We start from the raw sequence: 49,079 nt of genomic DNA, 5'->3' as shown, positions 1-49,079 counted from the left end.
TGCGGGACGCTGGGCCGGTCGAGCAGGCCGGTCTCGCCATGGCGCCGGTAGCGGTTGACCCATTTGCTGGCGCATTGGCGGGAGATGCCCATCTCCGCGGCGACGTGGGCGATCGGGCGGGTCTGGCAACGCGCAACCAGCCGGCGGCGGCCTTCGAGTGACAGTGGGGCATTACGGTGGTGCATGGACGGGTCTTTCTGCTTGGCGGACGAGTGGGTCGCACTTCTCATCCTGCCGCCGAAAGACCCGTCCCCATCTTCAGGCCCCACCAGCCGACACCAACGTCACGACCCGCAACAGCTAGGTGACATTGCGCGCACGATGTGGCCCCGGGTGTCGGTAATGTTCTTGATCTTTTCCAGCCGACGTCGGTCGTGGTAGGCGGTGCAGTCGTCGCGGCTGCCCGGTGGCGGATGGCCGGTGGCGATCACCGATCTGGTCTCGGCGTCGATGGCGAGCTGCACGGTGGTGGGGTAGCGGTAGTTCTTCGACGGGGGTGATCAGCCGGTGATCGCGGGTCGGGGACAAAGTGCCGTCGACGATCGCGACCGCATCGATCCGGCGATTGCGGGACCGGGCCAGCGCCAGCAGGGGTCGATCGTGTCACTTACCCCGGTGCGCGGCGGAGTGCGACGCCCCGAACAGCGGGCCGATCTGGCGCATGGACAGGTTCGTCCGCCAATAGGTCGTGACCAGCAGAACCCGGTCTGCCAGGCAATGCCCACTGCCGTCCCGGCCGGCCCGACACCGGGTTACCAGAGATCCCGTGGGAGAGCGTGACGCGGTCGGTGCAGTCCATGACCTGGTCAGAGTGCCGGCTTGCCCGCTTGGTAGAGCCAGGAGTGGAAGAACGAGTCGAGGTTGCGGTGGGTCAGTCGCTCGACGAACTGGATGAATTGCCGCGTCGAGACGTTGCCGTAGCGGTGAGCGGTCGGCCACTGCGCGAGCACTTCGAAGAAGGCGCGGTCGCCGATCTTCAGGCGCAGCGCTTGCAGGGCCATCGCGCCGCGGTTGTAGACCAGGTCGTCGAAGATGTGATCACGTCCCGGGTCGGCGACTTCGCCGCTCCAGTCCTTCTCGTCGGCGTAGGCCTTCGCGAAGGTCTGTTGCACGGGGACGTTGTTGAATTTCTCCTGGTAGAGCCACTCGGAGTAGGTAGCGAAGCCTTCGTTGAGCCAGATGTCCGACCAGTGCACGGGAGTGAGGCTGTCGCCGAACCACTGGTGGCCCAGTTCGTGGGCGAGCAGGTCGCCGTCGACATTGCTGGTGCTCTGGTCGTAGACCGGCCGGCTCTGCGTCTCGAGGGCGTAGTCGACGCCGACGTCGGCGAGGATGCCGCCGGTCGAGTCGAACGGGTACCGCCCGTACATCGAGGATTCCCACTGGACGACCTGCGCCGTGGTCTGGTTGAACACCTTGCCCTGACCGGGTTTGGTGTCGATCGACTTGCCGATCGCGGTGATGTTCGGCAGGCCGCCGGCCGCCACGCCACGGGTGACGTTGTAGTCGCCGATCGCGAGCATGCTCAGCTCACTGGCCATCGGCCGGTTCATGGTCCAGCGGAAGGTGGTCTGGTGATCGTGCGTGGTGGTGGGCCCGGGTTCACCGTTGGCCAGCACCGTGAGACCGGTCGGGACGGTGACGGTCTGGCTGTAGGTCGCCTTGTCGTCGGTGGTGTCGTTCACCGGGTAGTAGGTCGCCGCGCCGATCGGCTGGTTGAGCGCGACCGCGCCGTCCTTGGTGGCGACCCAGCCGGAGACGCCCAGCGCGGGGTCGTCGATCTTCTGCGGGACGCCGGCGTAGCTCACCGAGACGACGAACGAACTGCCCTTCCGCAGACCGTGCGGCGGGGTGATCACCAGCTCCTGGGCCCCGCTGCGGCTGTAGGTGGCGGTCCGGCCGTTCACCGAGAGCGCGCTGATCTTCAGCGGTCCCTGGAAATCGAGGTCGAAGCGGGAGAGGTTCTGGGTGGCCTTGGCGAGGATCGTCGTGGTCGCATCGATTGCTTTGGTTGCGGGGTCGAACGCCAGCCGGATGTCGTAGTGGCTGACGTCGTAACCGCCGTTGCCCATGTCGGGGAAGTACGGATCCCCGGCGCCTTGAGCACCAGGGGAGTACAGCGGTTCTCGTGCCGGCGCCGCATCCGCTGCCGGGCTCGTCGCGGCCAGCAGACCGGCGGCCAGTGCGCCGGAGATGATCAACAACCGGCCACGGCTTCGGTTGGCGCCTCGCATTGGTTTGGTCCTCTCGGCAGTTGTCGACGCTGAAGAGTAGGACCGATCCGACACGCGGATCAAGTCTGTTGCGGCGGATCAGGTCTGTTCCGGGCGGGAGGTTTCCGGGCCGGTCGTGCTGCCGGGTTGCCGGGGCAATTGCTTGAGGACCTTCCGTCGGAGGTTGCGCGCAACCTCCGACGGAAGAGCACACCGACGTCAAGGCCTCATACAGCTGGCTGTGGCGGAGGACGCCGATACGCACGCCGCAGAGATCCATTGGTCGGACGCCGGCCCGCACATCGCCCTCTGCCTCAGGGCCACGTGCGGCAGGTGGCTACCGCGGCGACCGAGTTACTGCACCGTTATTTGTGACATGATCGAGTGTCATGACGACCCGTATCGATGTGCGGCAGCTGCCCAAGGACGTCGCGGACCTCATCATCGGCGGTGAAGAACTCGTGATCACGAGTGAGGGTGAACCGATCGCGACCATGACAAGGACCGCGTTCGACTTCGATCCCGGCACGCGGGACGTGTGCGACAACGTGACGGTCGTGGCCACCACGATGAAGCTGTCCCAGGCGGCCCGTGCGGCGCTGTCCGAGCAGTTGGGGTCGGACTACGTCGTGCTGGACATGCGCTCCGCGCCGAAGACAGCGGATGTGGTGCTGGTGCCACCGGGGAGCCCGCAGCTGATTGGCGCCTTGCACGAGACGTACCCGAAGGCGCATGTCGTTGTCGCCGAGATCGAGGACCCGGAATTGGGCATCAGCTATGAGGGGCCGGTCCGCCGCATGATCGACGCGGGCGCCGAGACCTACCTGGCGTCGACGACGATCCCGCGCCTGGCGGCGCAGCTCGACCACGTCGTTGTCCAGCAGAAGCTTCAAATCGCAGGCCCGGCCCAGCTGACAATTGAGGGATGAGCTCGCCGACCGCCACGACGCGCTGCGCACCGACGGCCGCGATGGAGTCACTCCACGAGTCGGGGCCGGCTGAGCAGCTGCGAACGTGGTGCTTTCGTTGTCGATCCGACGGCTGAACAGTGTGGCGGAAGGTCGCCGGCGCGACGGGCGGGATTCGGCGATGGCCACAGAGAGGAAGCGTGGGCCGCGCCGCCGTCGAGCGCGGGGGTTCTCGTGTTCGTTCTGCGGCTGGGCGTTTGTCTCGATCAGGGCCGCCGGGTGCACAATGTGGCGAGCGAACGACCTTTCGGCGAAATCACCGTGGTTCCCGAAGGTACGACCTGCCTTATCGCCGCGTCACTCCGGAAAGACGGCTCGGCGTTCATCGGGAGGAAGCCGAGTCAGCTGCCCGCCATTCACCGTCCGGCTCACCGAGCAGTTCCGGGGTGACGTTCTCGTCGTAGCGGTGCAGGGCGAGCGCCCGCGCGTAGCGTTGCGCGATCCGGGCCATCGACGGTTCGCCCGGCGCCCCGGTCACGCCGAAGACGGTTCCCCGGTAGTCGAGTGGTTCCATCACCGCGGCGATGCGTTCCCACTGCTGCGGTGGGATCAGCTGAACCGGGTCACCGCCGGCGAACCAGCCGATCGGCACGGTCGTTCCCGGCGGAACCACGGTGTTCACGTGGACCACGGCCCCGAACCCGACGTCGGCGCCGGACCCGATGCGCGCGCCGTTGTACAGCATCGCGCCGGTCGCGACTCGTGCGTTGCCTTCCATGACGCATCCGCTGAGGTGGGCGTTCGGCCCGACCAGGACGTGGTCCCCGAGGTGAACCGGGTGACGCAGCGAGCCGCGAAGCACCGCGTGCTCCATGATCACGCAGTGCGCGCCGATCTCGACCGGCCCTCCCTCCGCGGTGAGCACGGCGCCGAAGAGGATCCGGCTGTGTGGTCCGACGGTGACATCTCCACACAGCACGGCTGTCGGGGCGACGTACACCGACTTGTCGACCCGTGGGTGCCGGTGCTGGTGTTCGATGAAAACCGCGCCGCGGCCCACCGGATGCAGGTAGTCCTCGGGAAAGGTCATCGCGGCCTCCGATCGGTGCAGAAGGTCGGTCCCGGCGGCGGCGAAAGCCGGGTCCGATCGCGATTGTTCAGCGTCGTCACTTCTCACACGTCGTAGTACAAAGCGAACTCGAAGGGGTGCGGGCGCAGCCGCAACGGGTCGATTTCGTGCTCCCGCTTGAATTCGACCCAGGTCTCGATCACGTCAGGGGTGAACACGCCACCTCTGAGGAGGAATTCGTGGTCGGTTTCCAACCGGTCGATCACAGCTTCCAGAGACCCGGGGACCTGGGCGACGTCGCGGGCTTCGTCGGGCGGCAGTTCGTACAGGTCCTTGTCGATCGGCGGCGCCGGTTCGGTCTTGTTGCGGATCCCGTCGAGGCCGGCCATCAGCATGGCGGCGAACGCGAGGTAGGGGTTGCCCGAGGAGTCGGGGCAGCGGAATTCGATGCGCTTGGCCTGGGGGCTGGCGCCGGTGATCGGGATTCGAACGCAGGCGGAGCGGTTGCGCTGGGAGTACACGAGGTTGATCGGTGCCTCGTAGCCGGGGACGAGGCGGTGGTAGGAGTTCATCGTCGGGTTGGTGAAGGCCAGCAGGCTCGGCGCGTGGTGCAGGATGCCGCCGACGTAGTGGCGCCCGATGTCGGACAGGCCGCCGTAACCGGTCTCGTCGTAGAACAGGGGCCCGTTCTCGTCCCACAGCGACTGGTGGCAGTGCATGCCGGAGCCATTGTCGCCGAAGAGCGGTTTGGGCATGAAAGTGACTGTCTTGCCGGCCGTCCAGGCGGTGTTCTTCACGATGAACTTGAACAGTTGCAGGTCGTCCGCGGCGTGCAAGAGGGTGTTGAACTTGTAGTTGACCTCGGCCTGGCCGCCGCTGCCGACCTCGTGGTGGGCCTTCTCGACGACGATCCCGACGCCGGCCAGGTTGCGCACGATCTCATCGCGCAGGTCGGCGTAGTGATCCCGCGGTGGGACGGGGAAGTAACCGCCCTTGTACGGCGTTTTGTAGCCCTGGTTCCCGCCGGCTTCGTCGGCGCCGGTGTTCCACCAGCCCTCGATCGAGTCAACCTCGTGGAAGGCTCCGTTCTCCGCCGAGTCGAACCGGACGGAGTCGAAGATGTAGAACTCCGCTTCCGGCCCGAAGAACGCCCGGTCCGCGATGCTGGATTCGGTGATGTACTGCTCGGCCTTGCGGGCGATGTTGCGCGGGTCACGGCTGTACGCCTCGTGCGTGAGCGGGTCGTGCACGAAGAAGTTCATCGCGAGCGTCTTCTGGGCACGGAACGGGTCGACGCGGGCCGTGACCGGGTCGGGAAGCAGGAGCATGTCCGACTCGTGGATCGACTGGAACCCGCGCACCGACGAGCCGTCGAAGGCGAGCCCGTCGGTGAAGGACTCCGCGTCGAAGGAGACTGCCGGGACGGTGAAGTGCTGCATGATGCCGGGCAGGTCGCAGAACTGGACGTCGATGAACTGGACGTCCTCATCGGCGATGAAGCGGAGGATCTCGTCGGCGTTGGTGAACATGTTCTCCTGTCTCCTTCGCGGTATCGAGGACGGATTGCGGCGGGCTCAGGACTCCAGGACGACGCCGCTGGTCAGGACACTGAACGCGAGGGGCGGCCACCCGGCGGGTTCCGGCAGTTCGGCGGGCGCCGGCGGATCGACGCAGGCGCGGCGAGCCGTCCCGGGTGGGCCGCCGAGCGACATGGCCGGACTTGTCATGGGCGCGCACCCCAACCTGTGATTGCTGGGATCGTGGACCGGGTAGGGACCGTTGGCGGCCGAAGCCGCGGTTCGGGTCCGGCGAGTCCCACCGCCGGGCGCAGCTGCGCTGGGGAATGAGTTTACTGCACATCGAGGACGCCGACGGTGAGCTTGGCGAACCTCTTCTTCCAGCGCGGCAGCCAATGGTGTGCGGCCTGGAACCATCCACTGACACCGACTGCGGGTACGGTGCTCGCCCGGAAAATCGAGAATCTCCAACGGAACGTCGCGCCACACCGGCGAATGGGTTCGCGTTCTCGGAGAAGGAGCGCGCCGCGTCGGTTTGCCTGTGAGCCGGGCAAGTTCGGGCTGCTGCCCGGAGTCGGAGCGGGTTCACCTGGAAGCATGTCGAGCTTGCTGCGCTGGACCCCGGCCGATGGCTTGCCGCTGTTGCACAGTCCGAGCTGATGTGAGTGGACCCGGCTGGTCAACCCTTCCGGGGTCGGCAGCCGTCATGTCGTGGCGCAGTTCTAGCGCTCGACTCCACCGAGCGGCTCCCAGTACACCTTGGACTCCACGAAGGCCGCGAGCCGTCCGAGTGTGTCGAAGATGTCGCCGTCGATCTGGTCGATCTCGATCCCGAACCGTTTCTTCAGAGCGACGATGAGCTTGACGACGGTGAGCGAATCGAGCTCAGGAAGATTGCCGTACAGTCCCGTTGCCGGCCTGAGGTCATCGGCCTGGTCCTCGATGTCCAGCGTGGCCACCACGACGGCCTTGACGTCCTCGAAAATCGCTGTTGAGGTCTCTGGCGAGCGGGGCATGTGGATTCTCCTGATCGGTTGCAGAGGCCCGGCGGCCTGCGATCGACACTGGTGGTGGCGGCCGCCGTCGACGAGGAAGGTGTGGCGGCGCAAGGCGCTGCGCGTGGGCGAGCGCGGTCATGCAAGCTCCTGAGGGCGGGAGGCGGCGAGCTCGTGGCGAAGGACCGCCCGGTCGAACTTGCCGTTCGGCGAACGGGGCAGGGTGCTGCGGACCATCACTTCGGCGGGCACCATGTAGCCGGGCAGTTCCTGCCGCAAGCGCGCGGTCACCACGGCCGGATCGAAGCCGGCGGGATCGCGCGGGGTCACGACGAGGACGACCCGGTGGCCGAGCACCTCGTCCTCGAGGCCGAGCGCCACGGCATCGTGGACCAGCCCGGTCTCGTAGGCCACTTCCTCGATCTCTTGGGGACTGACCCGATATCCCGACGTCTTGATCATGTCGTCGCGCCGTCCGACGAAGTACAGGAAGCCCTCCTGGTCGCGGACGACGACGTCGCCGGACCACACGGCCAGCTCAGGCGTGCACAGCTCGACCGGGCGGTTCGGCGGCGGCCGGAACCGCTCGGCCGTCCGCTGCGCGTCATTCCAGTAGCCCAAGGCGACGAGCGGACCTCGGTGCACCAGCTCACCCGGCTCACCCGGACCACACAGGCCGCCGTCGTCTCGGACTACGAGGATCTCGGCGTTCGGGATGGCCCGGCCGATCGAATCCGGCCGCCGGTCGACCTCCCGCGGATCGAGGTAGGTGGAGCGGAACGCCTCTGTGAGGCCGTACATCAGGTAGGGCGCCGCAGCCGGAAAGATCGCTCGGAGTCGTTGCAGGATGACGCGGGGGAGACGCCCTCCGGTGTTGGCGAAGTAGCGCATTCCGGCTACGGCTTCGGATGGCCACGTCTGGGCCGCGAGCTGGATCCACAGAGGCGGTACACCGACCATCCCGCTGATGCGGTGTTGCGCGCACAGCCGGACGACGTCTCCCGGCAGCAGGTAGTCGGCGAGCACCACGTCGGCACCCACGTGAAAGCCGGTTGTCAATTGGCTCAGCCCGGCGTCGAAACTCAGTGGGAGAACCGCCAGGATCCGGTCTTCTGCCGTGTTGTTCAGGTAAGTGCTGACACTCTCCGCGCCGACGACCAGATTGCGGTGCGACAGCACGACGCCCTTCGGGGCCCCGGTGCTCCCCGACGTGTAGAGGATCGCGGCCACATCCGTGTCGACGCCACCCGTTGGAGGACGCACTTCCTGGGTTGCGCGCTCGGCGACCTCCGACCACGGATGAATGCGGTATGGGGCTTCCTTGTCCTCGCCAGGCGAGTCGCCCAGGACGAGGACGTGGGAGAGTGACTTGCAGGCGGCGAGCTCGGAGCGCAGGGCTCGCAGCCGATCCGTGGACGTCACCAGTACCCGCGCGGCGCAGTCATCGAGAACGTGCCTCACTTGCCTGGCCCGCAGCACCGGGTTCACCGGGATGAACACGCCACCGGCCCGCGAGCAGCCGAACAGCGCCACGACGGTCTCGATCCTCTTGTCCAGGAAGACCGCGACGCGCTCACCACCATCGAGCCCGAGATCGCGCAGGCCTGCTGCCGCTCGCTCCGTCCGCTGGTGCAGATCCGCGTAGGAGATCGTGGTCGTTCGCGTGGTCAGTGCGGGTGCGCCGGGGGCGCGTTCGGCGGACTCGGCGACGAGGTCCGGCAACCGCATGATCATCTCTGGTCCTTTCGCCTGGCGCATCGATGCGGGCCGGTGGTCATTCGATGTTGACCTCGACGGTCGGCGAGCAGTCGGCCAGGCGAACCGGGTCAGCCATCCCGACCAGGACTTCGCGCGGTCCGCTGAAGGGCTCCCGGCTGTGTGCGCTGCGGATGTTGTCGACGAGCATCAGATCGCCCGCCTGCCAGAGCTCCCGCGTGGTTTTGGCTTCGTACACCTCGTTGAGCAGCTGCACGACGTCCTCGCCGATCGGGTCGCCGCCGCCGAAGCGGGTGGTGAACGGCAGCCCTTCGGCGCCGTAGGTGTCGACCAGGAACTCGCGCACCTCTGGGTCGAGCGTCCACTCGTTGAGGAAGGCGATCTGGTTGAACCAGCAGCGCCGGCCGGTGACCGGGTGCCGCACCACCGCGCTGCGGTGCTGCCAGGTGCGCAGCCCTCCGTCGGGTTGCCACTCGAACTCGATGGCGTTGCCGCGGCAGTACCTCTCGACCGCGCCACGGTCCTCGGTGCCGAACGCCTTGGCGAACGACGCGCCGATCTCCTCGTTGTAGCTGCGAACGAGCGTCCAGCCTTCCCTCTCGAGCCGCTCGACGAGGTCGCCGGGCAGCGCCTCGAGCACGGCCGTCGAGTCCGCCACACCGGTGGCCCCGCCCTCGGCGGGCGCGGACAGGCACGCGAACAGCATCAGGCCGGGAAACTCGAGCCGGTAGCTCAGTTCGTGGTGCATGCACATCGGCTGGTTCGGTGGCCACTTCGAGGATGAGTAGACGCCCTCGGCGTAGGTCTGCCGCTCCGCGAACGCTTCCCTCTCGGTCATGAGGCCTGCGGTGGCCAGCCCGTGGAACACCGCCGCGACCTCGGCCGCATCGCGCAGCCCGAGACCGCGGACCAGGACCGCACCGTGCTCGGCGACGACGGCACGCAAGGCATCGCGGTGCCCGGTCGCCCAGCCCGGTCCGTCGCCGGTGGCAGCGGCTCGCAGCATCGGCACCCTGCCGACGTGCAGGTCCACGTCCAACAGCGATGATGATGAGGACGACATCTCGATCTCCTTTCAGTTCCCACCCGAGGCGGACGTCGGCAGTTCGGCGCGTGCTCGCGGTGCGGTGCTCGGTCAAGTCCGCGAGGAGCGGGTGCTCGGCGATGTCCACGCTTGCCGGGTGTCAGCCGCCGCGGACGAGCGCGGCGTAGCTGTCATCGAGGTTGATCTTTCGGGCCTGCGGATCGTCCGAGTGCTCGCGCATCTCTGTGGCGGGGTTTCCGCTCCACAGTGCGTTCGGTGGCAGTTCCTCGCCCTTCATGAGGAAGGAACTGGTGGCGAGCGCCGCGCCGTCGCCTGTCGTCACTCCATAGTGGACGAACGCGCCGACACCGAGGGTGCAGCCGGCACCGATAGCGATGCGGTCCGACTTGAACCCGCCGTCCTCCTGCGAGTGGCACTGGACGATGGTGTCCGCGTTGAGGGTGCAATGGTCACCGATCGTGGTGAACGTCCGCTCGGGCACGCGCAGGCCGTCGTCGAAAACCCGGCGGCCGACCCGCATACCCAGCAGCCGCCAGATCACATTCTTGAGCGGGGTGCCGTTGAAGGCGAGGACATAGGTGAGGGAGCTGACTTTCCAGAAGCGCTCGTGCCGCCAGAAGGCGCGGTCGTAGATCGAGCAACCCTGCGGCACCAAGGCTTGCAACCGCCGGATCAGCCGGTCGATCACGACGTTGTAGGCGACCGTGAAAACGATGAGCACCGCGGTGGCCAGTGCGACCGCGAGTGCGAGCGTACCCAGGGAGTTCAAGAGGTTGATGGCGGCCAGGTAGACCACGGTGACGGACAAGAAGAAGGTCCAGCGCACCAGCAGGAACAGCGCCATGCTGATGGTGTTGTAGACGGTCTTGGCCCTGAGGCCGCGGCGCAGCTCGTCCGGGCTGCTCACGTCGAGCTGCCTGTCGCGCTTGACCGATCGCGGGATCTCGAAGCTGGGCGCGCCGAGCAAGCCCACGCCTTTGCGCACCCGTCCGTCGACGGGAACCATGACCTTCGTCGCGAGGAGGCAGTTGTCACCTGCCTTGCTCTGCGGGGGGTAGGCGATCATGTTCCCCAGGAAGTTGTCCGGCCCGATCGACGCGCGGGACAGGCGGAAGGAGGTGCTCGAGAAATCGGCGTTGATGATGGACAGTCCGTCCGCGACCATCGTTCCGCTGCCGGCCGCGCTGAGGAACGGGGTGTCGTGCTTGACCATTTCGCCGAAGTTCGAACCGGTCTGCCGCACCCCGCGAAGGCTGTAGCCCAGCCAACGCAGGTAGTAGATGATGTAGGAGGTGCCACCGAAGAGAGTCGTGTAGAACCTGATGTTGGTCGTGCGGGCGATCGCGCGATGGACCCAGAAATGGAACCCGTACAGCGGATAGACCTTGTCCGGCTTGATGAAGAGGTTCAGCACGCGCGGAACGGTTCCGACGAGCACGACGCCGACGAGCACGGCGCCGAAGAAGACCACGGCGGAGACGACCAGCGCGTCGAGGAAGAACGTCCAGGTCGTGAGCGACACCGGTGCCGAGCCCAGCAGGGGACCGAATTCCGGAAGCTGGGGGATCGCGACGTCCGCGATGCCGAACGTCAGCGGCAGACCCAGCAGCAGCAGGTTCGCCAGCTGCACCACCGAGTAGACCATCCGTCGTCCTGTGCCCACGTCGCGCGCTGTGACCGCCATCTGGTTCGTCTTCTCGGCCCGCTGGGCGGGCGAGCCGACCCAGCGCTGCCCGGTAGGTACCGACTGATCCGTGTGCAGCGCGGACGAGTGCCCGAGCACGGCCCCCTCACCCAGCGCGGTCCGGATGTCGAGCACCGTGGCCTCGCCGACGAGCGCGTCCTTGCCGATGCTCACCGCCCCCGTCCGGATGACGCCGTCGTGCGCTCGGTAGCCGTTGAAGAACGAGTCTTTCCGGATCACCGCGCCGTCGCCGATGCTGAGCAGGTCGGTGCACACGGGCAGGTTCCTGGAGAAGATGACGGCGCCGCGCCCGATCTTCGCGCCCAGTGCCCGCAGGTAGAGCGCGTAGAGCGGTGAACCGACGAACAGCACCATCGGGTTGCGCTGGATCAGGGTTTTGACGAGCCAGAAGCGGATGTACGCCATGCTCCAGACGCGGATCTCCTGAGGCTTCCACCGGCCGACGAGCACCCACTTGACGAAGATCGGCAGGGTGCACAGGCCGAGGAACATCGCGGCGCCGAACGCGACCGACCGAAGGTAGACCTCGACCAGGCCGGAGCTGGCTGTGACCCAGTGGAAACCCGTCACCCAGACGGCCGCGGTGAGGGCGGGATAACCGAGGAGGAAGAGGAGTTGCACCGCCCCGCAGAGAACGTACTCACCGTTGCGGGCTTGCGTCGGCGGCTCAGCGGGACCCGCCGGAGCTGCCGGCTGCGGGGCAGGTGCGGAACCGGTTGTGGTGGTGTCGAGGGCCGCGGCAAGACCCTGAATGGTCGGGTGTTTGTAGATGTCGGGCATCGATACGGAGGGCAGGTCGGGTCGTTTGCGTATCCGTGCGCAGAAGCGGGCCATGACCATGGAGTCGGCGCCGAGGTCGTCGAAGAAGTGGCTGTCGACCGGGACGTGGTCGGTGTCCATGATGTCGGCGAGCACTTCGGCGAAAAGTCGCTCGCATTCGGCGTGCGTGGTTGCCGGCTGTGGGGCAGGCGTGGTCGCGGTGGCGAGGGCCGCGGCAAGACCCTGAATCGTCGGGTGTTTGTAGATGTCGGGCATCGATACGGAGGGCAGGTCGGGTCGTTTGCGTATCCGTGCGCAGAAGCGGGCCATGACCATGGAGTCGGCGCCGAGGTCGTCGAAGAAGTGGCTGTCGACCGGGACGTGGTCGGTGTCCATGATGTCGGCGAGCACTTCGGCGAAGAGCCGCTCGCATTCGGCGAGCGTGGTCAGATTGCCGGCCGGATCAGCGGTCAGGGCGCCGTGGGAGTTTCCCATTTGAAGAACCTCTTGAATCAAGAATTGGAGCGGCCGGCGCGAGAAGCGCGCCGGACTCATGAACGAGATTCGCATTCTCCTGGACTGCTATCGGAGCCCGGCCAGCCCTGAATCGGCGCGGCCCGCAGCAGGACGGTGGGCGCAGCCTCCGACTGCTGACCGCCGTGAGGAGCACAGTGGTGTGGTTGCCGGCTGCAGGTACGCATCGGCCAACACTCGCGGCAGGCTGGTGTTCGCCCGCAAGGTGCGGAACCGGGCCCGCGGTGGTAGTCGGCACCGAGATCGTGGAAGGAATGGCTGCAAGCCGAGACGCCGTGTCGCGAAAAGTGCCGCGCGCCGACCGGCAGCGCCGGCGTCGTCCGAGTGTTCGCGATGCCGACCCTTGTCTCATTCGACCGAACTCCCACCAACCCGAAATCCCCACGAAGACGTTCTTGGCGCGCCCCAGCGCAATACGCAATGATCGGAGCCTGCTCCACAAGAACATCTGTTTTGGTATGCGGCGTTCAGACTAGTGGTGGGCGACGCCAGGCTGTCAACCCTTCTGAAGCCAAGCCTTCTGGAGCGATTATTTAGGGGCAGCCTTTGTGCGTCAGCGGCACCGCTTGAATATTCCATTTTTTGCTTACGGTTGGCAACGAAATCGCCCCACACGCCGTCCGGTGGGCAGCCGCCGACTGCGGCCTGGCGGCCGGGGTACAAGCCGGGCTTCGGCACGGCGGGCTCCTCCCGCAGTGCCCGCTGGAGCGGTTCCCGAGCTCGGATCGGAGGGAGGCGTTGGTCAACACCGGTGATCGCAACCTGACCGTCACCCAGCGCCGGCTCACGATCAAGGGCACCGAGGAGAACCTGTCGCTGTCGCAGGTCTACAACAACCAGCGGGCCGGCAACGGCAGCTTCGGCGCCGGCTGGACAGTCAGCCACGGGCAGGACATCGGGTTGACCTTCAACGGCAGCGACCTGGTCCTGCATGGCGACTCCGGCTACTGCGCCACGTTTGCCCATCAGGCGGATCGCAGCTACAGCGATGTCGAAAGCAGGAAGCCGTTCGGTTGAGCGCAACTCCCCCCGCGCGCAGGCGCGGGGGAGTTGCGTGGCCCGCCCCGACGGCCCCCGCCGGGGCGTCGCATTTTGCGCCGGCGGGCGGTGGACGCTCGCCGGGAAGCTGTTTGTGGCGAGTGAATAGTGTGCCGAAGTGCAGGCCCTCCCGCGACGACGCCGGCAACAACGCCGGCGATCGTGGAAGTGTCTCAGGCCGCCTCGGGAGCCGACTGAGCCATTCGCTGATCTGGAGTATCAGGCACGACGTATCTATTCCCGGCCACGTGTCAGGCAAGCTCCGGAGCGAATTCCAGATGATGCTTTTCACCAGGTGGGGGTTGCACGCCTCTGATTGCAGGTATCGCGTGCGCGCTCGAGTGGTTGCTGAGGCGCGGCATGTTCAGTGCAGCTTGGCCCAAGCTTCGTTGATCATGGCCGCGCACACGGCCGGGTCGGTGTACTCCAGGGTGTCGTCGCCGAGGGGTTTGAGCTGGATGGTCAGGACGGCGTCCGATCGCTGGCACAGGATGACCGACGTCTTGTCCGGCGTGAGCGCCGCCGACGGTGCCAGGTTGTTGTGCAGAACGCAGGACACATCGTCGATCTGGCGGAGTTCGTTGAGGGGTCCGGCGAGGCCGTTGTCCTTGTCCTCGTACGGGGTCACGAGCCCGGGGGCATGCGCACGCACCGCGGTGATTTGGAACGAGTGTCTGAAGTCCACCGCGGTGTAGGTCTGTACCAGGGCCGGCGCGCCGTACGCGGCGGAGAGGCGGTTGCCGTTCTCCCGGTCGTTGGTGGCGTTGCGTTGGGCGAACTGGCGGTGGGCCTCGTCGTCTTTGAGCTTGACCGGGTAGACATCGGCTCTGTCGACGCCGCCGAGCGTGTCGGGTGCCTTGAGCGGGAGTCCGCTGACGACGCCGGAGTCGTGTGCGGTGAGGTACCACGGAACACCGACACCGACCGCGCCGACAACGAGACCGATGGCGGCGGTGACCACCAGGGAAACCCAGCGTGACCGGCGTGGCGGTGGTGCCGCGACGACGGATTGTTCCACGAGCGCCGGTACTTCCTCGGTCACGAAGACATCCTTCAGGTTGATGTGGGGGAGCGATGTCGATCACTGGATCGACGGACTGGTGATGTTCGTTACCGGGGCTTTGTAACGTCTTGGGGACGGTCTGGACCAAGCGGACCAGCTGTTGTCCTTTCGGTGCATCCGGTGTTGCTGTAGGCGGCGGCAGGCATGGCGCTCGAAAATTCCGTAACCGGGCGGATCACCGCGCCGAGCATCGAACGCGAGACCGCCGGTGATCAGGTCGAAATGGATCGTGACAGTCTGCTCGCGGTCATGGCCGGGTGGCAGACAAGCACTTCACTTTCCGGTACTGGATGACCGATGGTGCCGGTGGTGTCGCCGGGCTGTTCGGCAGGGATCGGTGGTCACGTTCCCGGTGCGATGAAGAACTCGAGAGCGATGTTGTCGGGGTCGCGGAAAGAGACGCCCGAGCCGTAGTGGGCCTTCTTGATGCCGCCGTGGGGGATGGCGAGTTCGTCGAGGCGGTCGCGCCACTGCTCGAGCTCGGCGAGGCCCGAGAGTGCGAAGCCCACGTGGTCGAGGCCGGTGCGCGTTTCGACGAAGAGGTCCTCCGACTGGCGGCCGGGGTGGGTGTGCAGGCCGAAGAGCATTCCGCCGTCGAGGGCGAAGACCGTGTGGTGGAACTCGCCGCCTTCCTCGTCCTCGTCGAGTACGGGTTCGGCATCGAACAGGCGGCTGTACCACTCGGTGCTGCGCTTGAGGTCCGAAACCGTGATCGCGACGTGCTGCAGGCCGGGGAAAGCCATGTGAGCGACTCCGTTCCTTGATCGGTATCGCTCACGCTAACCGCGGCGGATTCTCACCAGAAGATCTTTGTGACGACCGGCCGCACCCGCCCACCGAGCGGGAGGAGCGCCTCGTCGAACGGTTCAGGGCACCATCCACGAGAGCACAGGGGTGGACTGCAGGTAGACGAGCACGCACATCACCGCGAGGAAGACCACGCTCCAGAGGAACACCCTGCGGAAGAGATCGCCCTCCCGCCCGGACATGCCCACCGCCGCCGCGGCGATGGCGAGGTTCTGCGGGCTGATCATCTTGCCGAGCACCCCGCCGGACGAGTTCGCGGCGGCGAGCAGGGTGGCGCTCAGCTCGGCCTTCTGCGCGGCGACCACCTGCAGCGCGCCGAACAACGAGTTCGACGACGTGTCCGAGCCGGTCACGGCGACGCCCAGCCAGCCGAGGATCGGCGAAATGAGCGCGAAGATCCCGCCGGCGCCGGCCATCCACGTGCCGAGTGTCGTGGTCTGCCCGCTCGCGTTCATGACGTAGGCGAGCGCGAGCACGGCCATCACGGTCACGATCGCGGGCGCGAGCTGGCGATACGTGGCGAAGTAGGTGCGCAACGCGGTCGCGGGGCGGATGCGGATCACGGGAATGGTGAGCAGCCCGGCGATGATGAGCAACGTGCCGGCCGCGGCGAGCCAGTCGAACTTGAACATCGGCAGCGTCGACACTTTCCCGCTCGCGGAGGTGATGTGCAGCCCGGGCCAGGCGAAGGTGCGCGTGACGCTGGTCAGCGCGTGCTGGATCGCCGGGATCTGCGCGAGCCCGAACACCACGATGATGATCAGGTACGGCGAGTAGGCGCGGAACACCTCGGCGCCGCTGTCGCGGCGGCCGGCTTCGGTGTCACCGTCGCCGCCTCCGCTCGGTGGACCGTCGCGGCCCGCCCGGGGAGCCTGCCGGTCGATCGTGGCCGTCGAGGTCGCGGCCGCCGGCGCCCGCCCGTCCGCGGCCGCGCCGCGGCGGGTGACCTCGGGTCCGCCGGTTTCGGTGAAGCCCTCGACCGGCCGCCAGACCCGCAGGAACAGCACGACCGCGCCGGCGCTCAGCAGCGACGCGACGATGTCGGTGAGCGGTGCGCTCACGTAGTTCGAGATCGCGAACTGGGCGACGGCGAAGACCACGCCGCAGACGAGCGCCACGGGCCAGGTCTGGCGGACCCCGCGGGTGCCGTCGATGATGAACACGAGCGCGAGCGGGACGATGAATCCCAGCAGCGGGGTTTGGCGGCCGACCATCGCGGACAGGTCGTGCAGCGGCAGGCCGGTGACGGTGGACAGCGTGGTGATCGGCACCGCGAGCGCACCGAAGGCGACGGGTGCGGTGTTGGCGACGAGGGCGACGATCGCGGCCTTCAGGGGCCGGAAGCCCAGCGCGATGAGCATGACGCTGGTGATGGCGACCGGGGTGCCGAACCCGGCCAAGGCCTCGAGCAGCGCACCGAACGAGAACGCGACGATCACGCCCTGGATCCGCTGGTCGTCGCTGACCCGCGAGAACGAGCGGCGCAGCACGTCGAAGTGTCCGGTGCGGACGGTCATGTTGTAGATCCAGATCGCGTTGATGACGATCCACAGGATCGGGAAGAACCCGAACGCGGCACCTTCGGCCGCCGCGAGGAACGCCGGGCCCGCCGGCATCGGGTAGACGAAGATCGCCACCGCGATCGCGACCGCGAGGGAGATCAGCGCCGCGAGCCAGGCTGTCATCCGCAAGACGCCGAGCAGGACGAACAGCACGATCAGAGGGATGGCCGCCACGAGCGAGGACCACGCGAGCGAACCCGCGACGGGATCGAGAACCTGCTGGTACATGTGCCACCTCACCGCCTGAGGACGACAACCTGGGTTTGCCGGCTTACGCCCCGGAGCGGGACCTCCCGACAGCGTCCGCTGCCAGGCCACGGATCGACGCGTCGAGGACCTCGACGGTGTGGGCGACCTTCAGCTGCGCGCCCAACCGCTCGGCGGACGCGGCCAGCTGCATCAGGCAGCCCGGGTTGGCCGTCACCAGCAGGGGTGCGCCGGTGGCGAGAACGTTGCGCGCCTTGCGTTCCCCGAGTTCCCCCGCGGCCTCGGGCTGCAGGATGTTGTAGATCCCCGCGGAACCGCAGCACAATTCGGCTTCGGCGATCTCCCGCACCAGAAGCTCCGGGATGTCCCGCAAGAGCGCGCGTGGCTGCGTGCGGATCGCCTGCGCGTGCGCGAGGTGGCAGGCGTCGTGGTAGGCGATCATGACCGGCAGCGGGTGGCGGGCGGCCACCGTTCCCCGCTCCACGAGGAATTCCGTGATGTCGCGGACCGCTTCGGCGAATCCTCGCGCGCGCTCGGCGTAGGCGGGATCGTCGGCGAGCAGGTCCGCGTACTCCTTCATCGCCGAACCGCAGCCGGCGGCGTTGACCACGACCTGCTCGACCCCGGCCGCCTCGAAGGTGTCGATCAGCTTGCGGGCGAAGGATTGCGCCTCTTGCTCACGACCGTTGTGGACACTCAGCGCACCGCAGCACCCCTGCCCGGCGGGCGCGATCACGTCGAATCCTTCGGCGGTCAGCACGCGGGCGGTCGCCGCGTTGACGCCGGGGAAGAACTCCCGCTGCACGCAGCCCAGGAGCAAACCGACAGTGCCCCGCTTCGTGCCCTGGGCCGACGACCGTTCCGGCACCTGCTCGAACGGCTCGAGCTCCGGTGCCAGCGATTCCAGCGCCGCCAGCGCCGGGAAAGCCCTGCGTAGCAGACTGCCGCGCCGCATCCAGCGGCTGAGGCCGGTGGCCTGATAGGCCCGAAGGGGACCACGCAGGGCGTGCAGCCGCTTGGCGTAGGGGAAGACGCTGAAGATCGCGCGGCGCATCAGCCGGTCGCGGGCGGGGCGGTGGTGGCGCCGCTCCACCTGCGCACGGGTGGCTTCGATGAGCTTGTCGTACTGCACCCCGGACGGGCACGCGGTCACGCAGGCCATGCACCCGAGGCAGGCGTCGAAGTGCTGCACCATCTCCGGTGTCATCGGCTCGCCGCCGAGGCCCATTTCCATCAGGTAGATCCGCCCGCGCGGAGAGTCCATCTCCTCGCCCCACAACGTGTACGTGGGGCAGGTCGGCAGGCAGAACCCGCAGTGCACGCAGTCACCGACGAGCTCCGCCGACGGCGGGTGGTGGTCATCGAAGGCAGGCTCGGTCATCTAGATCCCTCCGGCGAAGCGACCGGGAGCGAGCCGGTGCTCGGGGTCGAACTGGTCCTTCACCCGGCGCATCAGGGTCAACCCCCGCACCGGCCCCCACGGGTCGAGCGCCGCCTTGACCGCAGGCGGAGCGTCCAGCACGACGACGTCCCCGCCCCAGCCGGCCGACCGGTCGCGCAAGCCCTCGACCAGCTCGGCGATCACGGCCGGGTCGGTGGTGCCCGGCACCGCGGCGTACAGGAGACCGACCCCGGCCGAACCACGAACCGCGACCGGCAGACCGTGGCACCGCGCCTGCTCGTCGAGCGCGTTCAGCAGGGCCGGCAGGCCCGTGATCCGGTGGGTGAGGCGCAGGGCCACGTCGCCTCGCTGCCAGGGGGCTCGGCCCCACCACTCCGGTGCGGCGTCGCACGGTTCGGCGCCGTCCCCGAGCAGTTCGAGGAACTTCTCGACCCGGTCGGCGACTCCCTGCGCAACGCCCTCGACGAGCACCGCGAGCGTCCCCGTCGCGCCGGCCGGGCGGTCGAGTTCGACGGCGTTCGGCACGAGCTGCGCGTGCAGCACCCGCCGCAGCCGCTCGTACGCGACGCCAGTCGAGTCCACGGGCACCACGACCCAGCGGGCCAGCGCCGGTCGCGGGTGCAGCCGGAACACCGCCTCGGTGACCAGGCCGAGCGTTCCCCAGGAACCGGCGAACAACTTGCCCAGGTCGTAACCCGCGACGTTCTTCACGACCTTTCCGCCGGCCTTCGTCACCACGCCGTCGGCGCGGACGACCGTGATGCCGATGAGCAGGTCGCGCACCGCGCCGTGGGAGAAGCGCAGCGGGCCGGAGGCGGCGGTCGCGACGAGCCCGCCGACCGTTCCGGCGTCGGCCGTGCCAGGCGGCACCACGGGATCCGCTGCCAGCCGCTGACCCGCGGGGGAGAGGCGGTCCTGCAGCGTCGCGAGGCGCAGGCCCGCGTCCACGTGAACGACGAGGTCGCCGGCGCGGTGCTCGACGACGCGGTCCAGGCGGCCGGTGTCCACGACCAAGTCGGCCTCGGCGGGCCGCTGCCCCCAGCCGAGTTTCGTCCCCGAGCCCCGGACGACGACGGCGAGCCCGTGGTCAGCGGCGATCCGCATGACGTCCGCAGCCTCCGCGGTGCTGCCCGGCGCCGCGACGAACGCCGGCGCGAGGCCGTCGACCTCGTCACCCGCCTCCGCGGGCCGGGCGTGTTTCGCGGTCGCTTCGCACAGCGCGTCCAGCACCGCCGGCTCAGGCCTGCTCATCAGAAGACCTCGGCGATTCCGGCTTCCTGCAAGGGATGGGCGCCCTTGTGCCGGCCTGGCACCTCACCGCACAGGCGCGGTGTCGGGAACACCTTGCCGGGATTGGCCAGCCCGGCGGGATCGAACGCGCAGCGCACCAGCTGCATCGTGTCGAGGTCGGCCTCGGTGAACATCCGCGGCATGAACTTCGCCTTGTCCGACCCGACGCCGTGCTCGCCGGTGATCGATCCGCCGTACTCGATGCAGAGGTCGAGGATCGCCCCCGAGACCTCCTCGGCGCGCTCGGCTTCGCCGGGTACCGCGTCGTCGAACAGCACCAGCGGGTGCAGGTTGCCGTCCCCGGCGTGGAAGACGTTGGCGACCCGGACGCCGCTGCTGCGCGAGAGCTCCGCCATCCGGTGCAGCACCTCGGGCAACGCGGTGCGCGGGATGACACCGTCCTGGACGATGTAGTCGGGACTGATCCGCCCGACCGCGGCGAACGCCGACTTGCGCCCTTTCCAGAACAACGCACGCTCCACGTCGTCCTTCGCGATGCGGATCTCGAACGCCCGGTGCGTGCGGCAGTGCCGCTCGACCTCCTCGAACTGGCGCTCGACCTCGTCGGCCGGTCCGTCCAGCTCCACGATCAGCACCGCACCCGCACCACCGGGGTAGTCACAGTGCACCGCCGCTTCGGCCGCCTCGATCGCCAGCGCGTCCATCATCTCGATCGCCGCCGGCACGACTCCGGCGCCGATGACCTCGGAAACCGCCGCGCCCGCGTCGTCCGTGCTCGGGAAGGCCGCGAGCAACGTGCGGACCGCTTCCGGCAGCCGGGTGAGCCGCACCGTCACCTCGGTGGCGATGCCGAGCGTGCCTTCCGAACCCACGATGGCCCCGAGCAGATCGTACCCGGTCGGATCCGGCGCCTTGCCGCCGAGCTGCACGGCTTCGCCGTCGGCGGTCACGAAGGTGATGCCGGTGACGTGGTTGGTGGTGAAGCCGTACTTCAGGCAGTGCGCGCCACCCGAGTTCTCCGCGACGTTGCCGCCGATCGAGCACACCTGCTGGCTCGAGGGATCCGGTGCGTAGTAGTAGCCCTCGGGTTTCGCGGCCCGGGAGACGTCGAGGTTGATCACCCCCGGCTCCACCACCGCACGCTGGTTCTCCCGGTCGATCTCGATGATGTGCCGCATCCGCGAGGTGACGATGAGGACCCCGTCGGCGCGCGGCAGCGCGCCACCGGAGAGGCCCGTTCCGGACCCGCGCGCGACGAACGGCACCTCGGCCTCGGCGCAGGCGCGCACGGTCTCCACGACGGCGGCCGTGTCCCGGGCGAGCACGGCGAGCGCGGGAGTGACCTTGTAGTGTGCGAGGCCGTCGCACTCGTAGGTGCGCAGCCGCTGGTGATCGTCGATGACCGAATCAGGACCCAGTGCCGCCCGCAGGCGCTCGGCCAGCACCGCGATCCCTGGCCGCACATCTCGTCGCTCGTAGGTCGTCATGCGCGCCCTCCCAGCCCGCTTGACTGTGGATCCGGACGGCTTTGAGCTACAGAAAGTGAACTCTGCCTTTCGGCACCGTAAGACGCTGCGGAAGGCCCGTCAACTCGGGTCCTCGGATGGCGGAGAGGGTTGCGCGGGTCGCGGAGGAATCCGCAGGTGGGGCGCGTGCGGCTACCCGGCCAAGCGGCGGATGCTGGGCCGTGCGGTGATCACGACCGAGCCGCCGCAACTCCAGCACTCGACCGCCATCCCTGGCGGAGTCCGCCCGGCGACCTCGCAGCTGGCGCATTCCCACGCGGTGAGGACGACGAACTCCATCGAGCCGTCGTCGCCGGATTTCGCTTCCACGACGCTCCACCGATTTCTTGATCAGCATTGCCACGGCGCCCGTAACGGGCAGCCGGTGCAGGACGAGGAAAGATAACGAAACGATATACCTCAAGTCAAGCCGGAGCATGGTTTTTCGTTGCTCTTGACATCCCCGCGCGACGTGCGAATACGCTGCGTACGGCGCGATCCCGGTCGAGATACGGCGTCCGGCGTCTGCCGTCCTGGTCTCGGGAGTGGCCGATCGTCCTCGTGAGTCCGGCCGGTCCGTCACGGAAAGTGCCCGCACGCAGCCGATGTGGCGACGGCAACCGCAGTGCCGATCAGCGCCGGCCGGAGTCGTCGATGCTGCCCTGGGCGTGGGTACGGATCGCTGGACAGTGAAGGTCTTTTTTTGCAGAACTTCATATCGTCGGCGAACTCGGGTTTTCGTGGATTGAGGCGTCGATTTTTGTGCCGAACGTAGCCGAATACGACCAGGAGGTGCACAGGTACTGGCCCGAGAACGGCGGGCGAATCGGATCAAGGGCCCGCACACAGAGGAGGATTCGCATGCCAGAAGTAGTGTTCAGTGTCGACCAGACGAAATCCATGCGCGACCAGGCGGTGCCGGGCCACAACCGGTGGCACCCGGACGTGCCGGTCGCCGCGATGGTCCGTCCCGGGCAGGAGTTCCGGGTGGAGTGCCGGGAGTGGACCGACGCCCAGCTCGGCAACAACGACTCGGCCAACGACGTGCGCGACGTTGACCTGAACCGCTGCCACATGCTCAGCGGCCCCATCGGCGTCGAGGGCGCGCAGCCCGGCGACCTGCTCGTCGTCGACATCCTCGACATCGGCCCGGTTCCGCAGGAGACCGGCGACGCGCCGGGGCAGGGCTGGGGCTACACCGGGGTGTTCGCCAAGGCCAACGGCGGCGGGTTCCTGACCGACTACTTCCCCGATGCCTACAAGGCGATCTGGGACTTCCACGGTCAGCAGGCCACGTCGCGCCACCTGCCGGGCATCCGGTACACCGGGATCACCCACCCCGGGCTGTTCGGCACCGCGCCTTCGGCCGAGCTGCTCCAGCGGTGGAACCGCCGGGAGCAGGCGCTGGTCGACCGCGAGCCCGACCGCGTACCGCCGCTGGGCCTGCCGCCGTTGCTCGACGGGTCGCTCGCGGGAACGGCCGACGGGTCGACCGCGGACCGCATCGCCCGCGAGGGCGCCCGCACGGTGCCGGCCCGGGAGAACGGCGGTAACCACGACATCAAGAACTTCACCCGGGGATCGCGAGTTTTCTACCCGGTCTACGTCGACGACGCCAAGTTCTCCGGCGGAGATCTGCACTTCAGCCAGGGCGACGGCGAGATCACCTTCTGCGGCGCCATCGAGATGGGCGGGTACATCGACTTCCACGTCGACCTCATCAAAGGTGGCATGGAGAAGTACGGCATCACCACGAACCCGGTGTTCATGCCGGGAAACGTCGAACCGCGGTATTCCGAGTTCCTGTCGTTCGTCGGCGTCTCGGTGGACCGGGAGACCGACGAGAACCTCTACCTCGACGCGACCATGGCCTACCGCAATGCCGCCCTGAACGCGGTGGAGTACTTCAAGAAGTGGGGTTTCACCGGCGAGCAGGCCTACCTGCTGCTCGGTTCGGCGCCCATCGAGGGCCGGATCAGCGGCATCGTGGACATCCCCAACGCGTGTTGCACGCTCTACGTGCCCACGGAGATCTTCGATTTCGACGTGCGCCCGACGAGCGAAGGCCCGGTGAAGGCCGATCGCGGACAGTGCGCGGTCACGTCCTGACCTTGCCGAAGGGGCTCGTTCGGCGTCGCCGGAGAGGTGGCGAAACGCTCGGTTGGGGCTCTCAGCCGAGCGTTTCCCTGCGGCTGTGCGGCGCGAACGAGCCGTGCTCGACGAGCGCTCCGGTCGTCACGCGGGTGCGTGCGAAATCGCTTCCGCGGCCGGATTCGAAAGTTCACCCCCGACGGGGGACGAGGTGCCGACGCCCCTGCAACAGCCTCGACGGCGGGATCTCTACACCGCTGTCCGGGGAGGTACTCGCCATGGCTCGCCGACCGAACATCGTCCTCGTCCACGGCGCGTGGGCTGACGGTTCGTGCTGGAGTGCGGTGATCGAGAAGTTGCAGGGCGAGGGCTATCGCGTCACGGCGCCGCAGTTCCCGGAGTCGTCGCTGGCTGCCGACGTTGCCCGGCTGCGCGAGGTGCTGGCGCGCCAGGACGGGCCGACGCTCGTGGTGGGGCATTCGTACGGTGGGCAGATCGTCACGGCGCTGGGGACGGACGCACCGAACGTCGTGGGGCTCGTCTACGTCGCGGCGTTCGGGCTGGACGAGGGTGAGACGATCGGCAAGCTGTTGGAGCAAGGCCCCCTCGGTGCGGCGCTCGCGCATCTGGATGTCGACGAGCAGGGGTTCGCGTGGCTGCCCGAGGACGACTTCGTGAACCACTTCGCGGCCGACGTCGATCCGGTGAAGGCGCGGGTCATGCACGCCGTACAGCAGCCGCTGGCCTGGTCGGCCCTCGGCGAGGTGATGGGCGTGCCGGCCTGGCGCTCGCATCCGTCGTGGTTCATGGTGGCCGATGGTGACCAGGCGATCCCGCCCGAGGCCCAGCGCCAGTTTGCGGCCCGAATGAGGGCCACGACCGTCGAGGTTCCGACGAACCACGTGGCGATGGTGTCGCATCCCGATGAAGTGCTGCAGCTCATCGGGAGCGCTGTGCAGGCGGTCCAGTGAGCTGCAGGAGCGCGCGAACACACAAACGATCGACTTGCTCCGGCCCCGGTATCGAACGCCCTGGCTTCCGTAGGACGGCATGGTCATGCGCTCGGGGCTGCACTGAATCGGTCGCGTCGGCGGGTGGTTCATTCGGGGTTCAGTCGATGTTCCCTGGCTCGTAGCATGGGCGCGGTCGCTGGGGGTCGGCGAAGGAGCAGCCATGGCCACGAATGCGGGCGAGACCGGCAGGCAGCACACGCAGTCCCGGACGGTGAAAATCAGCCTTCCGTTCGCGCCCGATTTCCAGCTGCCCCGGGTTCAGATGCCGGCGCGAAACGAGATCAGTGCGGCACTGGACACGGCCCGTTCTTACTTGCCTCCGCCTCGGCAGATGATCTACTTCGGTGCGTTGGGTGTGCTGACCGCGGTGGAGCTGATCGAGTGGCCGGTCGCCGTGGCGATCGGCGTGGGCACGACGGTGGCCGGCCGCGTTGGTGGGTCGCGGGGCGGAAAACCCGCACGGGCAACCACACGACCTGCGCCGGTCGGAGAGCGGCGGGCGCCCGGTGACCGGGCGCGCACCGCCGGGCAGCCCGAGGTCGCCGGAGCCCACCAGCCGGTGAAGCGCCCGCGGGAGCGGGTGGTACTCGGGGAGCGGCCGGCGCCGGCCGGGCAGCCCGAGATCGCCGGCGCGCACAGCCCGGTGTCGGAGCGCAAGCCGTCGCAGGCGGTTCGAGCTGAGCCGGAGTCGGCCCGTCAAGAACCGTCTGCGGCGCCGGAGAAGCTGTCTGCCGCGCAGGAAAAACCGCCCGCACCGGCGAAGCCCGCCAAGCCCGTCAAAGGAAAGGCGAAGCCCGCGAGCCAGACCACGCCCCGGGCCAACCCGGAGTCGGCCCGGTCAGGCGGCGGCCCGGCGCACGGCGGCGAGTAGCCCGTGCGGCTGCCCGATCCGATCGGCCTGGTGCGTGCGGTGGCTGAGCCGGTCGCGGCGGTCGTGCGCGCCGCGGTCGTTCCCGGCCGGCGCTCGTGGACGTCCGGTGAACACACCCATCTGGAGGTACGGGGGCTCCACGAGCCCGGCGCCGAGGCGGCCGCACAGGCGCTCGTGCGGCGAATCTGTGAGCAAGCGGGCGTGCGGGACGTCGTGCTGAACGCAATGCTCGGCCGGATCGTGGTCGACCACGACCCGGAGGCGATCACCGTCCGGCAACTGGCTGACGTGATCTCCGAGGTCGAACGCGACTGGCAGCTGGAGGGCCGCGCGGCAACAAGCGATGTGCACCCGGGCAACCCGGCACCGCTGGCGCGCGAGGTGGTCGCCGTCGGAGCCAACGTCCTCGGGCTGTCCTACGCCGCGCTCGGACGGCTGCTGCCCGCTCAGGCCTTGCCGCCGCTGGTGCCCGCGCTCGCCTCGATCGTCGACTCCACACCGGCACTGCGGGCCGGCGTGGAGACCGTGCTGGGCCGGTCCGCCACCGAAACGGTCTTCGCGCTCAGCGGCGTCGTCGGCCAGACGCTGGCACGACGGCCGGTCGGTCTCGCCACGGACGCGGTCTACCGGTGGTGCTTGCGCAGGGAGGTCGCCGCGCGCCGCGACGCCTGGGAGCGGTGGGAGCCGGAAACCGAGCTGCGGCGGCATTCCTCCGACCCGGTGGAAGCGGTGCGGCGGCCGCGGCCGATGCCGGCCGGGCCGGTCGAGCGGGTCGCGAACGCAACGGCGGGGATCGGCCTGGTGGGCGCGGCCGGAGTGCTCGCGGCCGGCCGCAACAGTGCCCGGGCGAACGGTGTGCTGCTCGCCGCCGCGCCGCGCGCGGCGAAGCTCGGCCGGGAGGCGTTCGCCGCGCAGGTGGGCACGGACGCCTCCGCGGCGGGCTGCTTGGTGCTGGAACCGGACGCACTGCGACGCCTGGATCGGGTGGACCGCGTTGTGCTGGACACGTCGCTGCTGCGCACAGGCCACCGGGTGGTGGGCGAGGTGACGATCACGGGCTCCGTCGATCGGGCCGAGGTGCTGCGCACGATCTACGACCTCCCGGACCCGCAGCACCCGGATGAGGGGTCGGGGGAATGGACGGTGCGCGAGCGCGCAGGGGGTCTCGACGTGCGCCACGAGGGGACGACGGTGGCGCGGGCGGAGCTGGAAGACGAGCCGCATCCGTTGGCCGAGGCCGTGATCGCGGCGGCCCGGCGGGCGGGCGAGGTCGTGGAGGTGGGCCCGGACTCGCTGCGCGAGCAGGTGCGGAAGCTGCAGGCCGATGACCACGTCGTCGCGGTCGTGTCGGCCGATCCGGCGGGGCTGGCCGGGGCGGACGTGGCCATCGGGGTGGCCGGGGCCGATCGGGGCGTGCCGTGGACGGCGCACGTTCTGTGTCCCGGGCTCGCGCAGGCGTGCGCCCTGCTGGACGCGGTCGACCCCGCTCATCGCGCGAGCCGCTACAGCGCGGCGCTTTCCGTCGCCGGGTCGGCGCTGGGCTCGCTCCTGGGCGGGTTCGGTCCGCCGTCGGCCGCGGCGTCACGAGGGTCGTTCCCGGTCCATTTCGCGACCTTGCTGGCTCTGGCCACCGGAAGCTGGACGGGCGCGGAAGCCGGGCGGCGGCCGTTGCCGATCCCGCTTGACTGCACGCCGTGGCACGCGATGTCGTCCGAGGCCGTGCTGGCTCGGCTCAAGTCCAGCGACACCGGCCTCGCCCCGGAATCGGCGGAGCACCGCCGCACCGCAGGCCGGGCCGAGCCCGAGGGGGTCGGACTGGCCCGGGCGTCGGCCGACGAACTCGCGGGCCCGCTGACCCCGGCGCTGGCCGCGGGCGCCGGGGTGTCGGCCACGCTCGGCTCGATCACCGACGCGGTGCTGATCATCGGTGTGCTCGCGTTGAACGCGCTCATCGGCGGTGCCCAACGGCTCGGCGCCGATCGCGAGCTGCACCACCTGCTCGACACCAGCGCGGTGCAGGTCCGGCTGCGCCGCGCCGGCACGGCGACGACCGCGCGGGCCGAGCAGCTCGTCCCCGGCGACGTGATCGAGCTGCGGCCCGGCGACGCGGTCCCCGCGGACTGCCGGCTCCTCGACGCCTACGGCATCGAGGTGGACGAGTCGAGCCTCACCGGTGAGTCGCAGCTCGTGGCGAAGAGCGTGCCCGCCACGGCAGCGGACGCCGTCGCCGACCGCTCGTCGATGGTCTTCCGCGGCACCGTGGTCGCCGCCGGGCGCGGCACGGCGGTCGTCGTCGCCACGGGTGACCGGACCGAGGCCGGACGTACGGCGCAGCTGGACGGGGCGGCGCCCCCGGTGACCGGAGTCGCCGCCCGGCTGTCCGAGCTGACCCGCATCACGCTGCCGGTGACCCTGGGGGCCGGCGCCGCGCTGTTGGTGGCCGACCTCGCTCGCGGCAACCTGATCAGCCAGGCGCTCGGGCGGGCCGTCGGGCTGTCGGTCGCCGCGGTGCCCGAAGGCCTGCCGTTCGTCGCCACCGTCGCCGAGCTCGCGTCGGCCCGGCGCCTGGCACACCGGGGGATCCTCGCGCGCAGCCCCTCGACGATCGAGGCGCTGGGCCGGGTGGACCTGCTGTGCTTCGACAAGACCGGCACCCTCACCGAAGGCCGGATCAGCCTGCGCGAGGTCTCCGACGGGACCACCGGACGCTCACCGGACGAGCTGACACCGCACTTGGCCGACGTGCTCGCCGCCGCCGTCCGCGCGAGCCCGTGGCACGCGCCGGACGACACACCGCACCCCACGGATCAGGCCCTGCTCGAAGCGGCCACCGCCCACGGCATCGAGCCCGCGCGCGGCGCGGGGGAGCTGACCTGGCTCGCCGAGCTGGCGTTCGAACCGGCCCGCGGCTACCACGCGGTGCTGGCCGACACGCCAGGAGGGCCGCTGCTCAGCATCAAGGGGGCACCGGAGGCGGTGCTCGCCCGCTGCGCCAGGCCGGACCCCGCACTGCCCGGCACCGTCGATCGCTTGGCGCGTCAGGGTTTCCGGGTGCTCGCCGTCGCCGAGCGCCGGCTGGCCCGCGGCGGCGCCGAGCAGGCCGGGCTGACCGAGGACGCGGTCCACGACCTGAGCTTCCGGGGCCTGCTCGTCCTCGCCGACCCGGTGCGGCCCACCGCCGCGCGCGCCGTCGAGGAGCTGGGCCGGTCCGGCGTGCGGGTCGTGATGATCACCGGGGACCACTCGAGCACCGCCGCCGCGATCGCCGCCGAGCTGTCCCTCGGCGACCATGAAGCGGTCATGACCGGTGCCGAGGTCGACGCCGCTGACGACGACCAGCTCGCGGCCCGCATCGGCGACGTCGCGGTGTTCGCCCGCGTCAGCCCGGCGCAGAAGGCGCGCATCGTGCAGCAGATGAACGGCCTCGGCCGGGTCGTCGCGATGACCGGCGACGGCGCCAACGACGTGCCCGCGATCCGGCTGGCGCACGTCGGCATCGCGCTCGGCGCGTCCGCGACCCCTGCCACCCGCGAAGCCGCCGATCTCGTGGTCACCGACGATCGGATCGAGACGATCACCGACGCCATCGCCGAGGGCCGCGCGATGTGGGCGTCGGTGCGCGACGCGCTGTCCATCCTGCTCGGCGGCAACCTCGGCGAGGTCGCCTTCACGCTGGGCGCGGGACTGCTCAGCACCCGGGACACGCTCAACGCCCGGCAGCTGCTGCTGGTCAACCTGCTGACCGACGTCCTCCCCGCCATGGCCGTCGCCGTCCGGCCGCCTCCACAGGTGAGCGCCGATGACCTCCTGCGTGAAGGCCCCGAGGCCTCGCTCGGCACCGTGCTGACCAAGGACCTCATCGCCCGCGCGGCAACCACCGCCGGCGCCGCACTGGTCGGTTGGCTCATCGCGCGTCCCGCCGGCACGCCGTTGCAGGCCAGCACCACCGGGCTGGTGACGCTGGTGGCCGCCCAGCTGGGCCAGACGATCGCCGTGCGCGGCCGCACCCCGCTGGTGATCGCGGCCGGTGCCGGTTCCCTGCTCGCCCTCGCGGCGATCGTCCAGACTCCCGGGGTCAGCGGTTTCTTCGGCTGCCGCCCACTGCTGCCGCACCAGTGGGCGCTGGCGCTCTCCGCCGCCGCAGCGGCCACCATCACGCAGGCCATTGCGCAGCGAGTCCTGACGGGTGCGTGACCACCGGCAATTCCCGACGTGTTCACCGTACCGACAGCCGTGTGCCGCTTTCTCCTCACTCGCAGCCGCTTTCGTGCGCACACCAGACCCAGTAATTCGAGGAGATCACCATGGCCGAGTTCTTCGCCACCGTCATCGCCAAGCTCGGCGCGAACCTCATCGAGTCCCTCGTGCTCCGGCTCGCGCAGGCGCTGTTCACCCGCGCCTACACCCCAGTGGCCGCCTGAACCGCGATTTCGCCTTCGTAGCCAAGGTAGGCCGCTGCATACGCTCCGGGACGGCATGGATCCGGAGGGAACGGGTACGAGAAGGGGCATGGCGATGGGTCGAGCGGTGTTTGCGCCGTCCCCGCGGTTGACGGTGATGGCGGAGGAGCTCGACGGGGTGCCGGATGTCCACGTGCCCGCGGGTGGAGATGGCGTCTGGCGGGCGCGGATGATCGAGTCTCTGGCGCAGCGGCCGCAGCTGTCGACGTGACCCGACACGAGCTGGGTTCGGGCAAGGACACCGCGGTACGCGAGCCGGCGACCCGGGTACGACGGGAAACCTGGGGTGACGGCGAATGCGGGCGCTGATCACGAACGACGACGGCATCGATTCGCCGGGCCTGCCGCCGCTCGCCCGTGGCGCGGTGGCGCACGGTTGGACGGTGGTGGTCGCGGCGCCGGCCCAGGAGGCCAGTGGCACCAGCGCGGGCCTGTCCGCTACCGGAGGGGACGGCCGGATCGCGGTCGAGCGCCGCGAGCTGCAAGGCCTGCCAGGGGTGCCTGCGCACGCCGTCGCCGCGCACCCCGGACTGATCGCGCTGGCGGCGGCGCAGGGATTGTTCGGCGACCCGCCCGACGTGGTGCTGTCCGGGGTGAATCGCGGCGCGAACGTCGGCCGCGCGGTACTTCATTCCGGCACCGTCGGCGCGGCGCTGACGGCATCGCTCAACGGGGCCCGCGCCCTGGCGATATCCCTCGACGTGGGAATGGACTCCGGTCCTGAACACCATTGGGACACCGCGGTCGGGGTGGCCGCGACGCTGTTCGACCGGCTCGCCGCCCTGCCGGCCGGGACGGTGCTGAACCTCAACGTCCCCGACCGCGCGGACGCCGGGGCACCGATGCGAGCCGCCCTGGCCGAGTTCGGCGCGGTGCGGAGCCGGATACAGAACGCCGGTGACGGGACGGTCCGGCTCACGGCGGTGGTCGTCGAAGGCGCGCTGCCGCCAGGCAGCGACGCCCGTCTGCTGGCTGAGGGGCACCCCACGGTGACGGCGTTGCGGTCGGTGACCGAAGACTCGGACCTTCGGTTCTGAGGCCGAGGGCTCGCCTCGTCGCAGATCTGATGCCGTACCACTGACAGCGTCGGAAGCCAACACGCGCCGGAAGTCGTGAGGGGTGCAGTGCAGTGGCTTGCCGGCGGCGCCGCTAGCAGGTGGAGTCGGAACGCTGGGTGAAGTCGTGCGCGGCTCGGCACGCGGTTTGCTCGGTGTGGCGGGCGTGGTGCACGACTCGGTCGCCTTCCCACACGATCAGTGCGACTCGGTGCTCGTCGACGGGAGTGAGCCCGATTCGGTAGCCGCGGCGTTGGACGGTGCATTCGCGTTCGGCGGTGAGCCACCGGTGCAGCGTCGCACTCCAGGTCACTGTCCAGGCCGGATCGGCGGCGAGCGCGGCGACCGACTGTGGCACGCGGAGGTCACCGAGGCCGAGGGGCATGGTCATGATTGTCGTGGCCCGTCGGGGAAATCGCGGTGAGGTCAGCGGCGTCGTGGAGGCGTGCACTCCCGGGAAGAAGGCGACGTTTCACGCTCAGGTCGATCACTTTGCCGAATCCGATCCGGCTCGGTGCTGGTCAGTGCCGAGGATTCGACATCGTGTCCGTTTGCAGCGGTTGGAAGGCGGCCCGCAGTTCGGCGGCGAAAAGTTCAGGTTCCTCCCACGCGGCGAAGTGGCCGCCCCGCTGCGCGTGGTGGAAGTAGGTGAGGGTGGGGTAGGCCTGTTCGGCCCAGCTGCGGGGGGTTTGCCAGATCTCGCCGGGGAAGGTGGTGAAGCCGACGGGGACGCGGACCGGTGGGGGCGGTGGTGGGTTGTGGGCGGCGGGTGCGTCGGGTCCGTAGGCCTCCCAGTACGAGCGGGCGGCGGAGGTACCGGTTCCGGTGAGCCAGTACAGCGTGATGTTGTCCAGCACCCGGTCAGGGGTCAGGTTGCCTGACGACTGGCCGCCGGTGAAGGCGCGGGAGATTTTGGTGTAGGCGTCGGTGTCGTGGTCGAGCATCCAGGCGGCGAGGGCCGCCGGGGAGTCCTGGAGTGCGTAGCCGATCGTCTGGGGTCGGGTGGATTGCTCGACGAAGTAGCCGTTGCCGCTGGTCTGGAACGTCTTGATCGCCGCCTGCGCCGCGCGTTCCTGCTCGGTGGTCGCCGGCAGGGCGGCGGGGTCGTTGAGGGCGGGCACGAGCAGGTTGGTGTGAATGCCCACCAGCCCCTCGGGTGATTGGCGGCCCATCGCGTCGGTGACGCCGGCGCCGACGTCGCCCCCTTGCGCCACGAAGCGGGTGTAGCCGAGGCGGCGCATCAGCTCGGCCCAGGCACGGGCGGTGCGGCCGAGGTCCCAACCCAGTTCGGCCGGCTCGGTGGAGAAGCCGTAGCCGGGCAACGACGGGAGCACGACGTGGAACGCGTCCTGGGCGAGGCCGCCGTAGCGGGTCGGGTCGGTGAGCGGACCGATCGTGTCGAGCAGCTCCATGACGGAGCCGGGCCAGCCGTGGGTCATGATCAGCGGCAGCGCGTTCTCGTGCCGGGATCGGGCGTGTACAAAATGGATAGTCACGCCGTCGATTTCGGTGGTGAACTGCGGCAACGCGTTCAGACGCGTTTCGATCCGGCCGGCGTCGTAGCCGTTGCTCCAGTAGCTGCAGACGGCCTGCAGCGTGGCCAGCTGCACGCCCTGCGTGCGGTCCTCGACGAGTTCCTTGCTCGGCCACCGGGTCGCGGCGAGGCGACGTCCCAGATCGTCCAGTGCCTCGCGCGGCATGGCCACGGTGAACGGGCGGACGGCATCGGTTCGCTGCTCGATCGGCGTTGCCACAATGAACCTCCTGAAGCATGGGTGACGGGGACCCCGCAGGCTGCCACGCGTGAGGACGACACGGGTCACCTCTCGGGGATGATGCTGTGCGGGAGCGGGCGCAGGATCATTTCGGGCTCATGGCTGGTGGGCAGCTCGCCGGTCCTCGAAAGCGATCAAGGCCTACGACACCGACGACCTGACCGCCGATCTTCTTCCGCTACCGGGGTGATCAACTACTACCGGTCCTCGGTGCGGACGTCGCCGAAGAAGGCCGAAGCGGCGATCCACCCGATCACCGCACCCACCCCTGGTCATCTGGGGCGACAAGGACTCCTGCCTTTGGCCACGACCTCGCCGACCCCGCGCACGACGACGTCCCCCACTTGGACCGCGTGGAACGGCTGCCCGATGCATCGCACTGGGTGCATCACGACGCGGCCCAACAGGTCACCCAGCTACTGACGGACTTCTTTGCTCCCGCGCAGCCCACCAAAAACCGCTGAACCGCACTCCGACGGCGTGGCGAGCGCTCTCTCGACGTCCGGCGGGCACGGGGGAGGGGCGCCCGCCGGAGACGCGGGGACCCGTAGCAACCGGCCCGCGCGCCGGCGGGTGGTGGGGCTTCGGGCTGATCAGCGGTGCGCACACCACTCGGTCGCCCTCGCCGCCGATGTCGTTACGCCAGATGGGCGCTGGAAGAAGCTAGGTCTAAAACTGACGGAGGTTGTTGACAGTCTTGGGCTCTTGATCTAGGGAGGCCTATGGCTGAGCGAGTGTGGAGTGAGAAGGACCTGGTCAGGCGCGCGCACCGGCGCCTGGCCGTCCTGCGTCACGCTGAGGAGGTCAGCGGGAACGTCGCGGCGACCTGCCGGTATTACGGCATCAGTCGCACCGTGTTCTACCGGTGGAAACGCCGGTGGGAGGACGAGGGCATCGACGGGCTGAAAGACCGTTCGAGCGCACCGCTGCACTGCCCGACGATCACCCATCCCCAGGTGGTCGAGAAGATCATCCACCTGCGGCAGCACTACCACTTCGGCCCGCTGAAGATCGAGATGTACCTGCGCCGCTACCACGACCACGAGATCGGCGCCTCCACGATCTACCGCATCCTCAAGCGCCTCGGCATGAGCCGGCCGCCCACGTCTCAGCGCTACAAACGCTACAACCAGCGGTGGAAGCGCTACGAGAAGCAGCGCCCCGGCCACCAGCTCCAGATCGACGTCAAGTTCGTCGAGCCGATCACCACTGACGCGGGCCGGAAGAGGCGGTTCTACCAATACACCGCGATCGATGACTGCACCCGTCTGCGGATCCTGAAGATCTACCCCCGCTCCGACCAGAAGACCGCGATCCAGTTCCTGGACTATGTGCTGTCCCGGCTGCCGTTCCAGGTCGAGAAGATCCAGACCGACAACGGCGCCGAGTTCCAATCGGCGTTCCACTGGCACCTGCTCGACCAAGGCATCGGACATGTCTACATCCGCCCCGCCACACCGCGGTTGAACGGAAAAGTCGAGCGCTCCCACCGCATCGACGCCGAAGAGTTCTACCGCCTGCTCGACGGCGTCGTCCTCGGCGACCTCGGCGTGTTCAACGAGAAGCTCAAGGAATGGGAGGACTACTACAACTTCCACCGCCCCCAACGGCGGCCTCGCCGGCCAGACCCCGTATGAGAGGCTGCTCCAGAAGACCCAACCCCACGCCCAACCTGTCAACCACCAACGACAGCAGCACAGCTAGGGCTTGACGAGGAAAATGCCGGCCACCGATCGACGCTGCCCGTTCGGTGCGAAGACCGCCACCCCGTTTCGGGTGTCGACCTCCAGGCGGTAGCCGTCGATGGTGCGCAGCACTTCGGAGCCGTCGGGCCTCTGGTGCACAACGCCGCTGGGCAGGTCGGCGGGATCGATGTTGAGGAGCACGAAGGTCAACCCGGATTCGCAGGGCGCGTTCCAGTACACGATGCCGTCGACGCCCACCTGGTAGGGGATGACCGCGTCGAGCTGAACAGTGCCGGGCTCGTCGACGTCGGCGGCGAGCAGCAGCATGCGCACCGTGCCGTCAGCTGTGGAAACGTTCATGCCTTCCGCCCTTCGTCAGGTTCGTGCGAGCGACACTCCGCGCGGCGCCCTCAGTACCAGCGCTGGGCAGCCGTTGCTGAGGAGACGGAGGACAGCGTCCAACTCGTTGCACGGGGGCGGTCACCGCCCGCGCCAGTGCTGTGGGCGGATGCTCCGTTCGCTGTAGTTGTGGGTCTCGGTCGGGCTGGTCGCGCCGTTGAGATTGCCCACGGGCGAACTTGTGCACGACCTCGACCGGGAACCGGAACTCGCGGCCGTCGTCGCCGGTGTGAAACCGGCCGCGTCGAGCACAACGCGCGTCTGGCGATGCACCAGTGGTCATGACTCGGCGACGTGGTCGAATCCACCCCCCGGCGGGCGGTGAACGGGCCGGAAGCCAGAAACGGGGGAATGGGGAGTCCAGCAGGAATGCGACGCGATCTCGATTCGGGAAAAGGGAAATCAGGGCGGGAGGATACCGGTCCTCTCCCGCCCTGAAATCGTCTTGCCGCCTGGTCCGCCGCTCAGTGGCGGTTGCCGTGCGGTGCCCAGATCCTGAACTTTCCGCTGTCGTAGAGCAGCCCGAGCTGGTAGAGCATGCCGTCGTAATAACGGGCCCGCCCGGTCGGGACCGGCGTGTTCCAGAAGTCACGGACGAAAGCGTTTTTGTCCGGATTGGTGGAGGAGATCGCCGATGTCGAGTTCATCGCGACGAGCCCCTCGGCGTGTGCGGGTTCGTAGGTGTTCTGGCCGGAAGTCAGCGGCGTGCCGTCGAGGTGGTACCGGCTGACGTAGGTGCTGACGCCTTGACACTGGAAGAAGTGTTCCAGCGTGTTGGAGTACTGCGTCTCCCACGGCTTGACGCCGTACCAGGCCGCATCGACGTTGGCGTTGGCGATGGCGCGCCACGCGTCTTCCTGGAAGTTGTGGTCGTAGGCGTTGTCGGTGGCCGTCTCGCTCGGCCGCAGGTAAGGCGTGCCGTCGAAGTGAGCGTAGTCCGGTGCCAGGCCCGTCGCCGGGTTCGCTGCCTGCCGCAGCAGCTTTTCGCCCGCGCTGTAGGCCTTGTCCCACAGCTCGCGATCCGACGGGTCGGCTGCGGCGAACACCTTGTAGAACCCCGTGAGGCTGTAGGAGGGATCGGTGTAGTCGACCGCGAACGGCGGCGAGAACGTCGGCAGGGACGACTGGCGGTCGAACATGTCGACGCCGCCGTGGTCGGACTCGTGCCACATCGCGTGCAGGATCTGCTCCGCCTGCCGCCCGTAGTCGTAAGTCCCGCGCCCGTCGCCCCACCGGCCCGACGCGAAGTCGAGCGCCGCAGCCATCCACTGGTCCCCGTCGGGCGCCACGCCGGTGTCGATGATCTTCCCGGCGGTGTCGGTGTGCCAGGCGAAGTAGTACTGCTCGGGACCGCTCTGGATCTGCATCTTGGTCTTGGCGAAGTTCCACAGCGCGTCGAACTCCTGCTTGTGGCCCAGCTGCACCGCGATCATCATCGCGTAACCCATGCCCTCGGTGCGCACGTCCTGGTTGCCGATGTCCTCGACGTAGGCCAGGTCCGGCGCGAGCTGGTAGTACAGCGTCTGGCCGTCGTACCGGTTGGCGTCGGTGCCCGGGCTGCCGTGGAAGAGCTGTTGCCAGGTGGCTTCCACCTTGGCGTCGACCTGTCTCTTCGAGTAACCCGCCCGCGCGAAAATGTCGGGATAGGGGCCGGCGTGCAGATTTCCCGGGGGGTTGTGGTCGGGGGGTGGTGCGGCGAATGCGGTCGCGGATACGGAGGACAACAACGCAGCGGTCGCGAGAATCAAAGTGCTGAGTTTCGCTGTCTTGCGCACACGACACCTCCTCGTGTCAGGGCGGGAACGGTGGCCACCGGCCGTCGTCAACCTAAGAGGGCCGGATAGAGCGAGTCAATGGCCAACCCCCGCCAGAAATGCACAGGGTTATTTCAATTCTGGGGCTAACCTTGCTAGCGTGGCCGGAGTGGAATCGCGACAAAAGCGCAATCGGCGCGCAGTGCTCGCTGCGGCACAATTCGGGCATCCGACCACTCGCCTCGAGATCGTGCGGGCGACCGGCCTCTCGACCGCCACGGTCTCCGGCGTCGTCGCGGACCTGATCGCCGACGGTGTCCTGGTCGAGCTGGACCGGCGGGTCCCCGCGGCGGGCGTGGCTGGCGGGCGCCCGGCCGCGGCGCTCGCGGTCAACCCGGCGCTGGGTGCCCTGATCGGCATCCACCTGGCCCACGCCGGGGTCCGGATCGTCGTCGCCGGCGTGGACGGCGGCGTGCGCGCCGAACACACCCACGACATCGACGTCGACCGCCGGCCGGCCGACACCCTCGAGTACGTCGCGTCCACGGCGCTCGACCTCGTCGCCGACCTCGGGATGCCGCACCGGGAGCTGCTGGGCGTCGGAGTGGCGGTCTCTGCTCCGGTGCTGCTGCATTCGCAGAAGCTCAGCTCACCACCCATGCTGAGCGATTGGGGGGAGGTCGACATCGCGGCCCGGCTCGGGAAGCGGATGGGCCTGCCCGTGCACGTCGGCAACGACGCCGATCTCGGCGCGCTGGCCGAATGGCGTCTCGGCGCGGCTGCGCCCGCGGACAACCTCGTCTACGTGATGCTGTCCGAGGGTGTCGGCGCCGGTCTCGTGCTGCAGGGCCGGCTCTACGAGGGTGACGCAGGGGCCGCGGGCGAGCTCGGGCACGTCACAGTGGTCCCGGACGGGCAAATCTGCCGGTGCGGCAGCCGAGGGTGCCTGGAGACCGTCGTCGGTGCCCGCGCGCTCGCCGCCACACTCGCCCACAGCCACGGCCCCACCTGCAGCTTCGCTGACCTGATCTCCTTGGCGCACCAGGGGGATCCCGGCGTCCGGCGCCTGCTCGGCGACGCGGGCCGGGCTGTCGGCACCGCGCTGGCCCCCGTGTGCACCGTGCTCAACCCGAAACTGGTCGTCGTCGGCGGAACCCTCGCGCAGACCGGCGAGCCCCTGCTCACCGGCATCCGGGAAACGCTGACGCGCAGCGTTTCGCCGGTCACCACCCGAATCCCCGAGGTCGTCCCGGGTGCACTAGGGACCGGCGCCGAAGCGCTCGGCGCGGTGATCACGGCAAACCAGTTCGCCGACCTCGGCTGAGAGCGGCGACCCTGGCTCGGACTCCACGGCGACGATGTGCTCGCCGGACCACGGGTGCCCCATCACGGCGAGCGCCCGCAGCGGCGATGTCGGGCCAGCCGGTGTGGCGCCGGAGGCCGGCCATGGCGCGGGTGCGGTGCGGGCCGGGTGGCGCGGCGTCGTGCCGGAGCACGTCCACGACCACGTCCACGTCCACGAGCCGGCGCGAGCGGGTGGCTCCTGAGTCGGCACTCATCCTTTCTTTACCGGCCCTCCTCCGACGTATATGTTTTTGCCCGCAACATATTGACCGTGGTGGGCACCGGACCCGGCCACGCCGCTCGAGAGCGGTGTCGGCCGGCATGTCCGGCCACCGCGCGTCCCGCCGCGAGGAGGTCCGTTCGATGAAGGTGCACGGCGAGGCCACAGGAGCAGGCAGAACAAGGCTTCGTGCCTTGCGCCGCGGGCCGGCCCGGGTCCGTTCTGCCGCCGTACACGCCGGTCCGGGTTCCCGCTCGGGCGTGCTCAGGAGCAAGGCAGCCTTCCTGCTGGCGGCCGGAAGCCTGCTGCTGGGTTTGGTCACGGTGCCGGCCTCGGCCGCCCCCGGGCCGGCGCAGGCCGGCGGTGACGACGGCTGGGTGCTGAGCACGAGCGACACGTCGAAGAACTACTCCCCGACGTTCGTCGGCAACGGATACCTCGCCGCACGGGTGCCCGCGGCGGGCCACGGGTACAGCACCACGCCCATCGTCACCCAGTCTCAGCTCGCCGGCTTCTACGGCGCACCCTCGGCGGGACAGGAGGAGCGAGCGGGGCTGCCGGCCTGGACCACGCTCGGGTTCGGCCGCGGCGGCGACGTCTACGGGATCGGGGGTTGGTCCTGCGGGTTCGGTGAGCTGTGCCCGAGCGCGTACGGGAAGATCTCCGGGGGCGCGTTCGTCGAGTCCTCCCATCCCGGCTCGATCGTCGGGAGCTACTTGGCCGGCCTGAACAACAACAACACCCCGACTGTCGGCGGCACCGACGTCATCCCGATCCGGAACGCACCGGCCGGCCCGGCGACGCTGGCCGTGCGGTACGGCAACGGCAGCGGCAGTCCGCAGACCATCCACATCAGCGTCAACGGCACGCCCCGGCAACTGTCCGTGCCCAGCCTGGCCGGCTGGGACGACTGGGCCGTGGTGACCGTGCCGGTCACGTTGAACGCGGGCGCGAACACGCTCGAGGTCACCGTCGCAGAGGGGGACACGGCGCGGGTGAACGTCGACTACCTCGCGCTGTACCCGGACGGCGCGCAGCCGCCGACGCAGATCGCCTCCGCCGCGATCGGCACCACCGCGAACTACCGGCAGTCCCTGGACCTGCGCACCGGTGTGCTGACCACATCGTTCGACTGGACCTCGCCCGCGGGGGACACGACCAGCTTCGCCTACGAGGTCAACGCCAACCGCGCGGAGGGACATCTGGGCACGGTGAATGTGCGGGCCGTCCCGCACTGGAGCGGAACGGCCACCGTCGTCGACGAGTTCGACGGCCGGGGGCTGGACCACGCGTCGACGACCGACCCGCGCGTGGACGGCAAGACCGCGACGCTCTCGCAGACCGTCGTGAGCGACGGGAATCTGGTCACCGCCGGGCTGAACTCCGTGCTGCGCGTCGACGGGAAGACGGTTCGCACCCAGGCGATCGCCGACCCCGGTGACGGCGGCGCCGGACAGCGAGCGACTTTCCCGGTCCGCGCCGGACAGCCGTTGCAGATCACCAAGTACGTCGGCGTCGCCTCCAGCGTCGACACCGACCGGCCGCTCGCAGCTGCGACTCCGCAGCAGGCCGCCGCGAAGACCGCTGCCCACGCCGCCGCAGACGGCTATCAGCGCGCGCTGGCACGCAACCACGACGCCTGGTCACGCCTGTGGCAGTCCAGCATCTCGATTCCCGGCGACCCCACCATGACCGCGCAGATCCACGCGTCGATGTTCTACCTGCTCGCGAGCGTGCGCGCCGGCGTGATCTGGAGCGCCAGCCCGGGCGGTCTGTCCTCGGACGGCTACAGCGGTCACGTGTTCTGGGACACGGAGACGTGGATGTACCCGGCACTGCTCGCCCAGTACCCCGACATCGCCGCCGACGCGAACACCTACCGGCAGCAGCGCCTGCCGGCGGCCCAGGCCGCCGCCGCTGCACTGTCCACTCCGGACCACCCGATCAACGGCGCGAAGTTCCCGTGGCAGAGCGCGCTGACCGGCAAGGAGACGACCCCGGACTGGTCCCCGGACGGCAAGCAGGAAATCCACATCGACTCCGACGTCGCCCTGGCTCAGTGGCAGTACTACGAAGTGACCGGCGACAAGGCCTGGCTGCGGGACAAGGCTTGGCCCGTGCTGCGGGGCATCGCCGACTACTGGGCCACGCGTGCCGTGCCCGGCCCGTCCGGCGGCTACGCCATCAACGATGTCAAGGGTCCGGACGAGTACCACGACAACGTCAACAACAGCGCGACCACCAACGCCGGAGCGCAAGCCTCGCTCCGCATCGCGATCCGCGCCGCGGGCATCCTCGGCCGGGCCGCTGATCCGGCCTGGCGCAAGGTCGCCGACGGGCTGAAGATCCCGGTCGACACCACGACGAACATCCATCCCGAGTTCGACGGCTACGCCGGGCAGACCGTCAAGCAGGCCGACGTCACGCTGCTGCAGTACCCGTGGGCGGTGCCGATGTCGCCCGAGCTCGCCCAGAACGACCTCGACTATTACAAGCCGCGCACCGACCTCAACGGCCCGTCCATGACAGACGCGATCGCCACCATCGCCGGCGCCGCCCTCGGCTCGCCCGGCTGTGCCGTCTACACCTCCCTGCGCGCGAGCGCGGAGCCGTACCTGGCCGCGCCGTTCGACCAGTGGTACGAGACCCGCACGGGCGGAGCGTTCGACTTCACCACGGGCCAGGGTGGTTACCTGCAGGAGTTCCTCTACGGGTTCACCGGGCTGCGCTGGGGAACCGACGTCGTGACCGTCGACCCCTTCCTGCCGCCGCAACTGCCGGGTGTCGACATCACCGGGGTCAAGTGGCACGGCCGTTCGTTCGACCTCTCCGTTGGCCCCCGAACGACGAGGCTGACCCTCCGCTCCGGCCCGCCACTCCCGGTGCGGGTCGGCAGCGACAGCGATGACGTGCGCCAGGTCAAGCCCGGGACCGTACTGCAAGTGCCCACCAGGCACCCCGCAGGCGCCGCCACCGACTGCGGCTCCTGACCCCGAACCTCGGCCGGACGCCTCAGGGGCTCCGGCCGAGGTGAGGGACAGGTCGGTGCAGCCGAGCAGTGTTCGCCGAGCGGGCGATCAGCAGGTACCGCCGGAAACTCCTCGAGGAACGGCAGCCCGGACGGCGCCCTGGATGTGCGGTGGCGGGTGGTGCTCGGGTGCGGCCGACGTTCGCGGCCCCGTTGAGCGCGCCGATCACGAGCACAACCGCGGCACCGATGATTCCGGTCGCGACGTGAAAGGCGAATTCGTAGCCGCGACCAACGACCCGGACGCGTGTGCGGTGTGTGCTGCCGCGATCGTGGCGAGAACGTCGAGCCCGACCGCCGACCCCGTCCGCTGGCAGGTGGTGAAGAGCGCGCCGGCGAGGCCCTGGTCGTTGCTGCGGACACCGCTGGTGATCGCGATCGACATGGACGGCAGGCCGAGTCCCATGCCGAACGCGCTCAGGACGAGGCCGGGAAGGACGGCGCCCGCGTAGCTCGAGTGGGCCGAGATGTGTGCGAGCCACAGCTGCCCCAGGCCGAGTGAGGCCAGGGCGATGAGCAGCGTGGCTTTGAGGGTCGTCCGGGCCAGGAGGCGCCGCGTGATCGTCGTCGAGGTGATCACGACGACGGCGGTCGCCGGGACGAGCGCCACGCCGGTGGTCAGGGGACTGAATCCGAGAACCTGTTGGAGGTAGAGGGAAACGAAGTAGACGAAGCCGGCCATGACCGCACCCACGAGGAGCATCCCGGCCATCGCGGTGCGCCTCGTTCGATCGGCGACGATGCCCAGGGGCACCATCGGGGCGGCGGAGACTCGTTGGAGCCAGACGAAACCGACGGCCAGCACACCGGCGGCGGCCAATGCGGTGATGGTCACCGCGGAGCCGAAGCCGGTCTGCCGGCCGTGGGAAGTTTCCGGGCGAGCGGGACGACGATCGCGGCACACGCGTCCGGGTCGTTGGTCGCCGGCTACGAATTCGCTTTTCACGTAACGTCCACGACCACCACCTACGACCGGCGGGCCGCCCGCTTATCGTCACGAACAAGGACGCCTCTGGCACCGTGCTCACCCAGAGCTCGGCGACCTACGACGCCGACCGGCGCCTGGCGTCCAGTGTGGACGCGCGGGACAACCGCCGACCCTGTTCCCCGACGGTCGGGGCAACGCGACGACCACGTTTCGACCGGTCGTGGGCCGCGGAAGTGGTGCCGCTGTGGGGCGTAAGGCACCAGGGTTGCCTTACTCTCACGAATTCCGAAAGAACTGTGGTCGATAACTGGGTTCGTCATCCTGCCGATCTCCGCGGACATTGGCCGGTGAAGTGTCGGCCCTGAAGCCGCGGGGCGATCGGGCGATCGTGGTGACCCGGTGGCTTCGCCGAGGGGAGCGGATGCCGGTGCTGGGCGTGGGAGTCATCCGTTCCGTGGGGATCCGACCTCTGGTGCCCGGCGGGAATCACTGCTTGTTTATCGCGCTGCTCGGCGGGGCATACGATTCGCGCCGGCCGGGTCGCGGCCCCACCGAGACCTTGGTCGGCGTTTCAGCGCTACCGAGTGGGGAGGGGCCGGTGTTCAACCGCGAGTGCCTGGCCGGTTCCGCGTTTCGGGAACCGGTGCCGGCGGGATGACGGGGCGGGCGGGGCCGGGGCGAGAGCTGGAGCGAATCCTTGACGGCGCTGGGGCCGGCGCGGACCAGGCGCGAATTGCCCTGGATGCCGGGGACCCACGGCGGCGGCCCGCGGCGGCGATCCTTGCGTTGGTGTCCGCGCGGGGTTCGGGGCGCAGCATTTGTCCCTCGGACGCGGCGCGGGCGGTCGCCGGTGAGTGGGGTGCGTTGGTGCCGCAGGCGCGTGAGCTGGCGCGAGATCTGGCCCGGTCCGGACAGGTGCAACTGACTCAACGCGGCCATGTGCTCGACCCGGACGGTGAGTGGCGGGGGCCGATCAGGATTCGGCTGCCGCGGCCCGCCGGAGACTGACCGGTCGGCAGGCCCCGCGCCCCGGTTCGTCGTGCTCCGCTGCAACGGTGCACCTCGCGAACGTCACGCCGGTCGCAGAACTCGTGCGCCACGAGGATCCGCTCGCTGCCGCAGCTTGACTCGCCAGTGCCACCGCGTGGATCACCCGTCACGCCCGGCGAAAGCCGGCCACCGGGAGCGCTGCCCGTGATCGGCACCATCCACCAAAGATCCACTGTAGACAGCCCACCGACTCATGACGCGCGTGTGCCCGGTCACTGGTTTCGCCCCGCCACAACCGGGATATCCCGGGGAACAAATGCCCCGAACGCACGGTGCGCCGCCGCTGGGCAACCGTTCTCGTGGGCGGCCGCACCACCGAAGAAAGGAAGGTCGGTCGGATGAGCACCATTACCGAATCTGTCGACGTCAAGGTCACTGTGTCCACCGCCTACAACCAGTGGACGCAGTTCGAGTCCTTCCCCCAGTTCATGGACGGCGTGGAGGAGATCCGCCAGCTGGACGACACCCACACCCATTGGAAGCTCGGTGTCGCCGGGGTGACCAAGGAGTTCGACGCCACCATCACCGAGCAGAACCCCGACGAGCGCATCGCCTGGTCGTCGGATTCCGGCCCCACCCACGCCGGTGTGATCACCTTCCACCGCATCGACGACGAAACCACGCGGGTCACCGCGCAGATGGACATCGATCCGGACGGGTTCGTCGAGAACGTGGCGGACAAGACGGGCATCCTCGACCGCAAGGTCAAGGGCGACATGAAGCGGTTCAAGACGTTCATCGAGAACCGCGAGGGTCGCGAGACCGGAGCGTGGCGCGGTTCCGTCGACCGCCCCGACCAGAGCTGATCACCGACCTCACCGGTCGCGTTCCAGCCAGGGGACCAGGCGGTTGAGCGAGGCGAGCCGTCCTCGGTTCGGGACGGAGCGGAGCGGGTGGCCCGTGACGCCCCAGCTCGCCAGGAGCGCGTTCGCGGCGGCCCAGCCGGTCGCCGCGGCGCGCTCCATCAGCGCGACCGGCAGGTCGATCCGGATGCCGTCGCCGGCCAGCACCAGACCGGGCGTGGCGGTGCGCACGGTGGGGCGGTCGGCGAAGCCGCCGACCCGGAAGAGGGGACAGTCCTCCCGCCACAGGGTGAGCTCGCTGACCGCCCGAGCCGCGGCGGTTTCCGGGTAGATCTCGCGGAGTCGTTCGTCCAGCTGTTTCGACAGGACCTCGACATCGGTGGTGGCGGCGGCGTAAGCGTGCAGTTCCACGACGGAGCCACCGGTTTTCCGCGCCCAGTCCCGGGCTTCGCCCTCGTAGCGGTCGAGGACGCTGATGTTGTCCAGAGGCGGCACGCTTCCGGTGCCCATGAACGCCGGCCGCGACGCGGCCACCGCGTGATCGAGCCAGAGCCGGCGGACGAGAAAGCCCGGTGCGGCGCAGAGTCCGGCGATACTGGCGCGCCAGACGTCGGTGCCGAGACCGGGCGACGCTTCGATCAGTGATTGGAGGCCGCCGACCTCGCACGCCAGCACGACGGCGTCGAACTCCTCGGAGGAACCCGCGGTGACGTGGAAGGCGCCCCGCGACTTCTCGATGTTCTCGACCTCCGTTCCGAGGTGGATCGTCACCCCACGCGCGCACAGGTACTCGGCCAGGGGCGTCCAGAGGGCTCGGGAGAACGGTTCGGTCGGCACGTCGAAGATCAGGCCTTCGTTCGAGCCCAGGAAGTACAGGTGGAACATCACGGCCAGTTCAGCCGCGGACAGCGCGCGCGGGTCGGCGAAGAAGCTGCGCGAGAACACCTCGAACGCCAGGTGCCTGGCCGCTCCCGGAAAATTGATGCGTTCGAGGAATGTCGCGGCGTCGAGGTGGTCCAGCCGCTCGTAGATGCCGGGCACGCACACGGTCGCCAGGGGCAGGGCGGCGCGCCCGTCGAGAGCGAGTAGGTCGCGGAGCCGGAAAGTGGGGCTGCGCAGGGCGAACGCGAGTGCGTTCAACGGGGGAGTGACGGGGAGGCCGCCGAAGGTGTCGGTGCGGCCGTGGGCGTCGAGCAGTGGGTAGTCCGCGAGGGCGGTGAGCCGTTCGAGCCGCGGGTCCGTGCGGGTCAGCAGCGCGCGCAAGTTGTAGTACTGCCGGAAAAAGGCGTGGAAACCACGGCTCATCGTGACGGCGGTGCCGTCGGCCAGCCGGGCCGGCCAGGCCCCGACGCGGCCGCCGAGGTGATCCTCGCGCTCGTAGAGGGTCACCTCGACCCCGCGTTCGGCCAGGCCGGTCGCCGCGGTGAGCCCCGCGATCCCGGCGCCGACCACGGCGACGCGGGGCAGGCGGTCCAGTTGTCCGGCGGAGCCGAGCCCGCGCGGCGCGGGATGGGTCACGAGCCGGCGGTCACGGCCCAGCGGCGCGGTCACGGTGCCTCCAGCGGGCGGGTTCCGACGACGGTGTGCTCGATCCCGCGTGACCAGCCGGGCATCGGCTCGGCGCGGGTGCCGGCGAACCCGGCGTCGCGCAGGCGGCCGGTCAGGGCGCGGATGCCGTCGAAGGCGAGCACGCTGCGGCGGAGGTGGCGGTAGAGCGTCGCGTCGCCGGTGGTGATCTTGCCCAGCGGGATGATGATCGCGGCGCACACCGTGTTCCAGACGATCCGGGCCCGGAGGGAGTCGGCGACGGAGTACTCGTGCAGGGCGATCGGCGCGCCGGGACGCAGCAGTCCGCGCAGTTTTCGCAGCTGGGTGTCCGGGTCGGCGAGGTTGCGGATCAAATAGGCCGCGAGGACCGCGTCGAACGGACCGGTGATCCCGCAGCGTTCGAGGTCTTCGACCGTGCTGTGCACGAAGCGCACGTTCGCGGGCCAAGGCTTGCGCCGGGCCTGCGCCAGCATCGCGGCCGAGCCGTCGAACGCGGTGACGTCCGCGTTCGGCAGCACTTCCAGCAAGGCCGCGGTGGACGCCCCGGTGCCGCACCCGGCGTCGAGGATCCGCAAGCCCGCACCGTCGCCGGTCAGCCCCAGGCGCCGCGCGGAGAGCCGGAGGTGGTCGTGGTAGCCGGGGCTGCTACCCACGAGCCGGTCGTAGGCCTCGGCCTCGGTGTCGAACGCCGCGGTCACCTGCGCGCGGGGCAAACCGTCTTCCTCGAGCGGCCTCACTCGCCGTTCTCCTTTCGCGCCGCCCGCTCCCACAGCAGCAGCACGGCGGTCACCAGTGCGTACCCGAAGAGGAAGTCCTCGATCGGGATGTCCCAAGGGAAGCGAAGTCCGGAGATGTGCTCGGGGGCGTAGCGCACGATCGCGTGGGAATCCTTGGTCAGCCAGCCGTCGACCGGGATCTGGAAGCCGGTCACGATGGCGATGGTGATCCAGTAGCCCGGTTTGCGGAACAGGCCGGTCCTCAGAGCCCACCGTTCGAGAGCGACGACCGCGACCACGGCCACGACCGCGGGCACGGTGTAGCCCCAGGGGATCACCGCCGCACCCGCGACCGGTTGACGCGCGCCAATGCGGCCAGCGTCAGGCCCACCATCTCGTAGGTCAGCACGCCGCAGATCGGGATGACCACGAAGAACAGGACCTCTTCGAGCGGGATGCCGAACGGCGCCCGGATCCCGGTGAGGCTCTCCGGCGCGTAGTCCCACACCCCACCCGTGATGGCGAGGGCGTCCCACACCAGGAACACGAGCGCCACGGGCAGCAGCGCGCGGGCCAGCCGCCGCGGCCGCCGGTACACCCGGGCACCCGCCAGTTCGAGCGGCAGGGTGATCAGGACGCAGGCACCGAGAACGGCCAGGTACTCCAGCTTGCCCATGATCACGCCCCCCTCGGCGGAACCGGTGCCGGGTTGCGCAGCTGCAGCCACTGGGCCCGGCCGAGCGCACCGGCCGCGACGACCAGCCGGCGCGCTCGCGGGACCACGGCCCGGCGGCCGAACACGTTGTACCCGGCCCGCTCGATGCGTCCCAGGATCTCCGCGTAGAGCCGGAACGCGGTGGCCACGCAGGCGCGGGACACCGGGTGCACCATCGCGATCCCGGGGCGCGCCTGCTCGTAGAGAGTCCGGGTGATGGCGACCTGGGCGGCGAGCGCGTCGCGTACCCGCCGGTCGGCGGCGCCGTGTTCGGCGCACCAGCCCAGCCGGTCGCGATCCACCCCGAACGCGGCGAGCTCGTCGGCCGGGAGGTACACCCGGTCGCGGGCGAGGTCTTCGGCGACGTCGCGCAGGAAGTTCGTCAGCTGGAACGCCTTGCCCAGCGCCGCGGCGTGCGGGGCCGCCTCGTCGCGGCCGGTGACGGTGCCGAGCACAGGCAACATCTGCAGCCCGATGACTTCCGCCGAGCCGTGCACGTAGTCGTCGAGCGCCGACCGGCGTGGGTAGTCGGTCACGGTGAGGTCCATCCGCATCGACCGGAAGAAGGCGCGGAAGTGCCGGCCCGCGATGGCGTAGCGCGCGGACGTGTCGACGACGGAGGCGAGCAGCGGATCGTCGCTGTGACCGTCGGCGAGGGCCGCGAAGAACCGCCGCTCGATCGCCTCGAGTTCGGCGGCGATCGTGGCCGCGGTGGCCCCCGGGGCCGGCTCGTCGACGATGTCGTCGAGCCACCGGGCGAAGCCGTACAGAGCGTGCACGGCCGGGCGCTGCGGCGGGGACAGCAACCTGGTCGCGAGGAAGTAGGTACGGCCGCGGCGCGCGTTCAGCGTCCGGCACCGCCGGTAGGCCGATCGCAGGGCCGGGTCGTGGATGCCGGCGGCGTCGAGTTCCTTGCGGGTCATCGAGGGTCCTCCGTTCCGAAGCTGGGGTCCGGCCCGGTGATCCGGTCGGCGGCCGGCCGCCCGGACAGCAGCACGGTCGGGACCCCGACGCCGGGTACCGTCCCGGCGCCGCCCGGCACCACGTCTTCCGCGCCACGGGGCAGGTTCCGCGGCCGGAACGGTCCGGTTCGGCCGAACGAGTGCGCGTAGCTGAACGGCGTGCCCGCCACCATGCCGCGGGCGGCCCAGTCCGGGGGGCTGATCACGTGCCAGACCTCCGCATCGAGTCCGGGGAGCAGCCGTTGGCGAACTTCGTCGAGCAGGGCCGCCGCGGCGGGTTCGGCTTCCCGGCTCCAGTCGATCGGGCCGCGGTCGAGGTTCGGTGCCGGCGCGAGGATGGAGAACAGGTGGCGGCCCGCGGGAGCGAGGTTCGGGTCGCTCGGGGTCGGCCGGGTGACGAGCACGGACGGATCGCTCATCTGCCGTCCGTCGGTGATCAGTTCACCGAACGTCGAGGCCCAGGCGTGGCTGAAGGAGAGGGTGTGGTGCCCGGTGTCGGGCCAGTGGCCGGCGGCGCCCGCGTGCACGGACGGGGCGGGACGGAGTCGTCGCGGGGTGCGGCGCAGCAGCCGGTAGCTCCCGGGCAGCTCGCCGGTGAGAACGACGGCGTCGCAGGGAATCCGGTCGCCGGAGGCGGTCAGCACCGCCGGGACCCGGCTGCCGCTTCGTTCCAGGACCTCGGCCCGGTCGCCGTACCGGAACCGCACACCGGCCGCCGCGGCGAGTGCCCGGGGGACCGCGGCCATCCCGCCTTCGGGGAAGTGGACGCCGCCGACGGTGTCCACGTAAGGGATCACGGCGTACCGGGCCAGCGCCCGCATCGGTGATTCGCCCGCGTAGAGCGCCTGGAAGGTGAACACGCGGCGCAGCGGCGAATCGATGTTCGACTCGATGAACCGGTCGAACTCGGCCCGGTAGAGCCGCGTGAACCACCTCCGCAACCGGCGATATCCGGCGGCCTCGGCCGACCCGGCGAAGGCACGCACCGCCTCGGCCATCGCTTCGGCGCCGGAATGCACCGGCAACCGGCCGGCATCGGCGAAACAGACGGTGTAGGCGGGATCCAGCCGCCGCAGCGGCGGGTACTCGGCCAGACCGGCGCCGGCCGCGGCGAAGGTGTCCCGCACGATTTCGGGCCTGGTCAGCACGGTGGGCCCGGCGTCGGGGTGGTAACCGTCGAGCTCCACCCGGCCGACGCGCCCGCGCGGGCCGGGGCCGCGTTCGACGACGGTGACGCGCCGGCCGCGCCCGGCCAGGTGCAAAGCGGCCGACAGCCCCGCCAGGCCGGCGCCGACGACGGCGATCCCGTCGGTCCGGCCCGGCACTGTCCTCACTGGACCCGGTCCGTGCAGCGGGCCGCGAGCAC

General features: G+C 69.5%; 41 protein-coding genes and 2 pseudogenes (1 of these 43 only partly in view). 14 read left to right on the top strand and 29 right to left on the bottom strand.

The features are described 5' to 3' along the window. The 3 genes and pseudogenes from ACWEOE_RS26970 to ACWEOE_RS26960 form a co-directional block, all read right to left on the bottom strand. Positions 1–185 (bottom strand): helix-turn-helix domain-containing protein (locus ACWEOE_RS26970; protein WP_452013820.1); only part of this gene is annotated, 185 nt, incomplete at its 3' end. Between the two features lie 186 nt (positions 186–371). After that, positions 372–742 (bottom strand): annotated as a pseudogene (locus tag ACWEOE_RS26965) (helix-turn-helix domain-containing protein); the annotation flags it as partial. 64 nt (positions 743–806) lie between these two features. Next, complete coding sequence (locus ACWEOE_RS26960; protein WP_452013818.1) at positions 807–2,234, bottom strand: M1 family metallopeptidase; 1,428 nt, start codon at positions 2,232–2,234, stop codon at positions 807–809. A gap of 368 nt (positions 2,235–2,602) precedes the next feature. On the opposite strand from ACWEOE_RS26960, the gene ACWEOE_RS26955 reads away from it, so the two are divergent. Next, a complete protein-coding gene (locus ACWEOE_RS26955; protein WP_452013816.1) occupies positions 2,603–3,142 on the top strand; it encodes a hypothetical protein in 540 nt (179 codons plus the stop codon). 361 nt (positions 3,143–3,503) lie between these two features. Here the strand turns inward: ACWEOE_RS26955 and ACWEOE_RS26950 are convergent, their stop codons facing one another. The 7 genes from ACWEOE_RS26950 to ACWEOE_RS26920 form a co-directional block, all read right to left on the bottom strand. Then, the gene (locus ACWEOE_RS26950) at positions 3,504–4,211 is read right to left on the bottom strand and encodes a gamma carbonic anhydrase family protein (protein WP_452013814.1); all 708 of its coding nucleotides are present in this window, start codon (positions 4,209–4,211) and stop codon (positions 3,504–3,506) included. 83 nt (positions 4,212–4,294) lie between these two features. Continuing rightward, positions 4,295–5,719, bottom strand: coding sequence for a type I glutamate--ammonia ligase (gene glnA / locus ACWEOE_RS26945; RefSeq protein WP_452013812.1), 1,425 nt, complete (start codon positions 5,717–5,719; stop codon positions 4,295–4,297). Positions 5,720–5,764: 45 nt separating this feature from the next. After that, positions 5,765–5,917 (bottom strand): hypothetical protein, encoded by a 153-nt coding sequence (locus ACWEOE_RS26940; protein WP_452013810.1) that lies wholly within the window; start codon positions 5,915–5,917, stop codon positions 5,765–5,767. A 512-nt stretch (positions 5,918–6,429) separates the two neighbouring features. Continuing rightward, positions 6,430–6,816 (bottom strand): acyl carrier protein, encoded by a 387-nt coding sequence (locus ACWEOE_RS26935; protein ID WP_452013808.1) that lies wholly within the window; start codon positions 6,814–6,816, stop codon positions 6,430–6,432. Positions 6,817–6,840: 24 nt separating this feature from the next. Next, a complete protein-coding gene (locus ACWEOE_RS26930) occupies positions 6,841–8,436 on the bottom strand; it encodes an acyl-CoA ligase (AMP-forming), exosortase A system-associated (RefSeq protein WP_452013806.1) in 1,596 nt (531 codons plus the stop codon). A gap of 40 nt (positions 8,437–8,476) precedes the next feature. Next, positions 8,477–9,481, bottom strand: a complete 1,005-nt coding sequence (locus ACWEOE_RS26925; RefSeq protein WP_452013804.1) for a TauD/TfdA family dioxygenase — start codon at positions 9,479–9,481, stop codon at positions 8,477–8,479. Positions 9,482–9,602: 121 nt separating this feature from the next. Beyond that, positions 9,603–12,482: a Pls/PosA family non-ribosomal peptide synthetase gene (locus tag ACWEOE_RS26920; RefSeq protein WP_452013802.1), complete on the bottom strand. Its 2,880-nt coding sequence runs from the start codon at positions 12,480–12,482 to the stop codon at positions 9,603–9,605. A 717-nt stretch (positions 12,483–13,199) separates the two neighbouring features. Here ACWEOE_RS26920 and ACWEOE_RS26915 point away from each other — a divergent pair. After that, entirely contained in the window at positions 13,200–13,478 is a 279-nt protein-coding gene (locus tag ACWEOE_RS26915) for a DUF6531 domain-containing protein (RefSeq protein ID WP_452013800.1), read from the top strand. Between the two features lie 385 nt (positions 13,479–13,863). On the opposite strand, the gene ACWEOE_RS26910 is transcribed toward ACWEOE_RS26915, so the two are convergent. After that, positions 13,864–14,541 (bottom strand): hypothetical protein, encoded by a 678-nt coding sequence (locus tag ACWEOE_RS26910; RefSeq protein WP_452013798.1) that lies wholly within the window; start codon positions 14,539–14,541, stop codon positions 13,864–13,866. Positions 14,542–14,706: 165 nt separating this feature from the next. On the opposite strand from ACWEOE_RS26910, the gene ACWEOE_RS26905 reads away from it, so the two are divergent. Further along, entirely contained in the window at positions 14,707–14,856 is a 150-nt protein-coding gene (locus ACWEOE_RS26905; protein ID WP_452013796.1) for a hypothetical protein, read from the top strand. Between the two features lie 47 nt (positions 14,857–14,903). Here ACWEOE_RS26905 and ACWEOE_RS26900 read toward each other — a convergent pair whose 3' ends face one another. The 6 genes from ACWEOE_RS26900 to ACWEOE_RS26875 all read right to left on the bottom strand — a co-directional run bounded on the left by ACWEOE_RS26900 (position 14,904) and on the right by ACWEOE_RS26875 (position 21,626). Further along, the gene (locus ACWEOE_RS26900; protein ID WP_452013794.1) at positions 14,904–15,305 is read right to left on the bottom strand and encodes a VOC family protein; all 402 of its coding nucleotides are present in this window, start codon (positions 15,303–15,305) and stop codon (positions 14,904–14,906) included. A gap of 123 nt (positions 15,306–15,428) precedes the next feature. Next, positions 15,429–17,159, bottom strand: coding sequence for an L-lactate permease (locus tag ACWEOE_RS26895; protein ID WP_452013792.1), 1,731 nt, complete (start codon positions 17,157–17,159; stop codon positions 15,429–15,431). Positions 17,160–17,202: 43 nt separating this feature from the next. Beyond that, positions 17,203–18,519 (bottom strand): (Fe-S)-binding protein, encoded by a 1,317-nt coding sequence (locus ACWEOE_RS26890; protein ID WP_452013790.1) that lies wholly within the window; start codon positions 18,517–18,519, stop codon positions 17,203–17,205. After that, the gene (locus ACWEOE_RS26885) at positions 18,520–19,791 is read right to left on the bottom strand and encodes an FAD-binding oxidoreductase (protein ID WP_452013788.1); all 1,272 of its coding nucleotides are present in this window, start codon (positions 19,789–19,791) and stop codon (positions 18,520–18,522) included. It lies immediately after the preceding gene. Beyond that, positions 19,791–21,278, bottom strand: a complete 1,488-nt coding sequence (locus ACWEOE_RS26880) for an FAD-linked oxidase C-terminal domain-containing protein (RefSeq protein ID WP_452013786.1) — start codon at positions 21,276–21,278, stop codon at positions 19,791–19,793. The genes ACWEOE_RS26885 and ACWEOE_RS26880 overlap by 1 nt, the downstream gene beginning before the upstream one ends. A 171-nt stretch (positions 21,279–21,449) precedes the next feature. Next, complete coding sequence (locus ACWEOE_RS26875; protein ID WP_452013784.1) at positions 21,450–21,626, bottom strand: hypothetical protein; 177 nt, start codon at positions 21,624–21,626, stop codon at positions 21,450–21,452. A gap of 531 nt (positions 21,627–22,157) precedes the next feature. Here ACWEOE_RS26875 and fmdA point away from each other — a divergent pair. The 6 genes from fmdA to surE all read left to right on the top strand — a co-directional run bounded on the left by fmdA (position 22,158) and on the right by surE (position 30,768). Further along, positions 22,158–23,405, top strand: coding sequence for a formamidase (gene fmdA, locus ACWEOE_RS26870; RefSeq protein ID WP_452013782.1), 1,248 nt, complete (start codon positions 22,158–22,160; stop codon positions 23,403–23,405). A 260-nt stretch (positions 23,406–23,665) separates the two neighbouring features. Then, positions 23,666–24,358 (top strand): alpha/beta fold hydrolase, encoded by a 693-nt coding sequence (locus ACWEOE_RS26865; RefSeq protein WP_452013780.1) that lies wholly within the window; start codon positions 23,666–23,668, stop codon positions 24,356–24,358. 202 nt (positions 24,359–24,560) lie between these two features. Then, positions 24,561–25,271, top strand: coding sequence for a hypothetical protein (locus ACWEOE_RS26860; RefSeq protein ID WP_452013778.1), 711 nt, complete (start codon positions 24,561–24,563; stop codon positions 25,269–25,271). 39 nt (positions 25,272–25,310) lie between these two features. Further along, the gene (locus tag ACWEOE_RS26855; RefSeq protein ID WP_452013776.1) at positions 25,311–29,465 is read left to right on the top strand and encodes an HAD-IC family P-type ATPase; all 4,155 of its coding nucleotides are present in this window, start codon (positions 25,311–25,313) and stop codon (positions 29,463–29,465) included. Between the two features lie 315 nt (positions 29,466–29,780). Next, complete coding sequence (locus ACWEOE_RS26850; RefSeq protein ID WP_452013774.1) at positions 29,781–29,942, top strand: hypothetical protein; 162 nt, start codon at positions 29,781–29,783, stop codon at positions 29,940–29,942. Between the two features lie 85 nt (positions 29,943–30,027). Beyond that, on the top strand, positions 30,028–30,768 hold the full coding sequence (gene surE, locus ACWEOE_RS26845; protein WP_452013772.1) for a 5'/3'-nucleotidase SurE: 741 nt from the start codon (positions 30,028–30,030) through the stop codon (positions 30,766–30,768). 112 nt (positions 30,769–30,880) lie between these two features. Here the strand turns inward: surE and ACWEOE_RS26840 are convergent, their stop codons facing one another. Then, positions 30,881–31,171, bottom strand: a complete 291-nt coding sequence (locus tag ACWEOE_RS26840) for a hypothetical protein (protein ID WP_452013770.1) — start codon at positions 31,169–31,171, stop codon at positions 30,881–30,883. A 136-nt stretch (positions 31,172–31,307) separates the two neighbouring features. Continuing rightward, the gene (locus ACWEOE_RS26835; protein WP_452013768.1) at positions 31,308–32,540 is read right to left on the bottom strand and encodes an epoxide hydrolase family protein; all 1,233 of its coding nucleotides are present in this window, start codon (positions 32,538–32,540) and stop codon (positions 31,308–31,310) included. A 743-nt stretch (positions 32,541–33,283) separates the two neighbouring features. Between ACWEOE_RS26835 and ACWEOE_RS26830 the strand changes: the two are divergent. Continuing rightward, positions 33,284–34,265, top strand: a pseudogene (locus ACWEOE_RS26830) (IS481 family transposase). On the opposite strand, the gene ACWEOE_RS26825 reads toward ACWEOE_RS26830, so the two are convergent. Both ACWEOE_RS26825 and ACWEOE_RS26820 read right to left on the bottom strand, forming a co-directional pair. After that, entirely contained in the window at positions 34,262–34,573 is a 312-nt protein-coding gene (locus ACWEOE_RS26825) for a hypothetical protein (RefSeq protein WP_452013766.1), read from the bottom strand. The pseudogene ACWEOE_RS26830 and the gene ACWEOE_RS26825 sit on opposite strands and share 4 nt — an antisense overlap. A 536-nt stretch (positions 34,574–35,109) precedes the next feature. Further along, positions 35,110–36,237 (bottom strand): glycosyl hydrolase family 8, encoded by a 1,128-nt coding sequence (locus tag ACWEOE_RS26820; RefSeq protein ID WP_452013764.1) that lies wholly within the window; start codon positions 36,235–36,237, stop codon positions 35,110–35,112. 412 nt (positions 36,238–36,649) lie between these two features. Here ACWEOE_RS26820 and ACWEOE_RS26815 point away from each other — a divergent pair, with 412 nt between their 5' ends. Together ACWEOE_RS26815 and ACWEOE_RS26810 are read left to right on the top strand one after the other, a co-directional pair. Beyond that, complete coding sequence (locus ACWEOE_RS26815; protein ID WP_452013762.1) at positions 36,650–37,723, top strand: ROK family protein; 1,074 nt, start codon at positions 36,650–36,652, stop codon at positions 37,721–37,723. Between the two features lie 500 nt (positions 37,724–38,223). After that, positions 38,224–40,953 carry a glycosyl hydrolase family 65 protein gene (locus ACWEOE_RS26810; RefSeq protein WP_452013760.1) on the top strand — a complete coding sequence of 910 codons (2,730 nt, stop codon included), beginning with the start codon at positions 38,224–38,226 and terminating at the stop codon, positions 40,951–40,953. A gap of 204 nt (positions 40,954–41,157) precedes the next feature. Here the strand turns inward: ACWEOE_RS26810 and ACWEOE_RS26805 are convergent, their stop codons facing one another. Next, entirely contained in the window at positions 41,158–41,826 is a 669-nt protein-coding gene (locus tag ACWEOE_RS26805) for an MFS transporter (protein ID WP_452013758.1), read from the bottom strand. A 747-nt stretch (positions 41,827–42,573) separates the two neighbouring features. On the opposite strand from ACWEOE_RS26805, the gene ACWEOE_RS26800 reads away from it, so the two are divergent. Beyond that, entirely contained in the window at positions 42,574–42,927 is a 354-nt protein-coding gene (locus ACWEOE_RS26800) for a DUF3253 domain-containing protein (protein WP_452013756.1), read from the top strand. 380 nt (positions 42,928–43,307) lie between these two features. Beyond that, complete coding sequence (locus tag ACWEOE_RS26795; RefSeq protein ID WP_452013754.1) at positions 43,308–43,775, top strand: SRPBCC family protein; 468 nt, start codon at positions 43,308–43,310, stop codon at positions 43,773–43,775. 9 nt (positions 43,776–43,784) lie between these two features. On the opposite strand, the gene ACWEOE_RS26790 is transcribed toward ACWEOE_RS26795, so the two are convergent. The 7 genes in view from ACWEOE_RS26790 to ACWEOE_RS26760 are tightly spaced (at most 2 nt apart) and all read right to left on the bottom strand, a layout consistent with a single transcriptional unit that may run on beyond the window. Continuing rightward, on the bottom strand, positions 43,785–45,323 hold the full coding sequence (locus ACWEOE_RS26790; RefSeq protein WP_452013752.1) for an FAD-dependent oxidoreductase: 1,539 nt from the start codon (positions 45,321–45,323) through the stop codon (positions 43,785–43,787). Next, the gene (locus ACWEOE_RS26785; protein WP_452013750.1) at positions 45,320–46,057 is read right to left on the bottom strand and encodes a class I SAM-dependent methyltransferase; all 738 of its coding nucleotides are present in this window, start codon (positions 46,055–46,057) and stop codon (positions 45,320–45,322) included. Before ACWEOE_RS26785 ends, ACWEOE_RS26790 begins: the two co-directional genes overlap by 4 nt. Further along, positions 46,054–46,374 carry a lycopene cyclase domain-containing protein gene (locus ACWEOE_RS26780; protein ID WP_452013748.1) on the bottom strand — a complete coding sequence of 107 codons (321 nt, stop codon included), beginning with the start codon at positions 46,372–46,374 and terminating at the stop codon, positions 46,054–46,056. Before ACWEOE_RS26780 ends, ACWEOE_RS26785 begins: the two co-directional genes overlap by 4 nt. Next, a complete protein-coding gene (locus ACWEOE_RS26775) occupies positions 46,371–46,712 on the bottom strand; it encodes a lycopene cyclase domain-containing protein (protein ID WP_452013746.1) in 342 nt (113 codons plus the stop codon). Before ACWEOE_RS26775 ends, ACWEOE_RS26780 begins: the two co-directional genes overlap by 4 nt. Before the next feature lie 2 nt (positions 46,713–46,714). Continuing rightward, a complete protein-coding gene (locus ACWEOE_RS26770) occupies positions 46,715–47,674 on the bottom strand; it encodes a phytoene/squalene synthase family protein (protein ID WP_452013744.1) in 960 nt (319 codons plus the stop codon). Then, positions 47,671–49,047, bottom strand: a complete 1,377-nt coding sequence (gene crtI, locus ACWEOE_RS26765) for a phytoene desaturase family protein (RefSeq protein ID WP_452013742.1) — start codon at positions 49,045–49,047, stop codon at positions 47,671–47,673. Before crtI ends, ACWEOE_RS26770 begins: the two co-directional genes overlap by 4 nt. Then, positions 49,044–49,079 carry the end of a polyprenyl synthetase family protein gene (locus tag ACWEOE_RS26760; RefSeq protein ID WP_452013740.1) on the bottom strand. The gene runs 1,059 nt beyond the window's last position, so only the last 36 of its 1,095 coding nucleotides appear in the window; its start codon lies off the right edge, out of view; it ends in the stop codon at positions 49,044–49,046. Before ACWEOE_RS26760 ends, crtI begins: the two co-directional genes overlap by 4 nt.

This window comes from Amycolatopsis sp. NPDC004368, assembly GCF_053602515.1.
This window is presented reverse-complemented; position numbering and strand designations above follow the sequence as displayed.

Excerpts from the sequence above, each read along its gene's own strand:
- ACWEOE_RS26960 (WP_452013818.1), bottom strand. The coding sequence starts at position 2,234 with ATGCGAGGCGCCAACCGAAGCCGTGGCCGGTTGTTGATCATCTCCGGC.
- ACWEOE_RS26955 (WP_452013816.1), top strand. The coding sequence starts at position 2,603 with ATGACGACCCGTATCGATGTGCGGCAGCTGCCCAAGGACGTCGCGGAC.
- ACWEOE_RS26950 (WP_452013814.1), bottom strand. The coding sequence starts at position 4,211 with ATGACCTTTCCCGAGGACTACCTGCATCCGGTGGGCCGCGGCGCGGTT.
- glnA (WP_452013812.1), bottom strand. The coding sequence starts at position 5,719 with ATGTTCACCAACGCCGACGAGATCCTCCGCTTCATCGCCGATGAGGAC.
- ACWEOE_RS26940 (WP_452013810.1), bottom strand. The coding sequence starts at position 5,917 with ATGACAAGTCCGGCCATGTCGCTCGGCGGCCCACCCGGGACGGCTCGC.
- ACWEOE_RS26930 (WP_452013806.1), bottom strand. The coding sequence starts at position 8,436 with ATGATCATGCGGTTGCCGGACCTCGTCGCCGAGTCCGCCGAACGCGCC.
- ACWEOE_RS26925 (WP_452013804.1), bottom strand. The coding sequence starts at position 9,481 with ATGTCGTCCTCATCATCATCGCTGTTGGACGTGGACCTGCACGTCGGC.
- ACWEOE_RS26920 (WP_452013802.1), bottom strand. The coding sequence starts at position 12,482 with ATGAGTCCGGCGCGCTTCTCGCGCCGGCCGCTCCAATTCTTGATTCAA.
- ACWEOE_RS26905 (WP_452013796.1), top strand. The coding sequence starts at position 14,707 with ATGGCGCTCGAAAATTCCGTAACCGGGCGGATCACCGCGCCGAGCATC.
- ACWEOE_RS26900 (WP_452013794.1), bottom strand. The coding sequence starts at position 15,305 with ATGGCTTTCCCCGGCCTGCAGCACGTCGCGATCACGGTTTCGGACCTC.
- ACWEOE_RS26895 (WP_452013792.1), bottom strand. The coding sequence starts at position 17,159 with ATGTACCAGCAGGTTCTCGATCCCGTCGCGGGTTCGCTCGCGTGGTCC.
- ACWEOE_RS26890 (WP_452013790.1), bottom strand. The coding sequence starts at position 18,519 with ATGACCGAGCCTGCCTTCGATGACCACCACCCGCCGTCGGCGGAGCTC.
- ACWEOE_RS26885 (WP_452013788.1), bottom strand. The coding sequence starts at position 19,791 with ATGAGCAGGCCTGAGCCGGCGGTGCTGGACGCGCTGTGCGAAGCGACC.
- ACWEOE_RS26880 (WP_452013786.1), bottom strand. The coding sequence starts at position 21,278 with ATGACGACCTACGAGCGACGAGATGTGCGGCCAGGGATCGCGGTGCTG.
- fmdA (WP_452013782.1), top strand. The coding sequence starts at position 22,158 with ATGCCAGAAGTAGTGTTCAGTGTCGACCAGACGAAATCCATGCGCGAC.
- ACWEOE_RS26865 (WP_452013780.1), top strand. The coding sequence starts at position 23,666 with ATGGCTCGCCGACCGAACATCGTCCTCGTCCACGGCGCGTGGGCTGAC.
- ACWEOE_RS26860 (WP_452013778.1), top strand. The coding sequence starts at position 24,561 with ATGGCCACGAATGCGGGCGAGACCGGCAGGCAGCACACGCAGTCCCGG.
- ACWEOE_RS26850 (WP_452013774.1), top strand. The coding sequence starts at position 29,781 with ATGGCGATGGGTCGAGCGGTGTTTGCGCCGTCCCCGCGGTTGACGGTG.
- surE (WP_452013772.1), top strand. The coding sequence starts at position 30,028 with ATGCGGGCGCTGATCACGAACGACGACGGCATCGATTCGCCGGGCCTG.
- ACWEOE_RS26840 (WP_452013770.1), bottom strand. The coding sequence starts at position 31,171 with ATGCCCCTCGGCCTCGGTGACCTCCGCGTGCCACAGTCGGTCGCCGCG.
- ACWEOE_RS26825 (WP_452013766.1), bottom strand. The coding sequence starts at position 34,573 with ATGCTGCTGCTCGCCGCCGACGTCGACGAGCCCGGCACTGTTCAGCTC.
- ACWEOE_RS26800 (WP_452013756.1), top strand. The coding sequence starts at position 42,574 with ATGACGGGGCGGGCGGGGCCGGGGCGAGAGCTGGAGCGAATCCTTGAC.
- ACWEOE_RS26795 (WP_452013754.1), top strand. The coding sequence starts at position 43,308 with ATGAGCACCATTACCGAATCTGTCGACGTCAAGGTCACTGTGTCCACC.
- ACWEOE_RS26775 (WP_452013746.1), bottom strand. The coding sequence starts at position 46,712 with ATGGGCAAGCTGGAGTACCTGGCCGTTCTCGGTGCCTGCGTCCTGATC.
- ACWEOE_RS26770 (WP_452013744.1), bottom strand. The coding sequence starts at position 47,674 with ATGACCCGCAAGGAACTCGACGCCGCCGGCATCCACGACCCGGCCCTG.